This window comes from Acidovorax sp. SRI_002 (assembly GCF_057586455.1).
The window spans coordinates 336,870-393,811 of the sequence record NZ_JBYCZW010000006.1; the positions used below are offsets into that span (position 1 = coordinate 336,870).

Sequence of the window (56,942 nt, forward strand, 5' to 3'; positions counted from 1 at the left end):
GATCTGGTAGTGCTCAACTCGGTGGATACCGTGGTGGATGTAATTTACGGCCCGCTGTGGGACCGTGCGGCTGAGCGCCTTTGAGTGTGTGTTCTTCTTAAATATTGCTATGAGTCATTTTTCGCAGAACTTGAATTGGCCCCGCGCTTTTGTTGCTGTTGCTCTGACAGTCGCAGTCTCTACGGCTGGGGCAGCGGAGGCGCTGGTGCGCTTTGCCAATGGTGAAACCATTACCAAGGCTGATTTGTCCGTGTATTTGGATCGTCGAGTGGATTTGCGCTCCACCAGCCGGAACGTCTGGGGTGTGCAAACCACCTTGCGGGAAATGGCCTTGGTCCGGGCATTAGCGCTGGAAGGTGCTGCAATGGGCCAGCCCCGAGAAGAGGGCAAGGAGGCGCAGCGTTTTGATGATGTTTATGCCCAGGCTGTGTATACCAAGCTCGCGCCAGCCTGCAAGCCTCCGGCGGACGAAACTGCCGCTCGCCAGTTCTTCCAGGATCATCCCCAGGCTTTCAGGGTGCCTCCCATGGCGCGGTTGAGTCGCGTGATTCTCCCGGCTTCTGAGTCCCTTGAGGGTGAGCCCGCAGCGGCATGGTTGATGAAGCAAGCCCAGGCAGTGGCCTCCGGTGCGAAATCGTTTGACGATTTGGCCAAGCAGGCGGAATCCGTGTACAAGCTTGATGCCCAGGGCGATCTGGGTTGGGTTACCCTTTTTGAAGAAGACGCTAGCGTCCTGCGTGTGCTGGCCACTACCAAGCAAGGTGAAATGGTAGGTCCGATTCGGGAGGGTGATTTTGCCTATCTCTTCAAAGTAGACGAAAAACGTGAAGGCCGCCAGCTGGCCTGGGGCGATGTGGCGGTTTCCGTGCCCACCCGCGCAGTCACTTACTGCCGCCAAGAGGGAAGCAAGAAAGTCCGGGAGGATCTTTTCAAGAAGTACGGGGTGGATTTGGATGGTGCGGCGATCAGGGCCTTGTTCTCGAAACAGTCTGCAGCAAATTAGCGGGCGTCCGGAGCCTTGGGGGTTGGCGGGCAGGGCTGATTACAAAGGGTGCACAGTACAATGGCAGGTTTTGCGGATCGCTAGGCCTGTCGCCCTGAATCGCTGTCAGGCGCAGGGCATATGACGCCGTATCCTGAGCGAGACCTTGCTGCACCTAGACAATGACTGAAATACGCGCCTCCGTGTTGATCCCCGTCAAGAACGGAGGGCCCTTGCTGGGTGAAGTGCTGGATGCTGTGCTCTCGCAGCAAGTACCTTGGCCATTCGAGGTTATCGTTGTGGATTCCGGTTCATCCGATAATTCTGTGGAATGTGCCCGGCAGCGTGGTGTTCGTGTAGAGACCATTCCTGCTGCAGAGTTCGGCCACGGCCGTACCCGCAATCTACTGGCTTCCATGGCAAGGGGGCAGTTTCTGGTATTTATCACGCAAGACGCGCGACCTGCGGGCCCCAAATGGCTGTACAACATGGTGCAGGGCTGCGATGCTGAGCCAGGCGTCGCGGGGGCTTTTGGTCCTCATCGAGCCCATCCCCAAGCGCGGCATATTACGCACTGCGAACTGAGTCAGCATTTTGCCGGCTTTGGTGACAAGCTATCTGTGGTTCGCCTTGAAGACCCCGCCCGGTTTGCCAGAGATCCTGGCTATCGCCAGTGGCTGCACTTTTTCTCCAGCAACAATTCATGCATTCGCCGCTCGGTGTGGGAGCAATTGCCTTTGCCAGAAGTGGCATTTGCAGAGGACCAGACATGGGCGCTGCGCGCCATTGAGGCGGGGCACGCGAAGGCCTTTGTGCCAGATGCGGTGGTCTACCATTCGCACGATTTCGGTGTGTGGGAGACGTTGCAGCGCAATTTTGACGAAGCACGCTCATTCCATCTCTACTTTGGCTATCGCATTCAGGACAGCTTGGCGCAGGCTTTGAAGTCTGGTCTGTACTTGGCTAAGCGGGATCTTGGCTGGTTGCGCAGCGGGGGGCTGCAGGGCTGGCGCCTTTGTAAAAATGCGATTTACATGGGCTTCATTGAAATGGCGAGGGTTTCGGGACAATACCTGGGCACGCACCATGACCGTTTGCCCGCTTGGCTGCTGCGCTCGGTGTCGCGCGATGAGCAATTGCAGCGTGCGGGAGCTGTCTGACCATGGCGTTGAATCTGTCCAAGAAGATTTGGCGTGTGAAAGAAATGGCGCGCAAGGAAGGCGTTTTTGCCGCCCTGCGTGCTGTGGTGCGTCGCCTGCGCCAAGGCCCAGGGAGGTATGTGGATGTCTTTCGCCACTACGACTTTGCCCTGCCTTATGTCTTGCCTGCCCAGTCGGGTGAGGCCAAGCCGGGCACCTTGCTGTGGTTCATTCCTGACTTCAATGTCGGGTCCGGTGGCCATCTGAACATCTTCCGCACCATCTGGCATCTGGAGCAGATGGGCTACACCTCCAGTATCGTGATCGGCAAGCCCGTCATGCACCACGATGCGCAGGAGGCCCGCGAGGCCATTCGGAAGCACTTCTTTCCGCTTCAGGCGCAGGTGTTGTTGGGTCTTGAAGATCTGCCGCCGTGCGAATTCTCCGTTGCTACGGGATGGGACACTGCCTACACCGTACGCGCCTTTACGGGCGCGAAGCACAAGCTCTACTTTGTACAGGACTACGAGCCGCATTTTTACCCCGTCGGGTCGGAGTCGGTCCTGGCACAGAATACTTACAGCTTTGGATTTTTCGGGATCACGGCGGGCGGCTGGCTGGCCAGCAAGTTGGCGAACGAATATGGCATGACCACCCACCCGGTAGGTTTTGGAGTGGAACTAGAGCGTTACCGGCGCTTGCCGCGCAGGGAGCCGGAAATTCGCCGGGTTTTCTTCTACGCGCGTCCCCCCACGCCCCGCAGGGCGTTTGAGTTAGGACTTCTGGTGCTGAATGCAGTGTGGGAGCGAATGCCCGACGTCCAGTTCGTACTGGCAGGCTGGGACACGGCTGGCTATCACATTCCGTTTCCACACCTGGGGTGTGGAACCGTGGCGCTCGATGATCTGCCGGATCTCTACAGCCAGTGCGATGTGGCGCTGGTTCTGTCGCTCACGAATGCATCGCTGTTGCCCCTGGAGTTGATGGCTTCGGGTTGTGCTGTGGTTTCGAATCGGGGGCCCAATGTGGAATGGCTCCTCAATGAAGACGTGGCCGCTTTGGCGGAGTCTTCGCCCGAGGGGTTGGCGGATGCAGTCTGTGACTTATTGCAAAACGATGAACGGCGCCATGCCTTGAGCGCGCGGGCCGAAAAGTTTGCGCGGGCGCAGACTTGGGACATGGTTGCGAAGGACTTTGAAGCAGCCCTGCTGCACGCGCGCACCCAGCAGCAAGTGGAGGCTTCCTGATGCGTTGCGCGATTCTGGGAGGTGCTGGGTTTCTGGGGCGCCATATTGGGCGTGCCATGGCGTCGGAAGGCGCAGAGGTGTGGTCGGTAGACCGGTCATTGTCGGCTGCGGGTAGTGCTCCCTGGCTGGCGGGAGAGGTGCAGGCAGATTGTTTTGACCTGCCCTCCTGGTGGGATGTGGTGGGGGGGGCAGACGTGATTGTTCACCTCGCTTCCTCCACGGTGCCGGCCACGGCCAGTGAGGACCCCATCCAGGATGTCCAGACCAATCTGGTGGGAACCTTGCGCCTTCTTCAGGAATTGCGCAAAAAGGCCGCGCGCCCCAAGTTGCTGTTTGCGTCATCCGGTGGGGCGGTGTACGGGCGGCCGCAGTATGTGCCTTTGTGTGAGGCCCACCCCACCATGCCCATGGGGGCCTACGGCGCCACCAAACTGGCGATTGAGCACCACTTGCGCATCGAAGAGGCACAGCATGGCCTGCCATGCCGGATTCTGCGTTTGAGCAATCCCTACGGTGAGTGGCAGCAACCCCATGGGGTCCAAGGTGTGATTGCCGTTTTTGCACACCGTGCGCTCAATGCGCAACCGCTGGATGTGTGGGGGGACGGGTCCGTGGTGCGCGATTTTGTTTACGCTGCGGATGTGGGATATGCGTTCGCAGCAGCGGCGCGCCATGAGGGGGAGACCCGGATATTCAACATTGGCGGTGGTGCAGGGCACAGCGTCAACGATATTGTGCACACACTGGAGCAGTTGTTGGGGCATGCCGTAGAACGGCGTGTATTCCCTGCGCGTGCTTTTGACCCACCGGTCAATGTGTTGGACATTCAGCGTGCCCAGAACGAGCTGTTCTGGAAGCCGACGATGGCTTTCGAGGACGGGGTGGCCAAATCGGTCGAATGGTTGCGGACGGTAGCATGACGCGCCCTGTTTCCCATTCCACTGGGGTCTCATCGGCAGCGCCGCGCAATGCGCGCCAGCTGTGGGTGCTTTGGCGGTACTGGATGGTGCGCGAGTTCAAGACCCGCTATGCCGGTTCGGTATTGGGTTTTGCCTGGGCTTTTGTTCAGCCCGTCGCCACGCTGGCCATCTTCTATGTTCTTTTTGGCTTGGTGCTGGCAGTGCGGGTGCCCGGGCTGGACGTGAACAATGGGTATCTGCTGCACCTTCTGGCAGGGCTTGCAGTCTGGCTGCCCTTTACCGATGCCATTGGCCGGGGGGTTGGGTCTTTGGCGGCGTACGAGGATTTTCTGCGCAAGCAGCCTATGCCTGCGGAGATACTGCCCGCAGTGTCCGTTGGCGGCAGCCTGCTCGTTCTGGGTATTGGCTATGCGCTGTTGATTGTCTTGTCGGTGGTGCAGGGTGTGGGGCCTTACGCGTCACTGGCTTGGCTACCGATTCTGGTGCTGGCCCAGATTGCGCTGACCTTTGGTCTTACGTTGCTGCTGAGCATGGCCCACTTTCTGTGGCGTGATGTGGGCTCCATGGTGGCCTTCGCGCTACAGCTCTGGTTCTACCTGACACCTGTCGTATACCCCCTGTCCCAGGTGCCGGAGAAATTCCACAGCTGGTTCCTTTTCAACCCCGTAGCGTGCCTGGTCCTGATGGTGCAGAGCACTGTATTGCATATGCCGGTACCGCCGGGAACCCCCGTGGCCTTGGCCGTATGGGTGTTGTTGCTGGGTGGAGGGGGGTGGTGGTTCTTCCGCTCAATGAAGTCTGCACTGGGCGAGGCCTTGTAAAGCCATGACGATCCGCTTTGAAGGCATTGAAAAGACCTATATGGTCTACAGCCGTCCGCAGGACCGGCTTTGGGAGTGGGTGACGCGTAAGCAGCGCCACCGTATACATGTCGCTTTGACCGGGGTGGATTTTGAGGTGCAGGCCGGCGAAACGTTTGGCCTCATCGGTGAAAACGGTGCGGGCAAAAGCACCTTGCTGAAAATCGCGGCAGGCACCATCCGTCCCACCCGTGGGCAGGTGTTTCAAGAAGGCCGCGTTGCCGCGTTGCTGGAGCTTGGCGCGGGGTTTCACCCGGAGGAGTCCGGCTACGACAACATCCGCTTCATGGCCGCGTTGCATGGGCTGGAGGGCACCGCCATGGAGGACTTCATTGTCCGTGCCACTGCGTTCTCGGAGTTGACCAAGGAGACGCTGGAGCGGCCGGTGAAGACCTACTCATCGGGCATGTTCATGCGGCTGGCTTTTGCCGCTGCGACGGCCATCGATCCGGATGTATTGATCGTGGACGAGGCGCTCTCCGTGGGCGACCTGCATTTCCAGAAGAAGAGTCTCAATCGTATTCTGGAGCTTCGTGAGCGAGGCGCCACGGTGCTTTTCTGTTCCCACAACCTGTATCAGGTACGAAGCCTCTGTCAGCGGGCGGCATGGATACACGGTGGTCGCGTGCAAGCGATCGGAGCGACCGAGGACGTGGTGACCGCCTACGAATCCCATGAGCGACGCAGGTATGCCCACCTGCGCGTCGAAGCCCATGAGGCTGCAAAAAAGGATGAAGCGGCGCAGCCCGCAGCGGCGTCTTCGTCGGGAGCACCGCTGGTAAAAATCGCAGGCCTGACGATCGAAACGGGGGACGGCATCAACCCTGCGCAGGTGGATTCGTTTCAGGATCTGTCGGTAGAGATCGAGATCGAGTCCTATGCTGACGCGCCGTTTCATGTGTTGTTTGCAATTGTTCGCCCGGACAAGGACAACGTTTTTGGCACGAGCACGCAGTTTCGTGCCGAGGGTAAGCCGCTGCAGGGCACTGGCAGCCACCGCATTCGCGCCAGGTTCCCACGCTTACCGCTCCTGTCGGGTGAATACCTCTGGAGCGTCTATGTCCTGGATGATTCAGGTATCCAGGTGCTGGACATGGCGGAACTTATCCAGCCCTTTACCGTGCTGAACCAGAAGCACCGGGAGTTTGGTGTTGCCTGGCTGGAACACGAATGGGTGCTGGTGGAATGACGCGAGCCTGGTCTCTGGACCTGCTATTCCCTTTCATTGCCCGGCTGCCTACGACCCTGCCCTGGCGGCTGGCCGGGCGGATAGGGCGGGAATCAGCTGCGGAGCGCGAGCACCTGCTGCGCTGGCTCGAAAGCTTGTTTGTCCGGGTCTTCCCGCAAGCCACGGGGGGGCAGCATGCGCAATGGGCTCGTGCCCACTTGGACATGTTAGCGCAGGAGATGGTGGATGCCATGGCCTTCAGCCGCCTGGGCCGTTCCGGAGGGCCGACCATTGATCTGCAAGGTGCCGAGTTTGCCAAAGGCCTGGCTCGCCAAGGCAAGGGCTTCATACTGGTTCTCAATCACTATGACCGGCTTCTGACGGCCCCGGTTGCTTTGGCGAGGGAGGGTGTCGCCACCAATGTTCTGACCATGCCGGTCTTGGACAACCCGGAGCTTGAGGCTGCGCAGCGCCGTTTTTTGCTGCGAAAAATTCAAGGCTATACCGAGGTGACCGGTGGAAAATGGCACACCACGAGTGAAGGGCTGCGCCCGGTGCATGAAAGCCTGCGGGCGGGGCAAGCGTGGGTGATTCTGGCTGATGCATGGCGACCCGAGTTTGGCCGTTTGCGTGGTAACCCATTTCTGGGCGGAAACCTGAGTCTGCCCACAGGTATTGAGCGTCTGGCGCAATCCACGGGCGTTCCGCTGCTGCATGCTGTGACTTATTCCCGACGCCCTGACCATCTGGAGGTTGTCGTCGAGCCATTGCCGGAAAATCCCAGGCAGGCGATCGATAGAGTCATCCAGCGGCTGGAGCAGGATGTTCTGGCCCGGCCTTGGGCATGGTGGCAGTGGGGATTGTGGGATCAGATGTGGCAGCCCGAACCGGCGCCAAAGGCGGAGGGAAATGCATGACCAATATTGAGCGATACGACTACGCATTCGACCCGAATGGTGAGGAGTGGGCTGCTCGGTTGCTGCGCCGCGTGCCACCAGGTGGCGGCTCGGTTCTGGAGCTTGGGCCGGGCCCTGGCGCCATGACCCGTGTTCTCCTGGCTCGGGGCTATCGCGTCACGGTGGTGGAAAACGACCCCGAGGCGCTGGAAGTGCTCAAGACACTGGACGTGGAGGTCATCCCTGGAAATCTGGACAACACCGACTGGCTGGATGCGCTCAAGGGTCGGCAGTTTGATACGGTGATGGCGTGTGATGTGCTGGAACACCTCAGAAAGCCCGAGGATGTGCTGCAGCGGTTGAGTGAGTTGGTCGCTCCCATGGGCTGTCTACTGATTTCCGTTCCGAACATCGCCTATGCCGGGGTTCTGGCTTCTATGCGAAGCGGCATCTTTGACTATTCCGACAAGGGCCAACTGGACAGGACCCATGTCCGTTTCTTTACCAAACGCAGCATGGAGAAGATGTTGCTGGACTGCGGATGGGCTCCCCGGGTCTGGGAAGCCAATAGGGTACCCGTTGAATGCAGCGAATTCGCCGGCTACTGGAGCGCCCTGTCGGGCGACCAGCGCCAGGCGTTGTTGGCTGGGTGGCAGGACTTTGACGTCTACCAGTGGATGGTGGTGGTCACGCCTTCTGTGGATGCCCCAACGTGGGAGCTGAAAGAGGCTCGGGGCATGGCGGAAAGCTTGCGCGACGAGTTGCAAGCACTGACGGTGCTGCACCAGCGCGAACGAGCTTCGTTGCTGGAGCACCAGAAGGCCTTTGCGGAAGCCAAGGACCTCATTGGGAAACTCCAGCAAGAGATCAATGAGTTGCGCACAGAGGTGGGTTCGCTGCGATCCGAAAAGACACTGGTGGAGTCTGAGCTTGCGACCACGCTAATAGCGTTGCAGGCCAGGACGGCGGAACTGAACGATCGCGCATGGCGCAGCCGTTGGCGCAGGCTCATGGGCTCGCATCACAGCCGGTGAACATGACGGACATGCTGCTGGGAATTCCTGCTTTCACGGCGTCACACGCAGGTGTGGATCGCATGGGCGCCGAATGTCGGATCGACCCGTCCGTCTCGGTCATGCGTTTCGGCCAGCGCTCCGATGTCTTGTGCCTGGCCGACGGGGTCAGTATCTATGCCCAGACACGGCTGGTGCTGGGCGATGTGGTAGCAGATCCCTGCGTGGGTATCCGCATCGGAGCCCGTACTATCGTCAATGTGGGAGGCTACCTGTCGGGTGAAGGTGGCCTGGAGATTGGTGAGGATGTCCTGATTGGCCCCCATGCCAAGCTGCTGTCTGCCGGCCATGCCATCGATGGGGGGGATGTGGTGATTGCGCGCAACCGAATCACCCGGGCAAGAATCGTTGTGGAAGACGGCGCCTGGATCGGTGCGGGCGCGATTGTTCTAGAGGGCGTGACGATTGGCCGTGGCGCGGTCGTGGCAGCCGGGGCGCTGGTACGACAGGATGTGCCGGCGGGCATGGTGGCTGCAGGTATGCCCGCCCGGCTGATCCGTTCAAGGCGGGGGGAGGCATGGCCGGAGCCTGAGCCCGAGGCAGCGGCCTCCTGGTTTCAACGGGTCGGTGCTGGGCTGAAAAGTTTCTTTCGCGAAGGGCGCGAGGTCAAATGAGAACCATGAGTCTGTTTTGGAAGGAGTCTGACGAGCGCGATCTCCCATCGCTTGGGACGGTCATGCGTGGTGTCATGCTCTTGGTTTTTCTGGTTGGGGGATGGTTGCCGTCCTCCTGGGCGAACCAGGTGTGGGAGTTTGTGGATGGGGAGGGCGTAACCCACATCGGCAATGTGCCTCCTTCGGCGGCTACGCGGGGTGTGATCTGGCTCAGCCGTGTGCCTCCCGCCTCGGTGGTGAAGGGCAAGGATCGCAGCCCCTCTGCACTGCAGTTTCCGGGCTATGACGACGTCAAGCAGCACCTGGAAGCGGCGGCGGTGGCGCAGTCGCTGGACCCCGCATTTGTGATTGCCGTCGCGGCAGCAGAGTCGGCCTTCAATGTGAAAGCCGTTTCGCGCAAAGGTGCGTTGGGGCTGATGCAGGTCATGCCGGCAACGGCTGAGCGTTATGGGGTTGCAGCGCGCCCTTCGTCAGACGGAGAGCATGCCGCGATGGAACCCAAAGTGAATGCGCAGATTGGCACCCGCTACCTGGCCGATCTGCTGCGCATGTTCGATGGCGACAAGGAACTGGCGCTGGCGGCGTACAACGCAGGGGAAGGTGCCGTGATCAAGTATGGTCGGCGCATCCCTCCGTATCCCGAAACGCAGCAGTACGTGGAAAAGGTGATGCGTTTTTACCGTGGCTTGCTTCGGTAGTGGCCCCGGGGTTCTGACCGCATGAACCTCTCCATGGCCCCCTCGGGGTTGTCGGGGGGACGGCCTGATTCAGGCTCGGACCTTCGTGGTGGAGTCTTGCCAGGGGCTGCCCACATGGCGTCCTTGCAGCATGCCAACAGCCCCAGTCCGCTGGGGTGGGGCTGCGTGGATAGCGCTTTCTTACAGGTGCTGGGACCGAGTGCGGGTACCATCGGCCGCTCATGATCTGGTTATCTGTGGTGGCATTCATCGTTGCAGCGTTGGCGGCAGGGTTCATCGTGCGGTGGATGCACAGCCACGCTTCCGTGTACGGCAACGGCATGCCCCAACGCTTTCATCTGGGGGACGTTCCCCGCTTGGGGGGCGCCGCACTGCTTCTGGGCATTGGGTGCAGTTGGGGCCTTGGTGTTCTTCAATCTACCCATTGGGGTGATCCCGGCTCGCTGAAGCTCGGAGCTTGGGTGGGGGGCTGGCTGGTGGCCTTGCTGCCCGCCGCGCTGGGCGGCATTGCGGAGGACATGACCCAGCGCCTGTCCGTGCGTTACCGGTTGAGCCTGACCGGTGCATCCGGCGCTCTGGCGGTGATCCTGCTGGATCTGACCTTGCCGCGCATGGGGTGGCCTTGGCTGGATTCTTTGCTGGCCGCTGCTCCCTGGCTGGGCGTTGCGGTGGTAGTTCTGGCGGTTGCGGGACTTCCCCATGCGTTCAACATCATTGATGGCTACAACGGCCTGGCGGGCATGGTGGCTCTGATCGTCTGTCTGGCGCTGGCCCATGTGGCCCTGCAGGTGGGGGACCGTGCGTTGGCGGCGCTGTTGGTGTCCACGGCGGCGGCGACGGGCGGGTTTCTGGTCTGGAACTACCCGCGCGGCATGCTGTTCGCGGGAGATGGCGGTGCCTACGTGTGGGGCGGCGTGATTGCCCTGGCCAGCATTTCCCTGGTGCAGCGCAACGCCGATGTTTCGCCCTGGTTCCCCATGCTTTTGTTGATCTACCCCGTCTGGGAAACGATCTTCTCGATTTACCGCAAGACCGTGCGGGGCGTTTCCCCCGGCGTGGCCGATGCGCTGCACTTTCACCAATTGATTTACCGTCGCATTGTTCGGGGTGTCTTCCATGACGATGAATCGCGCAGGGTGTTGATGCGCAATAACCGCACATCCCCCTACCTGTGGGGCTTCACCTTGCTGACGGTGGTGCCTGCGGTACTGTTCTGGAGCAATACCCCACTGCTGATGGCGTTTTGCGGCCTGTTCGTCATCAGCTATGTGATGGCCTACCTGGCCATTGTGCGTTTCAAGGTACCCAACTGGTTGCGCCACTGACGGCGGGTGTGCTGGCAAACCCAGCGCGCCGCGCGAATGCGGCACAATTTGCGCCTCACCGTTTTCTCTGGATGGCCCGCCTCCATGACCGACCTTCTTTCGATTGCCCCGCGCGACAAGGCTGAAATCCTGGCCCAGGCGCTGCCTTACATCCGCAAGTTCCATGGCAAGACCATGGTCATCAAATATGGCGGCAACGCCATGACCGACCCCGCGCTGCAGGCCGACTTTGCCGAGGACGTGGTGCTGCTCAAGCTCGTGGGCATGAATCCCGTGGTCGTGCACGGCGGCGGGCCTCAGATTGAGACGGCGCTGAACCGCCTGGGCAAGAAGGGCGAGTTCATCCAGGGCATGCGCGTGACCGATGCTGAGACCATGGAAGTGGTCGAGTGGGTGCTGGCCGGCGAGGTGCAGCAGGATATCGTGGGCCTGATCAACCAGGCCGGCGGCAAGGCCGTGGGCCTGACGGGGCGCGACGGCGGCATGATCCGTGCGCAGAAGCTCAAGATGGTGGACAACAAGAACCCGTCCATCGAGCACGATGTGGGGCAGGTGGGAGACATCGTCTCCATCGATCCGAGTGTGGTCAAGGCGCTGCAGGACGACGCCTTCATCCCCGTCATCAGCCCCATCGGCTTTGGTGAGAACAACGAGAGCTACAACATCAACGCCGACGTGGTCGCCAGCAAGCTGGCCACGGTGCTGCAAGCTGAAAAACTGATGCTGTTGACCAACACGCCCGGCGTGCTGGACAAGGCGGGCAATCTGCTCACAGACCTGACGGCCCGCGAGATCGACGCGCTGTTTGCCGACGGCACCATCTCTGGCGGCATGCTGCCGAAGATTGCGGGAGCGCTGGATGCTGCCAAGGCCGGCGTGAACGCAGTGCACATCATTGATGGGCGTGTGCCGCACGCCATGCTGCTCGAAATCCTGACCGACCAGGCCTACGGGACCATGATTCGTAGCCATTGAAATGGTCTATCCCTCTGGGTCGCTTCTCGCCTTCTCCCTTCTCTCGCTTCGCGGGGTGGGTGACGTCGCCAGCGCCAGCACAGGGTATTGGCTGCCCTTGCACGGCGGCCGCCGGATGAGGCTGCGCCAGCCTATCGGGCATGCTGCTATGCACAGCGAACAAGTGGGTTGATATGCGACTCTTGCTAGTCGAAGACGATGTGATGGTTGCCAGCGGCATCAAGCTGGGGTTGACCGACGCGGGGTACGCCGTGGATTGGGTCGGAAGCGGTGAGCGCGCCGAAGAGGTGCTGCGCACCGAGTCGTTCGACGCGGCCATCATCGATATCGGCCTGCCGGCCATGGATGGGCTGGAACTCACCCGCCGCCTGCGCCGCCCTGATATGGCAAGCCCCGCCCTGCCGGTGCTGATCCTCACTGCGCGCGATGCACTGCACGACCGCGTGCAGGGGCTGGACCTCGGGGCCGACGACTACATGGTCAAGCCCTTCGAGTTGCCTGAACTGCTGGCACGCCTGCGCGCCCTGCTGCGCCGCTCGCAGGCCGCGACCACAGCGGTGTTGAGTTTTGGTCCGCTGGAGTTGGACACGGCTGGCCGCCGCGCCAGCATCCGTACCGGGGACGGGGAGCAGGTCATTGAGCTCGGTCCGCGCGAATGGACTGTGCTGGAGTACCTGCTCATCAATGCCCCCAAGCCTGCCAGCAAGGACAAGCTTCTGCAGGCTCTGACGGGCTGGGACAAGGAGATCACGCCCAACGCGGTGGAGGTCTACGTCTCCCGGCTGCGCGGCAAACTGGAGCCGCATGGCGTGGCGCTGCGTTCGATCCGCGGGTTCGGCTATCGGCTTGAACTCCAGGCCGCCTGAGCGGAACCGGCCTGGCTGAAGCCGTCGGTAAGGATCATGATGACGCCGCCGGACCGAGCCATCCCTTCCCCACGGCCCGGCCTGCGTGCCATGACCTCCGACCTGCGCAATCGGCTGCTGATCTTGCTGGTGCTGCCTTTGTGCGCGCTGGCTCTGGTGGGCGTGTGGCTCGACTACCGCTCGGCCGACGAGGCCGCCGGGCGGCACGACCAGCGCCTGCTGCGGCTGTTGCCCGCTCTGGCAGATTCGGTGCTGGCCCCCTCCATCCGTGACCACGAGCCGCCCTTGCTGCTGCTGGCGCCTCCGGTCGAAGACTTTCTGCGCCAGAACACCGGGTTTGCGGGTTACAGCGTGCGCGACATCTCTGGACGCCTGCTGCTGGGCGACGACTGGGTGCACAGTGCCGTGCCCACCACCCATGCGCCCGAATTCCACAGCGTTGAGTTTGGCGGGGTGACCTATAGGGTGGCGGTGCAGCGTGGTCGCACCGGGGCTGGCGAACTGGTGGTGGCGCTGGCCGACGGGTCTGACCCGCGCCAGCAATGGGCGCAGCAGCTCCTGCTGCGGGTGCTGCTGCCCAACCTGGTGCTGGTGGCCGCCGCCGCGCTGGCCATCCACTGGGCTGTGGGCCGGGCCTTCAAACCGCTGGTGGACTTGGCCGAAGCGGTGGAGCACCGTTCGCCGCGTGACCTGAGCCCTATCGACGAAGCCTCGTCGCCCGCCGAGGTGCGCCCGCTCGTGCACTCGCTCAACCGCCTGTTTGCACTGGTCAATGCGCAGGCGGAAGGGCAGCGCCGCTTTGTGGCCGATGCGGCGCACCAGCTGCGCACCCCGCTGGCGGGCCTGCAGGCACAGGTCGAAGCCTGGGCCATGATGGCCAAGGCCGCGGCACCACCCCGGGTGTCCTTGTCAAATCTTGAGGGAAAATTGCCGCTAGCGCACGATGGGCAGGCGAAAGGTGCTATTGTTTTAGGAGTTGACCAGATCGAGAAGCTGCGCAATGCCACGCGCCGCACTTCGCAGCTTGCCCACCAGCTGCTGGCACTGTCGCGCGCCGATGCGCGCAGCCTGGACGCGCAGCCGCCCCAGCGTGTAGACCTCAAGGACCTGTGCGAAACCCTGCTGGAGACCTTTCTCGACCCAGCCACCGGCAAGGGGCTGGACCTGGGGCTGGAAGTCCAGCCCGTGCATGTCACCGGCCATGGCTGGCTGCTGCGCGAGTTGTTGTCCAACCTGGTGGACAACGCCATCAAGTACACCCCGGCGGGCGGCATTGTGACCATACGCTGTGGCATGCGCCAAGGGCGCGCAGGGCCGCCACGTGTGTTCATCGAGGTGGAAGACGATGGGCCTGGCGTGCCCGATGCCGAGCGAGGGCGCGTCATGCAGCGTTTTTACCGGGTGCCCGGTACGGTGGGCGAGGGCACGGGGCTTGGGCTTGCCATTGCCGACGAAATTGCGCGCGTGCACCGCGCTGCCCTCACGCTGGGCACCGGCCCGCTGGGGCACGGCCTGCTGGTGACTGTGGTGTTTCCGCTGTAAATCGGCGTAGTGGCAGCTGCTCTCGCCCGTGCCCATGGGGCCGCCCCAGGGCCTGTGCGAGAATCATTTCCACACATGATTTACGCCCTGCCGCAGGCCGGTGCATGCCCACCTGGCATGTGAACCCGGCGCAGGGTGCCCTTGGCCGCATGGCCTTACCCCAGCCCTTGTTCCTGCATGTCTGAACTTTCGCCCCTCCCCGAGCCAGCCAGTACCGACGACGGGGGCGAAACTCCGGCTGCGCGCAAACGGCCCAAGCCGGGTGAGCGGCGCGTACAGATCCTGCAAGCGCTGGCGGCCATGCTCGAGCAACCCGGGGCAGAGCGCATCACCACCGCCGCGTTGGCGGCGCGTCTTTCTGTCAGCGAGGCCGCGTTGTACCGCCACTTCGCCAGCAAGGCGCAGATGTTCGAAGGGTTGATCGACTTCATCGAGCAGACCGTGTTCACCCTGGTCCAGCAGATTACCGGCCGCGATGTACCCGATCCGGACCAGTCTGCCGAAGTGGGCACGCGCCAGGCTGCGCGCATCGTGGCGTTGCTGCTACAGTTTGGCGAGCGCAACCCCGGCATGGTGCGCGTGATGGTGGGCGATGCCCTGGTGTTTGAGCACGAGCGCCTGCAGCAGCGCATGAACCAGTTTTTTGACCGCATTGAATCCACCCTGCGCCAGTGCCTGCGCCCGGCGGTAGCGGGCTCGGCCACACCCACTGTGGATGCCCAGGTCGCGGCCAGCGTGCTCACGGCGTTTGCCGTGGGGCGCCTGCAACGCTACGCGCGCTCGGGTTTCAAGCGCCTGCCGTCGGAACATCTGGAAGCCAGCCTGGCGCTGATTCTCTGATACCACCGCCTGGGTGCCGCCTGCCGTGGGCGGCCCTGTGGCGGGGGCGGAAGCGATGGGGTGGGGCAGAGGGTGGCACCGCCGCAACGAATGGTTTGGGTGGGCCTCCCTATTTTTTCCGGGGGTTTTGGTCGGGCGGAGAATTTGCTGCAGAATAGAACGAACGTTCGTTTTTATTTGCCCGCATGTCCGCCACCTCTTCATCCAGCCAGGTCACCCGCATCCCGCGCGCTCGCAGCGGTACCGGCCGCGCCCTGCAAAAAGGCCAGCAAACCAAGGCGGCCATCGTCGAGGCAGCGCTGGGCCTGGCCACGCACATCGGGCTGGAAGGCCTGTCCATTGGGGCGTTGGCCGACGTCACGGGCATGAGCAAGTCGGGCGTGTTTGCCCATTTTGGCTCTCGCGAAGAGCTGCAGATCTCCGTGGTTCGTGAATACCACACGCGTTTCGAGCAGGAAGTGTTCTACCCCGCCATGTCCGCGCCGCGTGGCCTGGCCCGGCTCAGCGCCATGTTCGACAACTGGATGAAGCGCACCTCCATCGAAATCGATTCGGGCTGCATCTACATCAGCGGTGCGGTCGAATTTGATGACCGCACCGGCCCCGTGCGTGACGCGCTGGCCAGCTCGGTGCTGACCTGGCACGCCGCCATGCGCCGCGCCATCGAGCAGTGCAAGGGCCTGGGCGAGCTGCGCGGGGACACCAATGCCGAGCAGATGCTGTTCGAGATCCACGGCCTCATCCTCGCGCTGCACTACGAAGCGCGGTTCCTGCAGACCCCCGGCTCCATGGCCCGGGCGGTGCAGGGCTTTCACAACATCCTGGCGCGTTACAGCGCCGCAAAACCTGGCGCCACCGCAGAAGCCGCCCCCGCTGCTGCTGCCAAGCGCCGCAAAGTTTCCAACCAAACCACCACCTCCAAGGAGTAAACCCCATGCCTATGTACACGCCGCCCCTGCGCGATATGCAATTCGTCATGCACGAAGTGCTCAAGGTCAGCGATGAATTCAAGGCCATGCCGCCCCACGCCGAGGTGGATGTGGACACCATCAATGCGGTGCTCGAAGAAGCCGGCAAGTTCACTGCCGAAGTGACCTTCCCGTTGAACATCAGCGGTGACACCGAAGGCTGCGTGCTCAACAAGGCCACCCACGAAGTGAAGACCCCCACGGGCTTCAAGGACGCCTATGCCAAGTACGTCGAAGGTGGTTGGGCGGCACTGTCGTGCGACCCTGCCTACGGCGGCCAGGGCCTGCCCTTCGTGCTGAACCAGTGCCTGTACGAGATGATGAACTCGGCCAACCAGGCCTGGACCATGTACCCCGGCCTGTCGCACGGCGCGTACGAAGCCCTGCACGCCCACGGCACCGAAGAGCAAAAGGCCCTGTACCTGCCCAAGCTGACCAGCGGCGAGTGGACCGGCACCATGTGCCTGACCGAACCCCACTGCGGCACCGACCTGGGCCTGCTGCGCACCAAGGCCGAGCCGCAGGCCGACGGCACCTACAAGATCACCGGCAACAAGATCTTCATCAGCGCCGGCGAGCACGACATGACCGCCAACATCGTGCACCTGGTGCTGGCCCGCCTGCCCGATGCGCCCAAGGGCAGCAAGGGCATCAGCCTGTTTGTCGTGCCCAAGTTCAACATCAAGGCCGACGGCTCACTGGGCGAACGCAACCCCATCTTCTGCACGGGCCTGGAGCACAAGATGGGCATCCACGGCAATGCCACCGCGCAGATCGCCATCGACGGCGCCATCGGCACCATGGTGGGCCAGCCCAACAAGGGCCTGGCCGCCATGTTCGTGATGATGAATGCCGCCCGTCTGGGTGTGGGCAACCAGTCGCTGGGCCTGACCGAAGTGGCTTACCAAAATGCGCTGGCTTACGCCAAGGACCGCATCCAGATGCGCAGCCTCTCGGGCGTGAAGGCCAAGGACAAGGATGCCGACCCCATCATCGTGCATCCTGATGTGCGCAAGATGCTGCTCACCGCCAAGGCCTACGCCGAAGGTGGCCGCGCGCTGCAGATCTTCTGCACGCTGCTGCTGGACAAGGTGCACAGCCACCCCGATGAAAAGGTGCGTGCCGAATCCGAAGAGATGGTGGCCCTGCTCACCCCCATCGTGAAGGCCTTCATCACCGACAACGGTCACATCTCCACCAACGCCTGCATGCAGGTCTTCGGCGGCCATGGCTTCATCAAGGAATGGGGTATGGAGCAGTATGTGCGTGACAACCGCATCAACATGATCTACGAAGGCACCAACACCATCCAGTCGCTGGACCTGTTGGGCCGCAAGATCCTGGGCAACAACGGCGCCACGCTCAAGAAGCTGGGCAAGCTGATCGGCAAGCTGGTGGAAGAAGAAGGCGTGAACGAGAAGATGGCCGAGTTCATCAACCCGGTGGCCATGCTGGGTGACCAGATGACCAAGTTCACCACCGAGATCGGCTTCAAGGGCATGCAGAACCCGGACGAAGTGGGCGCCGCCGCCGTGGACTATTTGCGCGTGGCCGGCCACCTGGTGTTCGGCTACCTGTTCGCCCGCATGGCCCAGGTCGCCCTGCGCGAGATCGCCGCTGGCAACACCGACCCGTTCTATGGCGCCAAGCTGCAGACGGCGCGCTTCTACTTTGCCAAGCTGTTCCCCGAAACCGCCACGCTGATGCGCACGGCCCGTGCCGGTAGCAAGGTGCTCATGGACACGGATCTGGCCCTGGCCTGATCGGTAGACCTGCGGATTTCAAGCTTTTTTGGCACGGAGCGCCTATGTATAAAGCGGTAGCAGCTATTGTTTTTGTAGCGTCTGCGGCGTCCGTCTGGGCGCAGGCGACGCCCGAAGGCCTTTGGCGCAACATCGACGACAAGACCGGCGAGGCCAAGGCCGAAATCCGCATCCGCGACATCGGCGGCGGCGTGTTGAACGGGGCGCTGGAAAAGCGCCTGTCCAAAGACGCCAAGCCCGACGAGGTCTGCGACGAATGCTCGGATGACCGCAAGGGCAAGCCCATCTTGGGCTTGGAGATCATCCGGGGTGCCAAGAAGGCTGACGGCAAAGAGGTGTGGGAAGGCGGCAAGATTCTCGACCCCGAGAACGGCCGCAACTACACCCTGCGCATGACCCCCATCGAGGGCGGCAAGAAGCTCGAAGTGCGGGGCTCGATCGGCCCGTTCGGCCGCACGCAAACCTGGATCCGCGTCCAGTAAACCCCATTCCCGTTGCGTTGCGCACCCCCAGTGGTGTTGCGCAACGCCCCAACCAGGAACCCAACCCATGTCCCGATTCCAAGTGAAAAAAGTCGCCGTGCTCGGCGCAGGCGTGATGGGCGCGCAGATTGCCGCCCACCTCGTCAACGTGAAGGTGCCCGTGGTGCTGTTCGACCTGCCTGCCAAGGAAGGCCCGAAGAACGGCATTGTCACCAAGGCCGTTGAAGGCCTGAAAAAGCTCAAGCCTTCGCCCCTGGGCGTGGCCGACGACGCGGCGCTGATCCAGCAGGCCAACTACGAAGAGCACATGCACCTGCTCAAGGAATGCGACCTCGTGATCGAGGCCATTGCCGAGCGCATGGACTGGAAGCTCGACCTGTACACCAAGATCGCTCCCCACGTGGCCAAGCACGCCATCCTGGCGTCCAACACCTCGGGCCTGTCGATCACCAAACTGTCCGAAGTGCTGCCTGAGAGCATCAAGCCGCGTTTCTGCGGCATCCACTTCTTCAATCCCCCGCGCTACATGACGCTGGTGGAGCTGATCAACACGCCCACCACCCAGCCAGAAGTGCTGGACCAGCTCGAAGCCTTCGTCACCAGCGGACTGGGCAAGGGTGTGGTGCGTGCGCACGACACGCCCAACTTTGTGGCCAACCGCGTGGGCATCGCGGGCATGCTGGCCACGATGAAGGAAGTCGAGAACTTCGGCCTGACCTACGACGTCGTGGACGACCTCACGGGCAAGAAGCTCGGCCGCGCATCGAGCGGCACCTTCCGCACCGCTGACGTGGTGGGCCTGGACACCATGGCCCACGTGATCAAGACGCTGCAGGACAACCTGAGCATCAAGACCGATCCGTTCTACGAAAGCTTTGGCACGCCTGCCGTGCTGAAGAAGCTGCTGGAGCTGGGCAACCTGGGCCAGAAGACCAAGGCCGGTTTCTTCAAGAAGGTCGGCCGCGACGTGATGCGCTTTGAGCTGGAAAGCGAAGAGTACGTGCCCGCCGGCCAGAAGGCCGACGAGGTGTACGCGCGCATGCTCAAGAAGCCTGCCGCCGAACGCCTGCGCCTGCTGCGCAACGCCGAAGGCGCGCCCGGCCAGTTCCTCTGGGCCATCCTGCGCAACAGCTTCCACTACGCCGCCGTGCACCTGGGCACCATCGCCGACAACGCCCGCGACGTGGACCAGGCCATGCGCTGGGGCTTTGGCATGAAGCAGGGCCCCTTCGAGCTGTGGCAGGAAGCCGGTTGGCTCGAAGTCGCGAAGATGATCCAGGAGGACATCGACGCTGGCAAGGCACTGTGCAAGGCACCGCTGCCCGAGTGGGTGTTCAAGGGCCCCGTGGCCGACGCAGGTGGCGTGCACACCGCGCAAGGTTCGTGGAGTGCATCGCAGAACAAGTTTGTGCCCCGCCGCCAGCTGCCCGTGTACGAGCGCCAGATCTTCCCCGAGGCCCTGCTGGGCGAAACCAGCCTGCCCGACTGGCGCACCGCTGGCACCACCATTGCTGAATCGAAAGCCCTGCGCACCTGGACGCTGGACGGCCAAGTACTCATCGCCAGCATCAAGAACAAGATGCACGCCATCAGCCCTGAAGTTATGGAAGCGCTGATGGAAGCGCTGGAACTGGCCGAGGCCGAATACCAGGGCATGGTGATCTGGTCCGGCGACGCGCCTTTCAGCGTGGGTGCGGACCTGGAAGCCACCATGCCCGCCTTCATGGTCGGCGGCGCCGATGCGGTGGAAAGCATCGAGCAGGAGCTGCAAAACCTGATGATGCGCATCCGCTATGCGCAGGTGCCTGTCGTCGCAGCCATCCATGGCATGGCGCTGGGCGGTGGTTGCGAGCTGGCCGTGTATTCGGCCAAGCGTGTGGCCCACATGGAAAGCTACATCGGCCTGGTCGAAGTGGGCGTGGGCCTGGTGCCCGGCGCCGGCGGCCTGACCTACATCGCCCGCCGCGCGGCCGAGAACATGGCAGCTTCCACATCCAAGGACATCCTGCCTTTCCTGACCGAAGGCTTCACCGCCGCCGCCATGGCCAAGGTGGGCACCAGCGCCATCGAATCGCGCAAGCTGGGCTTTTTGCTGGACAGCGACATCATCGTGCCCCACAAGGACGAGCTGCTGTTCGTGGCCATCAACGAAGCCAAGTCCATGGCCGCGAGCGGCTGGCGTGCACCGCACAAGCGCCTGTTCCCCGTGGCGGGCCGCAGCGGCCTGGCCACCATCAAGGCCCAGCTGGTGAACATGCGCGACGGCGGCTTCATCAGCGCCTACGACTTCAAGATCGGCGCCATGATCGCCGAGGTGGTCTGTGGCGGCGATGTGGATGCTGGCTCGATGGTGAGCGAGGAATACCTGCTCACGCTGGAGCGCAAGGTGTTCTGCCACCTGATCGCCCAGCCCAAGACGCACGAGCGCATCCTGGGCATGTTGTCCACCGGCAAGCCGGTTCGCAACTGATCCGGACGTCGATGGATAGCCGGTAGACCGACATGAGCGAACACGCCCCCAACAAATTGCAGCGCTCGCTGATGCGCCTGGACGAGGCCCCTGCCTTCCTGCGTGGCTTCGTGCAGAACATCATCCTGCGCCGGGCTGTGCCCTTTACCGGCACGGCCGGGGTGAAGTTCGTGTCGCTCACGCCTGAGCGGGTCGAAGTGCATCTTGCCAACGAGCACCGTGTGCAAAACCACATTGGTGGTGTGCACGCCTCGGCCATGAATCTGCTGGCCGAAACGGCCACCGGCATGGCTGTGGGCATGAACGTGCGCGACGACTGCCTGCCGCTGGCCAAGGAGCTGAGCATGGCGTTCAAGAAGCGCGCCACGGGCGGCCTCAAAGCCGTGGCCACGCTCACCGCCGAGCAGCGCGCCGCCATGTTGGCCAGCGACAAGGGCGAGGTGCAGGTGAAAGTCACCGTGACCGACGAAGCCGGTGTGGAGCCGGTCGAATGTGTATTTACGTGGGCCTGGGTTCCTTCCAGCCGCCCCCCCAAGAATTGAAGGAGTTTCACCATGGCTCAAAAACAAGTCCAGGACGCCTACATCGTCGCCGCCACGCGCACGCCCATCGGGCGTTCGGGCCGCGGTTATTTCAAGAACACTCGGCCTGACGACCTGCTGGTCGCCGCCATCAAGAGCGCCATGCTGCAGGTGCCCACGCTGGACCCCAAGGCGATTGAAGACGCCATCATCGGCTGCTCCTTCCCTGAAGGCGAGCAGGGCATGAACATGGCCCGTATTGCCGTGGGCCTGGCGTTCGACCACCCCGTGGGCGGCGTGACCGTGAACCGCTTTTGCGCGTCGGGCATCACCGCGCTGCAGATGGCGGCCGACCGCATCCGCGTGGGCGAGGCTGACGTGCTGATCGCCGGCGGCGCCGAGTCCATGAGCCTGGTGCCCATGGGCGGCAACAAGCCCTCGTTCAACGCCGAGATTTTCGCCAAGGACGAGAACGTGGGCATCGCCTACGGCATGGGCCTGACCGCCGAAAAGGTCGCCCAGCAGTGGAAGGTGAGCCGCGAAATGCAGGATGCGTTCGCCCTCGAATCCCACCTGCGCGCCATCAAGGCACAAAAGGCCGGCGAGTTCACCGACGAAATCACGCCGTTCGAGATCGTGGAGCGTTCGCCCAACCTCGCTACCGGCGACGTGGTGGAAAAGCGCCGCACCGTTAGCCTGGACGAAGGCCCTCGTCCTGATACGTCCCTGGAAGGCTTGGCCAAGCTCAAGCCCGTGTTTGCGGCGCGCGGCAGCGTCACGGCGGGCAACAGCTCGCAGACCAGCGATGGCGCGGGTGCACTGATCGTGGCCAGCGAAAAGGCCGTGAAGCAGTTTGGACTGACGCCCCTGGCGCGCTTTGTGAGCTACGCAGCGCGCGGCGTGCCGCCTGAGATCATGGGCATTGGCCCCATCGAAGCCATTCCGGCGGCCCTGCGTTATGCGGGCCTCAAGAGCGATGACATTGGCTGGTATGAGCTGAACGAAGCGTTTGCGGCGCAGTCGCTCGCCGTGATCAATACGCTGGGCCTGAACCCTGCGAACGTGAACCCCATGGGCGGCGCAATTGCATTGGGGCACCCGCTGGGGGCTACCGGAGCCATCCGTGCGGCGACGGTGGTGCATGCGCTGCGCCGCCACAAGCTGAAGTACGGCATGGTCACGATGTGTGTGGGCACAGGCCAAGGCGCCGCCGGCATCATCGAAGCTTTGTGAGTTAGCTGGCTACTGCGCGGGCCATCTGCGTCGTTGGGCGGTGCTCGGAATCCTCACGTACAGGAAGTACGTTCCGGTTCCTGTGCTCCGTCCGCCTAGCAGCTGATCCCGCTCGCTACGCCCTTGAGGGTGGGGTATGAAGGCAGGGGGAAGTGCGGTGATAGACGTTGGTTGCTCTCACTGACCACCAACCCGTTCGGGCTGAGCCTGTCGAAGCCGGGGCCCATCCTCAGCGATAGTTTTCTTTTTCAAGCCGACGCAGATCGGTTTCGACACAAGGAGACAGACATGAACAAGCAAACCTTGCAGGTCAACGGTGCAGTGTCGCTGGCACTGCGTGTCTATGAACCCCAGGGCGCTCCCCGCGCCAGCGTTGTCATCGGCGGCGCGATGGGGGTGCGGCAGTCGTTCTACGAGGCCTTTGCGCTGTGGATGGCGCAGCAGGGGTTTCGGGTCACCACGTTCGACTACCGGGGCCATGGCGACTCTCTGCAGGGCGCGATGCGCGATGTGAAGGCGGATCTGTTTGACTGGGCGCAGGACTACGAGGCGGTGATCACAGCCGCCAAGGCTGCGCTGCCGTCGCAGCCGCTGTATTTGCTGGGCCATAGCCTGGGCGCGCAGTTGCCGGGCTTGCTGAAAAAGCCCGAACAGGTGGCGGGCCTGCTCAGCGTGGCTGCAGGCAGCGGCTACTGGCGTGACAACGCGCCGCAGCTCAAGCGCATCGTTCCGTATTTCTGGTGGGTGCTGGTGCCGCTGGCCACGCGGCTGTGCGGGTACTTTCCGGGGCGCACGCTCAAGAAGGTGGGCGACCTGCCTGCTGGGGTGATCCTGCAGTGGCGGCGCTGGTGTCTGGACCCTGCTTACAGCGTGGGGGCAGAGGGGCCTGCGGTGGCGCAGAGTTATGGCGCGGTGCGGTTCCCGGTGCTGGCGCTGTCGATGGCGGACGACGAGCTGATGACCTTGCGCGGCACGCACAACCTGGTGAACCTGTACGCCAACACCGAGCGCCGCGTGGAGAGCATCACACCGGCCGACCTGCAGGTGCGGCGCATTGGGCACTTTGGCTTCTTTCGCGACCAGTTCCGCCAAAGCCTGTGGCCGCGCGCAGCGGCTGCGCTGGCCGCACTGGGCGGTGGCGGAATGCCCCATGGCGAAGTCTCCGGTACGACGGCCTGAGCGGTCGTTTCGCGGCACACTTGCAGCATGACTTCCTCTTCATCCACTTCTTCGTCTGCGTCTTCGTCCTCCGCTACACACCCGCTGGACGAGGCGCTGCAACTGACGGCTTCGTCTGCTGCGACGGGCCAGTACGAAGGGCAGACCCATCCCGGCTACTGGAACATGGTCGGCCCGTTTGGCGGCATCACCGCTGCCACGCTGCTACAGGCCATCCTGAAGCACCCCGACCGGCTGGGCGATCCGCTGTCGCTCACTGTCAACTATGCGGGCGCTTTGACCGCTGGTGCGTTCACGGTGCAGGCAACTCCTGTTCGCACCAATCGCTCCACCCAGCACTGGACGCTGTCGATCCTGCAGGCCGGTGCCGACGGCGCGCAGGTGGTCACCACCACGGCCACCGCCGTCACGGCCGTGCGCCGCGAGACCTGGAGCGTGGGCGATGTGCCCATGCCGCAGGTGCCACCCCCCGCTGAGCAAAAGGCCATCGTCGCCCCCTTGGGTGCTGTGGAGTGGCTCAACCGCTACGAGATGCGCCCCATCGCTGGCTTCATCCCGCGCACCTGGGACGGCAGCGGCGACCACAGCCTGACGCAGCTGTGGATGCGCGACACACCACCCCGGCCGCTCGACTTCGTGGCGCTGTCCGCACTGGCTGATGTGTTCTTCCCCCGCGTGTGGCTGCGCCGTGCGCGCCAGGTGCCTGCGGGCACGGTGTCGATCACCGTGTACTTCCACGCCACGGCAGAGCAATTGCAGGCCACGGGCACGGGCTTCTTGCTCGGCCAGGCGCGCGGGCAGGAGTTCCGCAACGGTTTCTTTGACCAGACCGTGCAGCTGTGGAACGAGGCTGGCACCATGCTGGCCACCAGCCATCAGATCGTTTACTACAAGGAATAGGAAGTCGGCCTGTTGCTCTGCACGTGCACTCTTTCCTCCATCCATCAGCCCCCGGAACCCTTACCACCATGACCGAAGCCACCCAAGACATCCTTGCCCACACCGAAGCAGGCGTGACCACCATCACCTTCAACCGCGTGGACAAGAAGAACTCCATCACGCGCGACATGTACGCCGCCATGGCCGATGCGCTCGATGCCGCCAAGGCCGATGCCAGCGTGCGCGTAGTGGTGTTCCAGGGCGACGTGGCGATCTTCAGCGCGGGCAATGACATTGGCGACTTTCTGCAGCAGCCGCCTGCCACGCAGGACTCGCCCGTGTTCCGTTTTCTGCGCGGCATCGCCACTTTCCCCAAGCCCGTGATCGCTTCGGTCTGCGGCCCGGCCGTGGGCATCGGCACGACCATGCTGTTCCATTGCGACCTGGTCTATGCGGGCGACAACGCGGCGTTCTCCATGCCGTTCGTGAATTTGGGCCTGTGCCCCGAGGCCGCATCGAGCCTGCTGGTGCCGCAGATGCTGGGGTACCACCGCGCTGCGGAAGCGCTGCTGTTGGGCGAGCCTTTCATGGCCGAGGCCGCGTTGGAAGTGGGGCTGGTGAACCGCGTGGTGCCGCCCACCGAGTGCAATGGGGTGGCGCAGGCGCAGGCGAAGAAGCTGGCGGCCAAGCCGTTGTCGTCGCTCATCGAAACCAAGCGGTTGATGAAGGGTGGGCAGGAGGCAAAGGTGCTGGAGGTGATGGCGGAAGAGGGTGAGAGCTTTGGGCGCATGTTGCGCGAGCCGGCAGCGCGGGAAGCGTTTTCGGCGTTTATGGAAAAGAGAAAGCCTGATTTCAGCAAGAGCTGAAATCAGGACGCCGCGTGAGCGGCGAGGACCGCGCAGCGGGCCGGAGATCTTCCGCTAAGAGCGCCGGCCGGATTCCGGAGCTCTCTGGGTTCTCGGATTTTGGTCAATTTGGCTGCTGGCGCTTATCTAGCAAGCGCTAGCAGCTATTGTTTTTGTAGTTTTGAGTCTTTTCTCAACCGTTCGGGCTGAGCTTGTCGAAGCCTTGGCGTGTTGATTTGAAAAGCATGCATGTGTTCAGGGCGGCGGCCGGGTTGTCGCCCCGGCGGGCGAGTAACTTTCTTTTGCTTCGCCAAAAGAAAGTCACCAAAGAAAAGGCGACCCCCAGTCTGCGACCCCTTCGCGGTGCGAAGGGGCAACCTGCGTCGGGGCGGTTGCGGGGTGCGCCGTGGAACTCGCTTTGCGCTGGCGCGCGCCGCTCGGACAAACACGGCGAGTCAGAGCACGAAGCATGGGCGCTTCGACGCCCATGCTCACCCCGCAACCGCCCCGCCGCAGGCGCAGCCAGCAGGGGTGGGCAACCGAACATCCAACAGCCGAACAGCCACACGGGCCATCGCTGCGCTCGGCCCAGCTTTCGCAGCGCGTGGCGCTTGCGCCCGCGAGATGGTGCCGAGCAAAGCGATGGCCCGGATAGATGTCCGACTCGCGGGTTCCCTTCTGGATGCGCCTGGGGCGCGCAGGGCGCGGGGTGGCATGCGCGTCGGAGCGCGCATGCTTCGTGAACTGACTCACCGCAGTTGTCCGAGCGGAGCGCCAAAGGCGCGCAGCGAGTTCTGCGGTGCACCCCGTGACCGAGCACCCCAGGCTGCCCCGTAGCGCAGCGAAGGGGTCGCAGACAGTAGGGTCGCCCTTTCTTTGGTGACTTTCTTTCGGCGACGCGAAAGAAAGTTACTCGCATGCCGGGCGACTCCCGGCCTCCGTCCTTTGCACAAGCACTCCATTTGATTCCAAATACATAACAAATCAGGGATGAATCGCAAGCGCCGCACCTCAAACAGCACCCCATCGCAATGAGTATCAGACAAGCCATCTATTTTTACAAAGCAATTGCTTGTTAAAAATAAACAGTTTTGCTATCGTGCCTGCATGGATTCACCCGTGCCGCGCACCAGCGCCATCGCCCCCGCTCCCAAGAAACCACCGGCCCGCACTGGCAGCAAGGCTGTAGCTTCCTCCGACGCCAACGCAGCCGCTGCAGAGGCAACCCCCACCCGCCGCCCCCGCGGCCGCCCTCGCAAGACCGCCGAGGAACTCGACGACGGCAACCGCCGCCGCAAGCTCATGGACGGCGCGGCCAAGCTGTTCCGCACCCAGGGCTTCGCCGCCACCAGCACGCGCGACATTGCGGCGGCGGCGGGCATGCACAGTGGCTCGCCCTTCTACCACTTCGAAAGCAAAAGCGCGCTGCTCTACGCCGTGATGAGCGAGGGCATGACCATGGCCGCGCAAAGCCAGCAGCAGGCACTCGATGCGCTGCCCGCCGTGGCCACACCGCGCGAGCAGTTGCACACTCTCATTCGCCACCACTTCGAGATCCTGCTCGGCCCCCGCAGCAGCTTCATCCCGGTGATGCTGTACGAATGGCGCTCGCTCACGCCTGCGCAGCGCAAGGGCATTGCCCGCATCAAGGACAGCTACGAGGCCACCTGGATGCCCGTGCTGGAAGCGCTGGCAAAGCAGGGTGTGCTGCAGGCCGAGCCCGGTGTGGCGCGGCTGTTCATCTTCGGGGCGCTTAACTGGGCGGTGCAATGGTTCTCGCCCAAGAAGGGCAAGTCGCTCGACGCGCTCACCGACGAGGCGTTGGCCTTGTTCATCCGTTCATAACAAACAACCCCATCAAGGCAGAGTCACCATGGCCCCCACCGCGCGCAACGCCTACCAGTCAGTGTTTGCTCCGGGCCTGTTCCTGGGCCAGGTGGTGGTGGTCACCGGCGGTGGCTCCGGCATTGGCCGGTGCACGGCACACGAACTGGCACACCTGGGGGCGCATGTGGTGCTGGTGGGGCGCAAGCCAGAAAAGCTGCTGGCCGTGGCCGAAGAGATCACCGCCGATGGCGGCCGCGTGTCCAGCGAGGTGTGCGATATCCGATCCGAGGAAGGTGTGGTGGCGCTGGTGCAGCAGATCATCGCTGCGCAGGGCCGCATCGATGCGCTGGTCAACAACGCGGGCGGGCAGTTCATGTCGCCGCTCGAATCCATCAGCGCCAAGGGCTGGGAGGCGGTGCTGCACACCAACCTCACCGGCGGCTTTTTGATGGCGCGTGAGTGTTATCGGCAGTGGATGGCGCAGCACGGCGGCTCAGTGGTCAACATCGTGGCCGACATGTGGGGCTCCATGCCGGGCATGGGGCACAGCGGGGCTGCGCGCGCGGGCATGGTCAGCTTCACCGAAACCGCTGCGCTGGAATGGGCACACAGCGGTGTGCGCGTGAACGCCGTGGCGCCGGGCTACATCGCCTCTAGCGGCATGGACAACTACCCGCCCGAGGCGGCAGACATGCTGCGTGCCATGCCGCGCACGGTGCCGCTCGGGCGCTTTGGCAACGAGGCCGAGGTATCGGCGGCCATCACCTTTTTGCTCAGCCCGGCAGCCAGCTTCATCAGCGGCACCACGTTGCGGGTGGACGGCGCGCGGCCCCAGGTGCGCATGGGCTGGCCGCAGCGCCCGCCAGGTGCCACCGCCGCTGCACACCCGGCCGTGCGGCCATTTGACGGCTTTCACCGCGCGCAGGTGTCGCAGGTGTTTGCCCCTTCCCGTACCCCCAAGACCGAGGCCGCATGACCGCCGTCTTCACTTCCCGATTCAACCCAGGCAGTGCCGAGGCCACCCAACGCCGCGCGGCGCTGCAGGCCCGCCTGGACGCCCTGCGCGCGCTGGAAGACCGCGCCGCCGCCGCCTCGTCCCGGTCGCTGCCCCAGTTTGAAAAACGCGGCCAGCTGCTGCCGCGCCAGCGGGTGGCGCTGCTGCTGGATGCGGGTGCGCCCTGGCTGCCGCTGTGCACCCTGGCGGGCTACCTGCAGGATGTGAAAGACCCCGAGAAGTCCGTGCCCGGTGGCGGCATGGTCGCGGGCATCGGCTTTGTCAGTGGCGTGCGCTGCATGGTGGTGGCCAGCGACTCGGGCATCGAGGCGGGTGCCATCCAGCCCATGGGCCTGGAAAAGATCTTGCGCGTGCAGGAGATTGCGCTGCAAAACCGCTTGCCGTTCATCCACCTGGTGGAGAGCGCGGGCGCCAACCTCATGCGCTACCGGGTGGAGGGCTTCGTGCACGGTGGCACGCTGTTCCGCAACCTTGCGCGGCTGTCGGCGGCAGGCATTCCGGTGATCACCGTGCAGCACGGTTCGGGCACCGCAGGCGGCGCCTACATGCCCGGCTTGTCGGATGTGGTGATCATGGTGCAGGGCCGCTCGCGCGCCTTTCTGGCCGGGCCGCCGCTGCTCATGGCTGCGACGGGCGAGATTGCGACGGAAGAGGAACTGGGCGGTGCCGAGATGCACACCGCCGTCTCGGGTCTGGGTGAATACCTGGCGCAGGACGACCGTGAGGCCATCGGCCTGGCGCGCGATGTGGTGGCGCAGCTGGGGTGGGGCGTAGCGCCGCGACCCAGCGCACCCGGGCCCACCTTGCCCGCCGAGGACCTGCTGTCCCTGATGTCCGCCGACCTGCGCCAACCCGTGGACATGCGCGAGGTGATGGCGCGGCTGGTGGATGGCTCGGAGCTGCTCGAGTTCAAGGCCCGCTACGGCATGGCCACCGTGTGCGCGCAGGGCCACATCCAGGGCCATGCGGTGGGCTTCATCAGCAACAACGGTCCCATCGACGTGGCAGGCGCCAACAAGGCCACGCACTTCATCCAGTGGATGTGCCAGCTGGGCCACCCCATCATCTACCTGCAGAACACCACAGGCTACATGGTGGGCAAGGACAGCGAGCAGGGCGGCATGATCAAGCACGGCAGCAAGATGATCCAGGCCGTGACCAACGCCACCGTGCCGCAGATCACCATCCAGTGCGGCGCCAGCTTTGGTGCGGGCAACTACGGCATGTGCGGGCGGGGTTATGCGCCGCGCTTCCTGTTCAGCTGGCCCGGCGCCAAGACAGCGGTGATGGGCGGCGAGCAGGCTGCGCGCACCATGCAGATCGTGACCGAGGCAGCGCTGGCGCGCAAAGGCATCACCCCCGACCCGGCCGAATCGCAGGCCCAGTTCGACAAGATCGTCGCCATGTTCGAGGCCCAGGCCGATGCGTTCTACACCAGCGGCCTGCTGCTGGACGACGGCGTGATCGACCCGCGCGACACGCGCGCCGTGCTGGCGTTTTGCCTGGACACCTGCGCCGAGGAACAGGCCCGCACGTTGCGGCCCCTGAGCTTTGGCGTGGCGCGGATGTAAGCGCTTCGCACGCAATCTCCCCGATGGCCGAGCCTCTCAAATACCTGCTGAACGACACCGTGCCGCCGCGCATTGCGGCCATGGTGCGGCGCGCGTGGCGCAAGTTCGATACCACTGCGTTTCTGCGGCAAGTAGAGCCCGGCTACGAATCGCTGGAGCTGATGGCGCGCGGCCAGCGCATTGCGCAGGCCCTGCAGACACACCTGCCGCAAGATGTGCCGCGCGCGCTGGGTGTGCTGGTCGATTCGATGGACCCGCCGATGGGCCTCGATGCCGCCGGTGAGCCCGATGCGGGTGGCCGCCCCTATAGCGCCTTTTTGTACCTGCCGCACAGCATCTACATCGGCACACACGGCCTGCCGCATTTCGAGGCGGCCATGGCCGCGCAGCACGCACTCACCCAGCGCTTTACGGCCGAGTTCTGCATCCGCCCCTACCTCCTGCACCACCAGGGCGCCACGCTCGCGCGGCTGCGTGACTGGGCGCAGGATGACAACGCCCATGTGCGCCGCCTGGTGAGCGAAGGCACGCGGCCCCGCCTGCCCTGGGCGCCGCGTTTGCCTGCATTCCAGAACAACCCGCAACTGGCCCTGCCTTTGCTCGATGCGCTCAAGGACGACCCATCGTCGTACGTGCGTCGCTCGGTCGCCAACCACCTGGGCGACATCGCCAAGGACCACCCCGACCTCGCCGTGGGCACCGCGCGCACCTGGCTGCAGGGCGCACCCGCACCGCGTGAAGCCCTGGTGCGCCACGGCCTGCGTTTTCTCATCAAACGCGGCGACGCTGGCGCGCTCGATGCCTTGGGCGTGGGCCACGCCGTGGCGCTGGATGTGCGGGCCGCGCGCGTGCTGCCCGCCCGCGCCCGCATCGGCGACAAGGTGCGTATCGAGGCCGAGCTGCACAACCCCACGTCGCTGCCGCAGCGCGTGTTGGCGGACCTGAAGGTGCACTACGTCAAGGCCCACGGCGGTGCGGCGCCCAAGGTGTTCAAGCTGCAGACGCTGGACATACCTCCCGGCGCCACCGTAGCGGTGGGCAAGACGCTGTCGCTGCAGCAGATGACCACACGCACCCACTACCCCGGCGCGCACCAGGTGGAGCTGGTGCTTAACGGGCGGCCGCAGCCGCTGGGGCAATTTCAGCTTTCGTGATCGAGGTTCGCAGCCATACCAATACAACCGCAGGAGACAAGCACCATGCAGTTCACCCACGAGCACCGCGAGATCCAGAAAACCCTCAAGCGTTTCATCGACGAAGAGATCAACCCCCATGTGGACGAGTGGGAGGCGGCCGAGATCTTCCCCGCGCACGAGGTCTTCAAGAAGATGGGCAACCTGGGCCTGCTGGGCCTGTGCAAGCCCGAGGACTACGGCGGTCAGGGCCTGGACTATTCGTACAGTCTGGCCATGGCCGAGGCACTGGGCCACATCCACTGCGGCGGTGTGCCCATGGCCATTGGCGTACAGACCGACATGTGCACCCCGGCGCTGGCGCGCTACGGCAGCGAAGAACTCAAGCGCAACTTTCTGGCCCCTGCGATTGCGGGCGACATGGTGGGCTGCATCGGCGTGAGCGAGCCTGCGGCGGGCAGCGATGTGTCCGGCATCAAGAGTGTGGCGCGCAAGGATGGTGATGACTACGTGATCACCGGCCAGAAGATGTGGATCACCAACAGCCTGCAGGCCGACTGGATGTGCATGCTGGTCAACACGGGCGAGGGCCCCGTGCACAAGAACAAGAGCCTGGTGATGGTGCCCATGCGCGATGGCCCGGGCGGCAAGCTCACCAAGGGCATCGAGGTGGCGCAAAAGATCCGCAAGATCGGCATGCACAGCAGCGACACGGGCCTGATCTACTTTGACGAGGTGCGCGTGCCGCAGCGCTACCGCATCGGTGCCGAAGGGCAGGGCTTTATCTACCAGATGCAGCAGTTCCAGGAAGAGCGCCTGTGGTGCGCCGCCAGCACGCTCGAATCGCTGAACCACTGCATCCAGTGGACTATCGACTACGCGCAGGAGCGCAAGTTGTTTGGCAGCACTCTGGCCGACCAGCAGTGGGTGCAGTTCAAGCTGGCCGAACTCAAGACCGAAGTGGAAGCGCTGCGCGCGCTCACCTACCGCGCCTGCGACCTGTACGTGAACGGGCAGGACGTGCTGGAGCTGGCCAGCATGGCCAAGCTCAAGGCCGGCCGCCTGAACCGCGAGGTGCCCGACACCTGTCTGCAGTTCTGGGGCGGCATGGGCTTCACGCTGGAGAACAAGGTCTCGCGCATGTACCGCGACGGGCGGCTGGCGTCCATCGGCGGCGGGGCCGACGAGGTAATGCTCGGCATCCTGTCCAAGCTCATGGGCATCGCCAAGCGGCCCGTGCACTGACATGGCTGAATTGCTGTTGATCGACCGCGCGCCGCTGGCCAGCGGCTGTGTGGAAACCTGGACGCTCAACGACCCGGCCAGCCGCAATGCGCTGTCGGAGGCCATGGTGGATGCCCTGCTGACTGCGTGTGAGCGCGCTGTGGCTGATGCCGACCTGCGCGGCGTGGTGCTGCGTGGCGCGGGTGGCCACTTCTGCGCGGGTGGCAGCCTGGGCGGCTTTGCCAAGACCATTGGCCAGCCCCTGGCTGTGGGCGAGGCTGACCCGCTGGTGCCACTGAACCGCCGCTTTGGCGCGCTGCTGCAGGCCCTGTGTGCGCTGCCGCAGTGGCTCATCGTGGCGGTGGAGGGCGCGGCGATGGGGGGCGGCTTTGGGCTCGTTTGCTGTGCCGACCATGTGCTGGCCCACACAAGCGCGCAGTTCGCCACGCCCGAGGTAACGCTGGGCATCGTGCCTGCGCAGATCGCGCCGTTTGTGGTGCGCCGCCTCGGCTATGCGGCGGCGCGGCGGTGTTTGCTGACGGGCGAGCGCGGGGATGCTGCGACGGCCCAGCGCGCGGGGCTGGTCGATGAGGTGGTGGCTGGCGACATGGAGGCTGCTGTGCAGGCCGCCATTGCGCGCCACGCCGCCGCAGCGCCGCAGGCCGTGGCCGCCACCAAACGTTTGTTGCTGGCCCAATTTGAGACGCCGTTGCCCGCGCTGCTGGATGACGCGGCCGTGGCTTTTGCGAAAGCGCTGCGCGGGCCCGAGGCGCCGCAAGGGCTGGCGGCGTTTGCTGCGCGCAAGGCGCCGCCCTGGAGTGCGAACTCATGAAGAAAATCCTCATTGCCAATCGATCAGAGATCGCCAGCCGCATCATCCACACCGCCCACCGCATGGGCATCGAAACCGTCGCGGTCTATTCCGACCCCGATGCCAACGCCCTGCACGTGCGCGAAGCCACTCAGGCCGTGGCGTTGGGTGGCGCGGCCAGCGCCGACACCTACCTGCGCATCGACAAGCTGCTGGCCGCCGCCCGTGCCACCGGCGCAGATGCCGTGCACCCCGGCTATGGCTTCCTCAGCGAGAACGCTGACTTCGCCCAGGCCGTGGTCGATGCGGGCCTGACCTGGATCGGCCCGCCGCCCGGCGCCATCCGCGCGCTGGGCAGCAAGGCCGGGGCCAAGGCGTTGGCCCAGTCGCAGGACGTGCCCTGCCTGCCCGGCTATGCGGGCGACGACCAGAGCGACGAACGCTTTGCCGCCGAGGCTGCACGCATCGGCACGCCCCTCATGGTCAAGGCCGTGGCGGGTGGGGGAGGGCGCGGCATGCGCCTGGTCACCGACCTGTCGCAGTTGCCCGCCGCGCTCGCCAGCGCCCGGTCCGAAGCACTGGCGGGCTTTGGCTGTGGCGACCTGCTCATCGAACGCGCGCTGTTGCAGCCTCGCCATGTGGAGGTGCAGATCTTTGCCGACGCCCACGGCGCGTGCATCCACCTGGGCGAGCGCGATTGCTCGGTGCAGCGCCGCCACCAGAAGATCATTGAAGAGTCCCCCAGCCCCGCCGTGGACGCAGCGCTGCGCGAACGCATGGGTGCCTGCGCTGTGGCGCTGGCGCAGGCCGCTGGCTATGTGGGCGCGGGCACGGTGGAATTCCTTTTGGACGGGGCTGAATTCTTCTTGATGGAGATGAACACCCGCCTGCAGGTGGAGCATCCGGTGACCGAAGCGCTCACCGGGCTGGACCTGGTGGAATGGCAAATCCGCGTGGCGCGGGGCGAGGCGCTGCCGCTCACGCAAGACCATGTGCATCTGCAAGGTCACGCCATCGAGGTGCGCCTGTGCGCCGAGGACGCGCACTTCCGCCCCCACACCGGCCGCGTGCTGCAGTTCAGCGCACCTCCAGCCACCGCGTTTGAGCGCTCGGCCATGGGCGCGCTGCGCTTTGACCATGCGCTGGAAGAGGGCGCCGAGGTCTCGCCCCACTACGACGCCATGCTGGGCAAGCTCATCGTGCACGCGCCCACGCGGGCCGAGGCTGTTGCCGCCCTGGTGCGCGCGCTGCAGGGCACCCGCGTGCTGGGTCTTCCCACCAACCGCGCGTTTCTGGCGGCGTGCCTGCAGCATCCGGTGTTTGCCAGCGGGCAGGCGCTGGTGCCGTTCCTGGCCGCACATGCCGCAGATTTGCAAGAATTGCTATTAAAAAAAGAGCTTGAAGCGCTTATCCAATGCGCGGTAGGGGCCATTTGTTCTTCAAAAATGTCGTCCGATCTGCCCTGTGCGCTCGCCCGCCCGATGCGCCTGCGCCACGAGGGCCAGGTGCATGCAGTGGCCGTGCGGGAGTTGGGCGGTGGGCGGCTGCTGGTGGAGCAGGCCGGGGCAGAACCTGTGGCTTTGCAACTGCCCCAGCGCGGTGTGCACTGCGTGGCGGTGGGCTCCCGACGCTGGCACTGGCAAACCGGCGGCGTGGACGGCTGGGTGGAAGACGCATCGTGGGAGCCCGCCACACGCGCGGGTGCGGCGGGCGGTGCGACGGAGTTGCGCGCGCCCTTCAACGGCAAGGTCGTCGCGCTGCCCGTGGCAGCAGGCCAGGCGCTGGCGGCGGGCGATACGGTGGTGATCATCGAATCCATGAAGCTCGAACACAGCCTGGCCAGCCCCGCCGCCGCCACCGTGGCCGAGCTGCTGGTGGCCCCCGGCCAGCAGGTGTCGCCCGGGCAGGTGCTGGCCCGTTTTGCACCCGCCACGCAAGGAGCGCCCGCATGACCGCCACGTCCGATGCAAGTTCTGTGAGCGACGAAGACAGCACCGCACTCACCGACACCGTCACCCGCTTTGCCCGCACCGAGATCGCGCCGCATGTGGACGCCTGGGATGCCGCCGGTGAATTCCCTCGCAGCCTGTATCGCCGCGCGGCCCACCTGGGCTTGCTGGGCCTGGGCTACCCCGAGCCGTACGGCGGCACGCCCGCCAGCTACCAGCTGCGCTTGCCGCTGTGGCGCGCGCTCAGCCGCCATGGTGCCAGCGGTGGGGTGCTGGCCAGCCTGCTGTCGCACAACATCGGCCTGCCACCGGTGCTGGCGCATGGGAGCGATGCCGTGCGTGCCGAGGTGATTCCACCGGTGCTGGCGGGCGAGCAGATTGCCGCGCTGGCGATCACCGAACCCGGTGGCGGGTCCGACGTGGCCCAACTCAAGACCACAGCGCGGCGCGAGGGCGATGAGTACATCGTCAACGGCGAAAAGGTATTCATCACCTCCGGCATGCGCGCGGACTGGATCACAGTGGCTGTGAGGACCGGGGAGGCCGGAAGCAAGGGCAGCGCAGGCATCTCCATGCTGCTCATCCCCGGCCACAGCGCAGGCCTGTCGCGCAGCAAGCTCGACAAGATGGGCTGGCTCTGCTCCGACACCGCCCACCTGCGCTTTGACAACGTGCGCGTGCCCGCCCGCTACCTGCTGGGCGAAGAGGGCGCGGGCTTTCGCATCATCATGGCCAACTTCAACGGCGAGCGCTTTGGCCTCGCCGCGTCGGCCCTGGGCTTTGCCGAGGCCTGCTACGACGAGGCCCTGGCCTGGGCGCGCCAGCGCAAGACCTTTGGCGCCGCGCTGGTGGAGCACCAGGTCATTCGCCACAAGCTGGTGGACATGCAGATGCGCATCCAGTCCAGCGCCGCATGGTGCGAGTCCGTGGCTGCGCAGGCCGACGCGGGCCGCACCGGGCCGGAATGGGTGGCCAACATCTGCATGCTGAAGAACCACGCCACCCAAACCATGCAGTTCTGCGCCGACCAGGCCGTGCAGATCCTAGGCGGCATGGGCTTCATGCGCGGCACCGTCAGCGAGCGCATCTACCGCGAGGTCAAGGTCATGATGATCGGCGGCGGTGCGGAAGAAATCATGAAAGACCTGGCTGCAAAACAGCTCGGCATTTGAAGGAGACAGCCACCATGCACAGCACCGACCACGGCAACAAAGCCATCATCACCTGCGCCATCACCGGCGTGCTGACGGACCCCGGCCAGCACCATGTGCCCGTCACGCCCGGGCAACTGGCAAAAGAGGCCCACCGCGCCTACGACGCAGGCGCCGCCGTGGTGCACGTGCACTTTCGCAACCAGGAGCCCGGCAAAGGCCACCTGCCCAGCTGGGACCCGCAGGTGGCGCGCGACTGCGTGCAAGCCATGCGCGAGGCCTGCCCGGGTTTGATCATCAACCAGACCACCGGCGTGGTGGGCCCCAATTACCAGGGCCCGCTGGATTGCCTGCGCGCCACCCGCCCCGAGATGGCCGCGTGCAACGCCGGCTCGCTCAACTACCTGAAGGTGCGCAGCAACGGCACCTGGGCCTGGCCGCCCATGCTGTTCGATAACCAGCCCGCCAAGGTCAAGGACTTCATTGACGTGATGCTGGAGACCGGCACGCTGCCCGAGTTTGAGTGCTTCGACGTGGGCATCGTGCGCTGCGTGGAGATGTATGTGCAGACCGGCATGTACACCGAACGCCTGCCCGAATACAACTTTGTGATGGGCGTCGAGTCCGGTATGCCTGCGGACCCGGACCTGCTGCCCATCTTGCTCAAGCTCAAGATCAAGGACGCCCCCTGGCAGGCCACCGTCATCGGCCGCAGCGAGATCTGGCCCGTGCACCAGCGCGTGGCCGAACTGGGCGGGCACCTGCGCACGGGGCTGGAGGACACGTTCTATCTGCCGGATGGGACCAAGGCGGATTCGAACGGGCCGTTGATCGAGAAGCTGGCGGAATACGCGTGCAATGCGGGGCGGGAGGTGGCTTCGCCGCAGGAGGCGCGGGGGATGTTGGGGTTGAAGGGGGTGGCAGCTTCTTCGATTGCCTGAGTACTACATGAGGGAGCTCATTCCGGTGCTCTCCTCAGATCCTTGCAAATTGATCGTCTCGTGATCAATTTGCAAGGTAACCCTATCTGCGCTCTGACCGTAGAGTCGGTCGGCACTCCGCGCTTCATAAGCATGCAGCTTGACGCTGGAAAGCTATTTCCCCCGTTGTTCTTGTTCAACCACCGCTTTTGGCAGGAGCCACCAAGAGCCTTTCCTGGCGGGAACCAGTTTCTCGAGCGCCAGGTTGTCCAACTTTTCGCTGGGAAGTTGTGCTACGTTTGGCGCAGTTGGCGCCTCCGAATATTTTTTAAGTTCTTCCACTAGCTTGCGCTCTGCTGTCGGATCAATGGGCTCCTCAAGCAGGGGCTTTCCTCTTTTTGGGGAGTGCTTTTCCCACATTGATACAACTACGTTGCTGGCATTACCACGGGGTCTCGGCGCGATTTTGTGCAGACCTTGCTCGCGTTCCTCTTGAGGGATTGAGGAGAGTTCAGAGTTGATGCTTGAAAGCGAGGCTTTCAGATCAGGACCCCATATGAAGTCTTGGGCTGGGGCCAAGAAAGGTGGGGTGCATAGCTTGTGCAATTTATCGCCCAAGACAAACAAGTTGCAAAACGGCAGATAGAAGAGATACGCAATATCGGCCCGATTCGATGCTCGATCGGCAGAGATCAGGTTGGCTGCCAGAGCTATCTGAAAAAACATCTCAACTTTCAGAACGTGCGCTGCATAGGGCGCGTAGTTGGCAAGTGGAGGGAAGCCTGCAGAAGACCAGCGATGGAGAATTTCCCCCTGAAGATGGACCGGTACATGAACAAATTCAAAGAGCAGACCGATTTGCTCCAATGGAGCAGCTTGGGAGTGCATGAGTCCGTGAGCTAGTCCCCATGCCTCTTTGACAGATTTGCAATTTTTTGGTGTGACACCGAGTGCCCTCATTCTTTGAGCGACCTCGGGCAAGTTCAAGCTAGAGAGCATTGCCCGCCATGCGGACGCAGCATCGCGTTCGACCTCCATAAATTCGTGACGTTGCCAACGAGCAAACGATTCCGCTTCAGGGGAGGGCTTGAACACAACCCCAGCCTTGTTGTCTTTGGTTCTTATGGGGCGGCCGCCAGCGAGGGGGACTTGGCCCAATCTTGGTGCTTGGTGACCCAAGAGGTTGGCGATACACATATCCATGTGATGTACGCATGGAGCACCAGACAACACAGGAGATTTGTCTGCAAGTATTCGGACTTCATCCTGAGGGGTTCTTGAAGAGTTTGAACGCTTGGTTTTTGCCAGATCTGCTAGTGTTTCCACATAAAAAACTGGGCATATGACGGCCAGAAAGAAGTGATCAAACCAGACCGATTCGTCAAGCGTCAGGGACTGTAAAAACGATTTGTCGAAGAGTGCGACGGGACCCATTTTTCCCTCGTGAGTAACTAGTGAACCGGGCGGTGGACATCCTTAGTGCATTCTCGATACCTCGATTGCATTTCTAGCGCACTTAGATATCCAGCGACCAACACTACCGCATCTCACTAGTAGGAGGGTTGAAGTCGTTCGACTGCCTGCTTGACTGTCTCGGAAGCTATGAAGCCCGCGCCGTGTTTAGTGGCAAGTTCTCGGGATCGCCGCCAAAACGCTTCCACGCCCATCCCATAAATAAACTGCATCGCCCCCCCCGTCCACGCCGGAAACCCAATCCCAAAAATCGACCCAATGTTCGCGTCATGCACGCTGGTCAGCACGCCCTCGGCCAGGCAGCGCGCGGTCTCAATAGCTTGGCGGTAGAGCAGACGGTCCTGAATCTCCTGCACGCTCCACTCCACGTCGGGCTTCTCGAACAGCGTTTTCAACTCCGGCCACAGGTGCTTCTTGGCGCCTGCGGGGTAGTCATAAAACCCGCCGCCACCGGCGCGGCCGGGGCGCTTCAGCTCTTTGACCATGCGCTCCACCAGCAACTCGCCGGGCGTGGCGGTGTAGGTCTTGCCTTCGGCGGCGTAGTCGGCGCGGGTCTGGTCGAGCACGTGCACGCTCAGGGTCAGCGCGGTTTCGTCCAGCACGGCCAGCGGGCCCACGGGCAGGCCGGCTTGCATGGCGGCGTTTTCAATGGCGGCGGCGGGGATGCCTTCGCCCAGCATGGCGGCGCCTTCCATCACGAAGGTGCCGAAGGTGCGGCTGGTGTAGAAGCCGCGTGAGTCGTTCACCACGATGGGTACCTTGCCCAGCGCCTGCACGTAGTCGAACGCGCGGGCCACGGTTTCGTCGTCCGTCTGTTTACCGCGGATGATCTCCACCAGCTTCATCTTGTCCACGGGGCTGAAGAAGTGGATGCCGACAAACTTCTCGGGCCGGCTGCTGGCCGTGGCCAGGCCGCTGATGGGCAGGGTGGAGGTGTTGCTGGCAAAGAAGCCGCCGGGCGTCAATTGCGGCTCGGCCTCTTGCGTGACCTTGGCTTTCAGGTCGCGGCTTTCGAAAACGGCTTCGATGATGAGGTCGCAGCCCGCCAGGTCGGCTGCGCTGGCGGTGGGCGTGATGCGCGAGAGCAGCGCCTGCTGCGCCTCGGCCGTCATGCGGCCCTTGTCCACGCGGGCCTGGGTGAGCTTGGCACTGTAGGCCTTGCCGGCTTCAGCCTTCTCGGTGCTCACGTCCTTGAGCACGGTGGCGATGCCCCGGCTGGCCTGGGCCCAGGCGATGCCCGCGCCCATCATGCCCGCGCCCAGGATGCCGACCTTTTGTGGCTTGTAGCGTGGGGCCGTGCCGGGGCGCGACTTGCCGCTCTTGATCGCGTTCATGTCGAAGAAGAACGTGTTGATCATGTTGCGCGCCACGGGGCCGGTCATCAGGCGGGCGAGGTAGCGGCTTTCGATGCGCAGGGCGGTGTCGTAGTCCACCATCGCACCTTCGACCATGGCGGCGAGCGCCGCCTCGGGCGCGGGGTAACGGCCGCGCGTGGTCTTCTTGAGCATGGCGGGCGCCACGGTGAGGGCGCCTGCAATCTTGGGGTTGGCGGGCGTGCCGCCGGGCATTTTGTAATTCTTGTCGTCCCACGGCTGCACCGCGTGCGGGTGGGTGGCGATGTGGGCCAGGGCGGCGGGCAGCAGTTGCTCGCGCGTAGCCACCAGCTCATGCACCAGTTGCAGCTCCAGCGCCTCGGCGGGGTTGAAGAGCTTGCCTTCCAGGATGTAGGGCTGCGCGCCCATCAGGCCCAGCAGGCGCGTCATCTTGGTCACGCCGGTGGCGCCCGGCATCAGGCCCAGCGTGACCTCGGGCAGGCCGAACTGGATCTTGGGGTCAGCCACGGCAATGCGGTAGTGGGCGACCAGCGCCACCTCCCAGCCGCCACCCAGCGCGGCGCCGTTGAGGCAGGCCACCACGGGGATGCCCAGGGTTTCGAGCGTGCGAAAGTGCTTCTTCATGCGCTCGATCTCGCCAAACGCGTTGGGCGCATCGGCGGGTGTGAGGCGCATGGTGGCCTTAAGGTCGGCCCCGGCAAAGAAGCTGGTCTTGGCCGACGCGAGCACGATGCCTTTGAGCGCGGCGCCCAGGCGTTCGCGGTCGCCCAGCACTTGGGCGGTGACCTCGCCCAGCTCTTGCTGCCACTGGCGGCACATGGTGTTGACGGGGGAGTTGGTTTCGTCAAAGGTGATGACGGCAACTTCGCCTTCGGTGCCCTGGGCGGGGATGAGTTCGTAGCGGATGGTTTGCATGTTGTTGTCTCCTTCCGAGTCAATCAGATTCGCTCGACGATGGTGGCAATGCCCATGCCGCCGCCCACGCACAGCGTGGCCAGGCCATAGCGCTGGCCCCGGCGGTGCAGTTCGTCGATCAGGGTGCCGAGGATCATGGCGCCCGTGGCGCCCAGCGGGTGGCCCATGGCGATGGCACCGCCGTTCACGTTGACCTTGTCGTGGGGCACGCCCAGCTCGCGCATGAAGCGCATGGGCACGGCGGCAAAGGCCTCGTTCACTTCAAACAGGTCGATCTGGTCGATGGTCATGCCCGCGCGGGCCAGCGCCTTTCTGGCAGCGGGCACGGGGCCGGTGAGCATGATGGTGGGGTCGGCCCCGCTGAGCGCCGTGGCCACGATGCGTGCGCGGGGCGTGAGGCCGTGGGCCTTGGCGGCGGCCTCGTTGCCGATGAGCACAGCGGCAGCGCCGTCCACAATGCCCGACGAGTTGCCCGCGTGGTGCACGTGGTGGATGCGCTCCACCTGCGGGTAGCGCTGCAGCGCCACGGCATCAAAGCCCATGCCGCCCAGTTGCTCGAACGAGGCTTTGAGCGCGCCCAGGCCTTCGAGCGTGGTCTTGGGCTTGATGAATTCGTCTTCCGCCAGGATGGTCTGGCCGATGAAGTCGCGCACGGGCACGACAGAGTTCTTAAAGTAGCCCGCGGCACGCGCGGCGGTGGCGCGGCGCTGCGATTCGAGTGCGAAGGCGTCCACGTCGGCACGGGTGTAGCCGTCCAGCGTGGCGATGAGGTCTGCGCCGATGCCCTGGGGGACGAACAGCGTGGCGGAGTTGGTGGCGGGGTCTTGCGCCCAGGCGCCGCCGTCGGAGCCGATGGGCACGCGGCTCATGCTCTCCACGCCACCGGCCACCACCAGGTCTTCCCAGCCGCTGCGCACCTTCTGCGCGGCCAGGTTCACGGCTTCGAGGCCCGATGCGCAAAAGCGGTTGACCTGCACGCCCGCACAGCGAAAGTCCCACCCGGCCTTGAGCGCGGCCACCTTGGGTAGCACCGAGCCCTGTTCGCCCACGGGCGAGACGATGCCCATGACCACATCATCCACCGCCGCGGTGTCAAAGCGGTGGCGCGCTTGCAGTTCGGTCAGCAGGCCTGCCAGCAGGTCGATGGGCTTGACCTCGTGCAGGGTGCCGTCCTTCTTGCCCTTGCCGCGCGGGGTGCGCAGCGCGTCGAAAACATAGGCTTCGGTCATGGTGTGGTCTCCAGATTTGAATGAAATTGGCCGTTTGCGCGCGTCTATCAAGCGCTGATAGCTATAAAAAATGAAGCATCAACGCGCTGGCAGGCCCATGCCGCGTGAGATGACTTCTTTCATGATCTCGTTGGTGCCGCCGTAGATGCGCTGCACGCGCGCGTCGGCGTAGGCGCGGGTGATGGGGTATTCCCACATGTAGCCGTAGCCGCCGAATAGCTGCACACATTCGTCCATCACCTTGCACTGCAGATCGGTCGTCCAGTACTTGGCCATGCTGGCGGTCTGGGTGTCGAGTTGGTCTTTCACGATCAGCTCGCAGCATTTGTCCACAAACACACGGGCCACCTGCACCTCGGTTTGCAGTTCGGCCAGGGTGTAGCGGGTGTTCTGGAACGATGCGACGGGCTGGCCGAAGACCTTGCGCTCTTTGACGTAGTCCAGCGTCCAGTCAATCGCGGCCTGGGCCGCAGCCACGGCGGTGATGGCGATCTGCAGGCGCTCCCAGGGCAGCTGCTCCATCAGGCAGATGAAGCCACGCCCTTCCATGGCGGGCCCGCCCAGCAGATTCTCGGCGGGCACCTTTACGTCGTTGAAGAACAGCTCGGAGGTGTCTTGCGCCTTCATGCCCATCTTCTTGAGGCGCTGGCCCTTTTCAAAGCCGGGCATGCCGCGTTCGACCAATAACAGGCTGGTGCCCTTGGCGCCTGCGGCCGGGTCGGTCTTGGCGACAACGATCACCAGGTCGGCATGCCAGCCGTTGGTGATGAAGGTCTTGCTGCCGTTCAGGACGTAGTGGCTGCCGTCGGCGCTCTTGATGGCTGTGGTCTTGATGCCCTGCAGGTCGCTGCCCGCAGCCGGCTCGCTCATGGCGATGGCGCCCACCACGGCGCCGCTGGCCATCTGCGGCAGGTACTTCTGTTTTTGGGCCTCGGTGCCGTAATGCAGGATGTACGGTGCCACGATCTCGCTGTGCAGGCCAAAGCCGATGCCCGTGGTGCCCGCGCGCGCCAGCTCTTCCATCTGCGCCACCGAGTACAGCTTGTCGGCCCCGGCGCCGCCGTACTCCTCGGGCAGGCTCATGCACAGAAAGCCGTTGGCGCCCGCCTGGCTCCACACCTCGCGCGCCACATAGCCCTGGTCTTCCCAGGCGGCGTGGTGGGGCGCCACTTCTTTCTCGATAAAGCGGCGGAAGCTGTCGGCAAAGGCCTGGTGGTCGGGCTGGAAGAGGGTGCGTTCGATCATGGTGGGGCAACCAGGTTATTTATGCAAAGTTACTGCTTGGTTAAATTCTGCCACCGACTGAGCCCGGATGCACCCCCTGAAACGCAAAAGCCGCCCGAAGGCGGCTTGAAGGAGGTGGGTCAGGCGCTCATGGCTTGACGTAGTCGGACACCACCTTCCACTTGCCATCGGTGATCTGCGACAGGCGAGAAAGATCGCTGCCCAGGCGCTTTTGTGGGCCAAAGGTGCCCTCGGCGCTGCCGAACATGTCGGGCGGAATCACCATGGTGTCCATGGCCTTGATGAAGCTGTCGGTGCTCAGGTTGGGGCCTGCCTTCTGGGCCGCCTTGATGAAGGCGTCGATGGCGTTGTAGCCGTAGACCGAGAACACGGTGGGGTCTTCGTTGAACTTGGTCTTGTACTTGTTGGCCCAGAAGCGGATGGGCTGGCTGGCTTCATCCAGGTAGGGGTGCTGCACCGTCATGGTGGCGTACAGTCCATCCATGGGCTTGCCGCCCAGCTTGTGGATGAGGTCGGTGTAGGCGGCGCTGGAGCCCAGGAAGGTGGGGTTGAAGCCCGTTTTGCGCGCCTCGCCAATCGTGCCGATGGTCTCGCGGATGATGGTGCCCAGGATCACGAAGTCGCATTCGGACGACTTCATCTTGGCGACCTGTGAAGAGAAGTCGGTGGCGCCGCGCTTGTACGAGGTCTTCTCGGTGAAGTCCATGCCCATGGACTTGAGTGCCGCTTCGCCCCCGCGCATCACCTCCAGGCCAAATTCATCGTCCTGGTAGATGGTGCAGATCTTCTTGGCGCCCTTTTCCTTGATGAGCTTGGGTGCGGCAAGGCGGATCTGGTCGTAGTAAGTGGCGGCAAACGAATACTTGAGCTTGTGGAAGGGCTCGTACATTTCCCGCGCGGCCGTCACCGGGAAGAAGTTGATCACGTTCTTGCTGAACTGCACCGGCATGGCGGCCAGGTTTTGCGCCGTGCCGATGTGCGCCACCATCATGAAGATCTTGTCCTGGTTCACGAGCTTTTGCGCGGCCAGCACGGCTTTCTTGGGGTCGTAGCCCGAGTCCTCCACCTTCAGGTCCAGCTTGCGGCCATTGACGCCGCCTTGCTCGTTGGCCTCGTCCACGCGCAGCATCATGCCCAGCCGCACCTGCTTGCCAAAGCCCGCCAGCGGGCCGGACAGATCCTGGATGGAACCCAGCGTGATGGTGTCCTTGCTCACGCCCTGGCTGGGCTGCGCCTGTGCAGCACCTCCGGCCATGGCCACGATGGCCAGCGCGGCAATGTGATGAAGTTTCATGGCACGTCTCCTTTGGTTGGATCGAACTCGGTTGCTCGTTATAGAACGATGCCCGGGGTGGGGCACCAGCACTTTCCCTATCCTGATGGGCGTGGCCTGTGGTTGCGTGACGTGCGCACCTACCGGTACATCGCCTCAATCTGCGGTGCGTACTTCTGCTGCACCAGCTTGCGCTTGAGCTTCATGGTGGGTGTCAGCTCTTCATCCTCGGCCGTGAGCTGGGTGTCGAGCAGGAAGAACTTCTTGATCTGCTCCACGCGGGCGAACTTGGCATTGACGCGGTCAATCTCGGCCTGGATCAGCTCCTGCACCTCGCGCGTGCGGGTCAGGCTGGCGTAGTTGGAGAACGGCACGTCGTTGTCCTGTGCGTACTTCTCCACGTTCTCCTGGTCGATCATGATGATCACCGTGAGGTAGGGCAGCTTGTCGCCAATGACCACCGCATCGGTGACGTACGGGCTGAACTTGAGTTCGTTCTCCAGCTCGCTGGGGGTGATGTTCTTGCCGCCCGCTGTGATGATGATGTCCTTCATGCGGTCGGTGATGCGAAGGTAGCCATCGGCGTCGATCAGGCCCACATCGCCCGTGTGCAGCCAGCCTTCGGGGTCGATGGTTTCAGCGGTTTTCTCGGGTTGGTTGAGATAGCCCTTGAACACATTGGGGCCACGCACCAGGATTTCGCCCGTGGCGGGGTCGATGCGCACCTCGTTGTAGCTGGCCGCCGGGCCGATGGAGCCCGGTTTGATGCGGCTGGCCGGCACACCGGTGGAGGCGCCGCAGGTCTCGGTCATGCCCCACACCTCCAGCATGGGCACACCCAGCGCCAGGTACCACTTCACCAGATCGGGCGAAATGGGCGCTGCGCCCGTGACGAGGAAGCGCGCACGGTGGATGCCGATGAGCTTGCGCACATTGTTGAGCGCCAGAAAACGTGCCAGCATGAACTGCGCCTTCAGCAAACCGCCCACCGGCTGTCCGGCCAGCACCCGATCTGCGATGCGGGTGCCCACGCCAATCGACCAGGCATAGGCCGCCTGCTGCATGCGCGTGGATTCCTTGAGCGCGATCATCACGCCCGAATAGAACTTCTCCCATACCCGCGGCACGGCGGTGAACACCGTGGGCGCGATCTCTCGCACGTTCTCGGGCACGGTGTCGGGGTTCTCGACAAAGTTCAGGCGCGCGCCGGTATAGAGCGAGAAGTACTCGCCGCCCATGCGCTCGGCAATGTGGCACAGCGGCAGGAAGCACATGGTCTCATCCGCCTCACTGCGCGAGATCAGCGTGTTGTAGCCGCGCACGGTGTAGGTGAGCGCGGCGTGCGTGTGCATGGCACCCTTGGGCTTGCCGGTGGTGCCCGAGGTGTAGACCAGGATGGCCAAGTCTTCGGGTCGGCAGGCCTTGACGCGCTGCATCAGTGCGTCGGGGTGCTGGGCGTTCCACGCGCGGCCCAGTTCGCGCAGGGCTGTGAGGCTCAGCACATCGGCGTCGTGCAGGCCGCGCAGGCCCTCCATGTCGAACACAACGATCTTGCGCAGCAGGGGCAACTGGCCGCGCACCTCCAGCGCCTTGTCGAGCTGCTCGTCGTCCTCCACAAACAGCACCGTGGTGCGCGAGTCTTCGCTCAGGTAGTGCACCTGGGCGGCCGCGTCGGTGGGGTAGATGCCGTTGGCCACGCCGCCGCAGCTCAGCACAGCCAGGTCGGCCAGCACCCATTCGATGTTGGTGTTGGACAGGATGGACGCGCATTCTCCCGGCGCAAAGCCCATCGACATGAGGCCGCCCGCAATCTCGCGCACGGCCTCGGCCGTCTGGTCCCAGGTCCAGCTCTTCCAGATGCCCAGCTCCTTCTGGCGCATCCACACGCGCGGGCCGCGCTCGGCCACGGCGTTCCAGAACATGGCGGCGATGGTATCGCCAGCCAGCACGTCGGTGCCAGCGGGTTGGATGTGAGAGAGGTCCCAGAGGTTAGACATGTTCGATCATCTCCAGGTCTTCTTTTTCTTCCACCGCCGCTCACCGCGCACGCCTTCATCCTTCATGCCGAGGTAGAACTCCTTGATGTCGTCCTTCTCGCGCAGGCGCTCGCAGCTGTCTTCCATCACGATGCGGCCGTTCTCCAGTACATAGCCGTAGTCCGACGCGTTGAGAGCCATGTTGGCGTTCTGCTCCACCAGCAGGATGGTGGTGCCGCGCTCGCGGTTGATGCGCACCACGATCTCGAAGATCTCCTTGGTGAGCTTCGGGCTGAGGCCCAGGCTGGGCTCGTCCAGCAGGATCAGTTCTGGCGCAGCCATGAGCGCGCGTGAGATCGCCAGCATCTGCTGCTGCCCGCCCGAGAGCAGACCTGCGTCCTGCGCAGCGCGCTCGCGCAGGATGGGGAAGTAGCCGAACACGGTTTCGATGTCGCGCGCCACGCCATCCTTGTCGGCGCGTGTGTAGGCACCCATGAGCAGGTTGTCGCGCACCGAGAGCAAGGGGAACACCTCGCGCCCCTCGGGCACATGCATCAGGCCCCGGCGCACGATGGCGGCCGGGTCGCGGGCGGTGATGTCCTGGCCCTGGAACTCGATGGAGCCCTTGCGCGGGTCGATGATGCCGCTGATGGTTTTGAGGATCGTCGTCTTGCCCGCGCCGTTGCTTCCCAGCACGGCGGCGATCTCGCCGCGCCGCACCTGCAGGCTCACGCCGCGGATGGCCTTGATGGGGCCGTAGGCGCTCTCCACGTTCTGCAGGCGCAGCAGGGGCTGGTCAGCTGCAGCAGCAGCTGCTGCGGATGTGTTGACGGCGGCAAGTACGGCGTTCATGCCCGAACCCCCATTTGTGAACCCGCTGGGCGGCGCAGGTTGCTCACGTCGTCGATGGTGCCCAGGTACGCCTCGATCACGCCAGGGTGCGACTGCACCTCCCGCGGCGTGCCCATGGCCACCACCTCGCCCTGGTTCATGGCCAGCACGCGGTCAGACACCTTGGAGACCAGCGACATGTCATGTTCCACCATCAACACCGTGATGCCCAGCTCGTGCTGGATGTCCTGGATCCAGAAAGCCATGTCGTCGGTCTCTTCCACGTTCAGGCCCGATGAGGGCTCGTCGAGCAGCAGCAACTGTGGCTCGGTGCACAGCGCACGGGCCAGCTCCACCACCTTGCGCACGCCGTAGGGCAGGCCCGCCACCATGGTGTCGCGGTAGTGCTGCAGGTCGAGAAAGTCGATGATCTGCTCGGCCTTTTCGCGCGCCAGGATTTCCCCTTCGCGCACCTTGCGGGTGAAGAACATCTCGGCCCACAGGCTGCTGTGCTGCTGCGTGTGGCGGCCAATCAGCAGGTTGTGCAAAACGCTCGCGTGTTCAAACAGCTCGATGTTCTGGAAGGTGCGCGCAATGCCCAGGCTGGCCACCTTGTGGGGGGGCTGGTCGGTCAGCGGCAGCATGGTGCCGCCGGGGCCCGCATAGGCAATGGTGCCGGTGGTGGGCGTGTAGATGCGGCTGATGAGGTTGAACACCGTGGTCTTGCCGGCGCCGTTGGGGCCGATGAGGGTGAACACCTCGCCGCGCCGCACGTCAAAGCTCACGTTGTTGACGGCCAGCACGCCGCCAAAGCGCACGCTGAGGTTCTGGGCGCTGAGCAGGATTTCGTCAGTCATGGGTACAGCAATTTGGGTCATTTCACTGGTCCAGTGTGCTGAATGCCGTCCGCAGCCTTTGCGACTGGCGTGACCGAGGCCAGTGCCCCCGCGCAAGGGCCGCCCCGCCGCGCTGGGGGCGTTCCCCTCCCGAATCGCGCAGCGAATCGAGAGAGGGGGAAGGCGCGAAGCGACTCAGGGGGTGCTTCATTTCAAGCGATCTGATTTCTGGAACGACTTCTGCCGCTTGAACAAGCCCTTGCGGTAGAACGGGAACATCTGCAGCCAGGTGCGCACCTTGAGCCAGCGGCCATACAGGCCCATGGGTTCGAACAGCACAAAGGCGATCAGCACCGCGCCGTAGACCACCGCCTGCAGGCCCGGTGCCTGGCCGATGGCGGCGGGCAGCCAGTCCTTGCTGAGCGAAATCATCTGCGGCATGGTGATGAGGAAGATGGCGCCCAGGAACGCTCCATGCACCGAGCCCAGCCCGCCGATCACGATCATCAGCAGCAGGTCGATGGACTGCAGGATGTTGAACTGGTCGGGCGAGATGAACTGCAGCTTGTGCGCGTACAACGCACCGCCGACGCCTGCCAGTGCGGCCGATATGGAGAACGACAGCGTCTTGTAGCGCGCGAGGTGGATGCCCATGCTCTGTGCGGAGATCTCTGAATCACGGATGGCGACAAACGCACGGCCCGTGGGCGAGCGCAGCAGGTTCAGGATGGCGAGGGTGCTGACCACCGCAATCACAAGGCACAGAAAGTAGAACGACTCTGTGGTCTCGAACGAGTAGCCCGCGATTTGTGGCGGCACCAGGTGCTTGCCGGAGTTGCCGCCTGTGACCGACTCCCACCGCGCGAACACCTCTTCCACGATGAAGCCGAAGGACAGCGTGGCCATGCCCAGGTAGATGCCTTTGACGCGGAGTGCCGGCAGCCCCACCACCACGCCCACAGCCGCCGACAGCCCCGCCGCGCAGGCCAGCGACAGCGCAAACGGCCAGCCCATGCCAGTGAGCACCGCCTGCGTATATGCCCCCACGCCCAGAAACGCTGCATGCCCCAGCGAGAACAAGCCGGTGAAGCCCGCCAGCAGCATCAGCCCCAAGCCCACGATGGCGTAGATGAGCACGAAGGTCAGCTGTGCCAACCAGTATTCAGGCGCCACCCAGGGTGCGGCGACCAGGGCCAGGCACAGCAGGCTGTACCAGAACACATGCCCGCCATGTTTGGCCAGACGTATGTCTTGCTCGTACGAGGTCTTGAAGAGAAAGCGCATGGGTCAGACTTTCTTTCTCAGCTTCTCGCCGAACAGTCCGTTGGGTTTGACCATCAGCATGATCAGCACCACGATGTACGCGGCTGTGTCCTTGAATCCATCGGGCAGATAGAAACCCGAGAGCGATTCGACAATGCCAATCACCAGCCCGCCCACGATGGCCCCGGGCAGGCTCCCAAAGCCGCCCACCACGGCGGCGGGGAAGGCCTTGAGCCCGATCAGCCCCATGTTGGCGTGCACGAAGGTGATGGGCGCCAACAGCAGCCCGGCTACCGCCGCCACCGCCGCGGCAAGCCCCCAGGCCAGGCCGTTAAGGCGCTGCACGGGAATGCCCATGTAGTAGGCCGCCAGCTGGTTCTGCGACGCGGCCTGCATCGCAATGCCGAGCTTGCTGTAGCGGAACATGGCAAACAGCAGCACGCACAGCACGCCCGTGGCGCCGATCACCACCAGCTGCTCGGCGCTGACCACCAGCTCGCCCAAGCGAAGGGACTGGTCCTTGTAGGGCACGGGCAGCGTGTGGGTGTCGGTGCCGATGTTGGGGATCATCGTGACAAGGCCGCGCAGCACGTAGCCGATGCCGATGGTGAGCATGACGATGGAGAACGCGGGCTGGCCCAGGATGGGGCGGATCACTGCGCGCTCCAGCACCGTGCCAAACAGCCCCATGGCCAGGATGCTGGCGAGCACCGCCACCCAGAAGGGAAAGCCCAGCAGGGTCATGAGTGCCAGCCCGCAGAAAGCGCCGAGCATCATGAGTTCGCCCTGGGCAAAGCTCACGGTCTCCGTGGCTTTGTAGATAAGCACGAACCCGAGCGCGATCAGCCCGTAGATGCACCCCTGCGAGACACCGCTGATCAACAGTTGCACAAATTGCACACTGGCTCTCCAGAATAAGTGATACGCAAAGCGGGTAAATGCGGGGTGGATGCCTCGTGGGCATGGGATGGCCGCATCGTCGCTTGCGCAGGTCCTGCAGAATATTTATACAAAGCGATTGCTTTGTATAAATAATGGTGCACGCGCGCTGTGCATACCGCACTCGGGGCTAACCCTGATGGGGTGGGCGAGCGGGTAGCGGCGGATATTGACGCAGTGCTGCACCCTGCGCAATAGGAGTAACGTCGGGTGGGTGAACAGGTTCTGACGCCGGGCCACAGGAGAGCCATATGTCCGCAGAGGTTGAAGCGGAAGGTTGTGTCACGCTGGTGACATGGCGCAGGCCCGATGTGCGCAACGCGGTGGATGCCAGCACAGTCAGCACCAGCACGCTTCGCCGCCGAAGGGCTGCTGTTACGGCGAGCCTTGCTGCAGGAATAGGCGGGCGGCCGCGAATGCCTGGCCGAAGCACTGCGCGGCGCCTCGCGGTTTGCCGCAGGGCAAGTGCGTCACGGCCAGTTTTAAGTAAAAATAGCCTCTAGCGCTTATCTATTAAGCGTGAGAAGCTACAAAATCAGGAGCATCTGGATGGTTTCGATTGCACGCACCATCCCGCAGTGACCCCCAGGAGACCCATGAGCAAATCCACCGCCACCCCAGCCCCGCAAGCCTTTGAGCCCGAGTTCATTGCCGGGCTCAAATCCATCTTTGAAGAAAAAATCGTGTTCAACCAGGTGCTGGGCCTGAAGATCACGTCACTGGCTCCCGATGGTGTGGTGGGTCGCATCGACATGAAACCGGACCTGGTGGGCCACTATGCCTACAACCGCATCCACGGCGGCGTGATCAGCGCGGGGCTCGATGCCATGGGCGGGCTGGCCGTGATGGCCGCGATTGGCGCCAAACACCTGGATGAAGCACCCGAGCAGCGCCTGCACCGCTTTGCCAAGCTGGGCACCATCGACCTGCGCATTGACTACCTGCGCCCCGGCATTGGCAGCCACTTCGAGCTGCGCGCCCAGGTGCTGCGCCTGGGTTCGCGTGTCGCAACCACGCGCATGGAGTTTCTGGGGCCGGATGGGCAGATCATGTCGGCCGGAGCTGCGGCTTACATCGTCTCTTGATTGGGGCGCGCTCCTGAGCCGCCTCGCCACGGGGCGTTGCCATTCGCAGGATGTGTGATCCCGCAAGCCTTGCAAGCGCATGCTACGAGAGAACCGTTTGGTTACCGTTCTTGCGTAACCAGGGCATCTTTCACGGGGCGCGATACCTACGATGACTCTCTTTTCAAGGAGATCTGATGGCCGTGCAAAACCCCTTCTTTGGCAAGCGTGAACCCGAGTCGTTCCAACCCCGCAACAGCACCACTTCAGGCTCCGTATTGGGGAGCTCAGCGGCGAGCAGTGCTGCGGCTGCACAGCCGGTGCCCAGCCCTGCTGTCCCCAAGGCCGCCAGCAGCAGCGACAGCTCGGGCAGCAAGCTCACGGTGGGCCCGAACATCAAGCTCAAGGGCGTGGAAATTACCGATTGCGACACCCTCGTGGTCGAAGGCACGGTGGAAGCCACCATGGATTCGCGCGTGATCCAGATTGCTGAGCATGGCGCCTTCAAGGGCTCTGCCGAGATCGACATTGCCGAGATCCATGGCGAGTTCAACGGCACACTCACCGTGCGCCAGAAGCTGGTGATCTACAGCACCGGCAAGGTCAACGGCAAGATCCGCTACGGCAAACTGGTGGTGGAAGAGGGCGGTCAGCTGGCGGGTGAGATCGAGGCCGGGTTCTCGCCCTCGTCATCCAGCAGCACTCTGCAGCGCACGGCAGCTCCTCTGCGCACCGAACCGGCCACTGCACTGGCCGCCTGACCGGGCCATGAAGGCGTCCGCGCACCGCCAGGCGTGGTCTGCGCGAACCGACCTTCCGTGCTTTTACCCCGGCGCGTTGTGCTTGGGCACTGGGCGCGGCCTGCCCTGGTCGTCGATGGCCACATAGGTCAGGCGCGCCTCCGTCACCTTCACATACCGGCCCTGGTCGGTAAACCGTTCGGCATACACCTCCACCTCCACGGTGACCGAGGTGTTGCCCACCCGCGTGATGGACGAGAAGAACGACAGGATGTCGCCCACGCGCACGGGCTGCTTGAAGATGAATTCGTTGACGGCCACCGTGGCCATGCGGCCCTGGATGTAGCGCGCGGGCAGCACAGAGCCCGCCAAGTCCACCTGCGCCATCACCCAGCCGCCAAAAATGTCGCCATTGCCATTGGTGTCGGCGGGCATGGGGATGACCTTGAGCACCAGTTCCTTGTCGGTGGGCAATGCGGCGGGTGGTGGGCTGAAAACGGCAGACATGGGCACAATCTCGGTTGGGGCTGAGCCAATCCTTGTCGGAACCTGGGGTTTTGCAAGGCGGCTGGCCCGCAAAAAAACCACCTTGGCATCAGCCGGGTCGGTAAAAACAACAACAACCGGAATTGTCCCCCATGCGCCACCTTGGCGAAACCGCCCCCCCCACCCCTGGCACGCCCGCGCCCCCCAAGTCCGACTGGGTCACGCTGAGGCGGCTCCTCCCTTACCTGTGGCAATACAAGTGGCGCGTGGTGGCGGCCATTGTGTTCATGGTGGGCGCCAAGCTGGCCAACGTCAGCGTGCCGCTGCTGCTCAAGACACTGGTGGACGCGATGGCGTTCAAGCCTGGTGACCCCGCCGCGCTGCTGGTGGTGCCGGTGGGCTTGCTGGTGGCGTACGGGGCGCTGCGCCTGTCCACCTCGTTGTTCACCGAGCTGCGCGAGCTGGTGTTTGCCAAGGCTACGCAGGGTGCAGCGCGCTCCATTGCGCTGCAGACGTTCGAGCACCTGCACGCGCTGAGCTTGCGCTTTCACTTGGAGCGCCAGACCGGCGGCATGACGCGCGACATCGAACGCGGTGTGCGCGGCATCGAGTCACTGATCTCGTTTTCGCTGTTCAACGTGTTTGCCACCTTGATCGAGGTGATCCTGGTGTTGAGTGTGCTGGCCGTCAAGTTCGATGCCTGGTTTGCCTGGATCACGCTGGCCGCGCTGGTGCTGTACATCGCCTACACGGTGCTGGTGACCGAGTGGCGCACCAAGTTCCGCCGCGAGGCCAACGAGTTCGACTCGGCAGCACACTCCAAGGCCGTGGATTCGCTGCTGAACTACGAGACGGTCAAGTACTTCAACAACGAAGGCTTTGAGGCCCGCCGCTACGACGAAAGCCTGGAGCGGTTGCGCCTGGCCCGCCTCAAAAGCCAGACCACGTTATCGATGCTCAACACCGGTCAGCAGCTCATCATTGCCGTGGGCCTGGTGGCCATGCTGTGGCGCGCCACACAGGGCGTGGTCGATGGCCGCATGACGCTGGGCGACCTCGTCATGGTCAACGCCTTCATGATCCAGCTGTACATCCCGCTCAACTTTCTGGGCGTGATCTACCGCGAGATCAAGCAGAGCCTCACCGACCTGGACAAGATGTTCACGCTCATGGACAAAGAGCGCGAAGTGGCCGACGCACCCGGCGCCCAGCCGCTGGCGGGGCTGAGCCAGCCCACCGTGCGTTTTGAGAACGTGCACTTTTCCTACGACGTGCGCCAAGGCAGCGACCTCAGCAGCGGCCGACCCATCCTGCAGGGCATCAGCTTCGAGATCCCGGCGGGCAAGACGGTGGCGGTGGTGGGGCCTTCGGGTTCGGGCAAGTCCACACTGGCCCGGCTGCTGTTTCGCTTCTACGACATCCAGCAGGGGCGCATCACCATTGCGGGGCAGGAGATCCGCAGCGTGACGCAGGCGAGCGTGCGCCAGGCGATTGGCATCGTCCCGCAGGACACGGTGCTGTTCAACGACACGGTGGCCTACAACATCGCCTATGGCCGCACCGGTGCCAGCCAGGATGAGATCGAAGCCGCCGCCCGTGCCGCACGCATCCACGACTTCATTGCCAGCACGCCCAAGGGCTACGCCACCATGGTGGGCGAGCGCGGGCTCAAGCTCTCGGGCGGTGAAAAGCAGCGCGTAGCGATTGCCCGCACCTTGCTCAAGAACCCGCCCATCCTGATCTTTGACGAGGCCACCAGCGCGCTGGACTCCGCCAACGAACGCGCCATCCAGGCCGAGCTGCAGGGAGTGGCGCAGAACAAGACCACGCTGGTGATTGCGCACCGCCTCTCCACAGTGGTGGATGCGCACGAGATCCTGGTCATGGACGCGGGCCGCATCATCGAGCGCGGCACGCACGCGCAACTGCTGGCCCAGGGTGGCCGCTACGCGAGCATGTGGTCTCTCCAGCAGGAGGCCCCCCCTGAGTCGCCTGCGGCGCCTTCCCCCTGAGGGGGACGACGCCATCGCTGCGGGGCGGCCCTTGCTAGGCGTCCCGCGCCTGGGCCGCGCCGGTTTTGTACGCTCTGCGCGAAGCGCACGATGCAAAGCGTAGCGTCCCGTTTTCTTTTTTCGAGATTGCACTATCCCATGAAGCCTGTACTGCTTGCCCTCATGTTCCTGTCCGAAGAACATCGCGCCCAGATGGCGCAGTCGTTCGAGCTGGTCTACGCGCCCGACGCTGCGCAGGCCGCAGCCGCCATTGCCGAGCATGGCGCGCGCATCACCGTGGTCCTGACCATCGGCGCCACGGGCCTCTCAGCCGCGCAGATCGATGCATTGCCCGCGCTCACGCTGATTTGCGCGCTGGGCGCAGGCTACGAGAACATCGCCGTGGCCCACGCCAAGGCGCGGGGCGTTGTGGTGGCCACGGGCGCGGGCACCAATGACGACTGCGTGGCCGACCACACCTGGGGGCTGCTGATTGCCGCGCAGCGCCGCATCCTGCCGCTGGACAAGGCCACGCGCGCAGGCATCTGGCGCACGGCCCTGCCGCTGCCGCCCAACGTGTCGCACAAGCGCCTGGGCATCGTCGGCCTGGGCACCATCGGCAAGAAGATCGCACAGCGCGCGCTGGGCTTCGAGATCGAGGTGGGCTACCACAACCGCAGCGCGCGCGCCGATGTGCCGTACCGCTACTTTGGCGATGTAAAGGCGCTGGCCGAATGGTCGGACTTCCTCGTGGTCGCCACGCCCGGTGGCGCGAGCACCAAGCACCTAGTCAACGCAGACGTGCTGAATGCCCTGGGCGCGCGCGGCGTGGTGGTCAACATCGCGCGCGGCAGCGTGATCGACACTGCCGCCCTGGCCGCCGCGCTGCGCGAAGGTCGCATTGCGGCAGCAGGCCTGGATGTGTACGAGAGCGAGCCCGCGCCCCCGGCTGAACTGCTGGACCTGGACAACGTGGTGCTGACACCCCATGTGGCGGGCTGGTCGCCCGAGGCGGTGCAGGCTTCGGTGGACCGTTTCCTGGAAAACGCTCGCCGCCATCTGGCAGGCGAGGCGCCGGTGTCTCCGCTCTGAAATTTGAATTAAAAATGGCTCTAGCGCTTTATGGATAAGCGCAAGCAGCTATCAAATAAGGAGTTTTGGCAATGCCCCTGGATGTCGATGCCTTGCAGGCGCGGCTGCGCGCCTTTGCCGCCGAGCGGCAGTGGCAGCCGTTTCACACCCCCAAGAACCTGGCGATGGCGCTGATGGTGGAAGCGGCGGAACTGACCGAGATTTTCCAGTGGATGACCCCCGAGCAGTCGCTGGCGGTACGTGATGACCCGGCGCTCACGGAGCCCATTGCCGATGAGGTTGCCGATGTGCTCCTGTACCTGCTGCAGCTGGCAGACCATGCGGGTGTGGACCTGACGCAGGCGGTGGAGAACAAGCTGCGCAAGAACGCCGTCAAACACCCGGCGCCGCGCGTTGGTGGTGCAGCCGTGGGTGGTCGTGAAATTTAGATGAAAAGTGCCTCTGGCGCTTTACTGGTAAGCGTCGACAGCTATCAATAGTGAAGCGACCGGCTCCCGCCCTGCAAGGATACAGCGACAGCAAAAAGCCCCGCGAGCGGGGCTTTTGTTGGGGGCTTTGGCGAACCAGCGTCTGGCTTATTGCTTGCGGGCCGCAATCGCCTTCTCGGCCGAGGTGACCAGGTCGGCACCAATCTGGCCCTTCCACTTGTCATATACCGGGCGTGTGGCCTTCACAAAGGCGGCTCGTTCGGCGGGGCTCAGCTGGGTCACCGTCACGCCCAGTGCGGCGATGTCTTTGAGCAGAGGTTTGTCGGCTTCGACCACGCCCTTGCGGGCGAGAGCGATTTCTTCCTTGCCCGCGTCGATGGCGGCTTGCTTGACGATCTCGCGGTCGGCTGGGGTCCAGCTGTTCCAGATCTCCTTGTTCACCACAAAGATCAGCGGATCGTTCACATAGCCCCACAGCGTGATGTGCTTTTGCGCCACGCTATGCAGCTTCGCGGCGGTGAAGATGGACAACGGGTTTTCCTGTCCGTCCACCGCACCGCTGGCAAAGGCGGGCTGTGCGTCGGCCCAGCTCATCTGCGTGGGGTTGGCACCCAGGGCGGTGAAGGTGTCGAGGAACAGCGGGGAGCCCACCACGCGGATCTTCAGGCCTTTGAGGTCTTCGGGGCTCTTGATGGCCTTCTTGGAGTTGGAAATTTCGCGGTAGCCGTTTTCGCCCCAGGC

At 63.9% G+C, this 56,942-nt stretch carries 51 protein-coding genes (2 of these 51 cut by a window edge); 39 read left to right on the forward strand and 12 right to left on the reverse strand.

The window, feature by feature from the left end:
* The 34 genes from AC2YJX_RS18450 to AC2YJX_RS18615 form a co-directional block, all read left to right on the forward strand.
* Positions 1-84: the end of an FG-GAP repeat domain-containing protein gene (locus AC2YJX_RS18450; protein ID WP_487256897.1), read on the forward strand. The gene continues 1,029 nt to the left of window position 1, outside the view; the window shows 84 of its 1,113 coding nt (coding positions 1,030-1,113); the start codon falls outside the window, past its left edge; it ends in the stop codon at positions 82-84.
* 25 nt (positions 85-109) lie between these two features.
* Positions 110-1,003, forward strand: a complete 894-nt coding sequence (locus tag AC2YJX_RS18455; protein WP_487256898.1) for a peptidylprolyl isomerase — start codon at positions 110-112, stop codon at positions 1,001-1,003.
* A gap of 161 nt (positions 1,004-1,164) precedes the next feature.
* Complete coding sequence (locus AC2YJX_RS18460) at positions 1,165-2,142, forward strand: glycosyltransferase family 2 protein (protein ID WP_487256899.1); 978 nt, start codon at positions 1,165-1,167, stop codon at positions 2,140-2,142.
* A 2-nt stretch (positions 2,143-2,144) separates the two neighbouring features.
* Positions 2,145-3,368 (forward strand): glycosyltransferase family 4 protein, encoded by a 1,224-nt coding sequence (locus AC2YJX_RS18465; RefSeq protein WP_487256900.1) that lies wholly within the window; start codon positions 2,145-2,147, stop codon positions 3,366-3,368.
* Entirely contained in the window at positions 3,368-4,288 is a 921-nt protein-coding gene (locus AC2YJX_RS18470; protein ID WP_121422244.1) for an NAD-dependent epimerase/dehydratase family protein, read from the forward strand. The genes AC2YJX_RS18465 and AC2YJX_RS18470 overlap by 1 nt, the downstream gene beginning before the upstream one ends.
* Positions 4,285-5,109: an ABC transporter permease gene (locus AC2YJX_RS18475; protein WP_233573547.1), complete on the forward strand. Its 825-nt coding sequence runs from the start codon at positions 4,285-4,287 to the stop codon at positions 5,107-5,109. The genes AC2YJX_RS18470 and AC2YJX_RS18475 overlap by 4 nt, the downstream gene beginning before the upstream one ends.
* Before the next feature lie 4 nt (positions 5,110-5,113).
* On the forward strand, positions 5,114-6,337 hold the full coding sequence (locus AC2YJX_RS18480) for an ABC transporter ATP-binding protein (RefSeq protein ID WP_121422246.1): 1,224 nt from the start codon (positions 5,114-5,116) through the stop codon (positions 6,335-6,337).
* Entirely contained in the window at positions 6,334-7,233 is a 900-nt protein-coding gene (locus AC2YJX_RS18485) for a lysophospholipid acyltransferase family protein (protein ID WP_199727037.1), read from the forward strand. Before AC2YJX_RS18480 ends, AC2YJX_RS18485 begins: the two co-directional genes overlap by 4 nt.
* Positions 7,230-8,246: a class I SAM-dependent methyltransferase gene (locus tag AC2YJX_RS18490; RefSeq protein ID WP_487256901.1), complete on the forward strand. Its 1,017-nt coding sequence runs from the start codon at positions 7,230-7,232 to the stop codon at positions 8,244-8,246. Before AC2YJX_RS18485 ends, AC2YJX_RS18490 begins: the two co-directional genes overlap by 4 nt.
* A 2-nt stretch (positions 8,247-8,248) precedes the next feature.
* Positions 8,249-8,899: an acyltransferase gene (locus AC2YJX_RS18495; protein ID WP_228897400.1), complete on the forward strand. Its 651-nt coding sequence runs from the start codon at positions 8,249-8,251 to the stop codon at positions 8,897-8,899.
* A 5-nt stretch (positions 8,900-8,904) separates the two neighbouring features.
* The gene (locus AC2YJX_RS18500) at positions 8,905-9,597 is read left to right on the forward strand and encodes a lytic transglycosylase domain-containing protein (protein WP_431151816.1); all 693 of its coding nucleotides are present in this window, start codon (positions 8,905-8,907) and stop codon (positions 9,595-9,597) included.
* A gap of 221 nt (positions 9,598-9,818) precedes the next feature.
* The gene (locus AC2YJX_RS18505) at positions 9,819-10,922 is read left to right on the forward strand and encodes a glycosyltransferase family 4 protein (protein WP_029413975.1); all 1,104 of its coding nucleotides are present in this window, start codon (positions 9,819-9,821) and stop codon (positions 10,920-10,922) included.
* Between the two features lie 84 nt (positions 10,923-11,006).
* Positions 11,007-11,897 carry an acetylglutamate kinase gene (gene argB, locus AC2YJX_RS18510; RefSeq protein WP_055396782.1) on the forward strand — a complete coding sequence of 297 codons (891 nt, stop codon included), beginning with the start codon at positions 11,007-11,009 and terminating at the stop codon, positions 11,895-11,897.
* Between the two features lie 173 nt (positions 11,898-12,070).
* Entirely contained in the window at positions 12,071-12,763 is a 693-nt protein-coding gene (locus AC2YJX_RS18515) for a response regulator transcription factor (RefSeq protein ID WP_055396780.1), read from the forward strand.
* A gap of 90 nt (positions 12,764-12,853) precedes the next feature.
* The gene (locus AC2YJX_RS18520; protein ID WP_121422250.1) at positions 12,854-14,305 is read left to right on the forward strand and encodes a sensor histidine kinase; all 1,452 of its coding nucleotides are present in this window, start codon (positions 12,854-12,856) and stop codon (positions 14,303-14,305) included.
* Between the two features lie 177 nt (positions 14,306-14,482).
* Positions 14,483-15,145, forward strand: a complete 663-nt coding sequence (slmA, locus tag AC2YJX_RS18525) for a nucleoid occlusion factor SlmA (RefSeq protein WP_121422251.1) — start codon at positions 14,483-14,485, stop codon at positions 15,143-15,145.
* Between the two features lie 185 nt (positions 15,146-15,330).
* Positions 15,331-16,074: a TetR/AcrR family transcriptional regulator gene (locus AC2YJX_RS18530; protein ID WP_487256902.1), complete on the forward strand. Its 744-nt coding sequence runs from the start codon at positions 15,331-15,333 to the stop codon at positions 16,072-16,074.
* A 5-nt stretch (positions 16,075-16,079) separates the two neighbouring features.
* On the forward strand, positions 16,080-17,876 hold the full coding sequence (locus tag AC2YJX_RS18535; protein ID WP_487256903.1) for an acyl-CoA dehydrogenase C-terminal domain-containing protein: 1,797 nt from the start codon (positions 16,080-16,082) through the stop codon (positions 17,874-17,876).
* Between the two features lie 44 nt (positions 17,877-17,920).
* On the forward strand, positions 17,921-18,358 hold the full coding sequence (locus AC2YJX_RS18540; protein WP_487256904.1) for a DUF2147 domain-containing protein: 438 nt from the start codon (positions 17,921-17,923) through the stop codon (positions 18,356-18,358).
* 67 nt (positions 18,359-18,425) lie between these two features.
* Positions 18,426-20,828: a 3-hydroxyacyl-CoA dehydrogenase/enoyl-CoA hydratase family protein gene (locus tag AC2YJX_RS18545; RefSeq protein ID WP_487256905.1), complete on the forward strand. Its 2,403-nt coding sequence runs from the start codon at positions 18,426-18,428 to the stop codon at positions 20,826-20,828.
* Between the two features lie 32 nt (positions 20,829-20,860).
* Positions 20,861-21,370, forward strand: coding sequence for a DUF4442 domain-containing protein (locus AC2YJX_RS18550; RefSeq protein ID WP_487256906.1), 510 nt, complete (start codon positions 20,861-20,863; stop codon positions 21,368-21,370).
* A 12-nt stretch (positions 21,371-21,382) separates the two neighbouring features.
* Positions 21,383-22,582: an acetyl-CoA C-acyltransferase gene (locus AC2YJX_RS18555; protein ID WP_487256907.1), complete on the forward strand. Its 1,200-nt coding sequence runs from the start codon at positions 21,383-21,385 to the stop codon at positions 22,580-22,582.
* A 288-nt stretch (positions 22,583-22,870) separates the two neighbouring features.
* Entirely contained in the window at positions 22,871-23,761 is an 891-nt protein-coding gene (locus AC2YJX_RS18560) for an alpha/beta hydrolase family protein (RefSeq protein ID WP_487256908.1), read from the forward strand.
* A 27-nt stretch (positions 23,762-23,788) separates the two neighbouring features.
* The gene (locus AC2YJX_RS18565) at positions 23,789-24,661 is read left to right on the forward strand and encodes an acyl-CoA thioesterase (protein ID WP_487256909.1); all 873 of its coding nucleotides are present in this window, start codon (positions 23,789-23,791) and stop codon (positions 24,659-24,661) included.
* A 68-nt stretch (positions 24,662-24,729) separates the two neighbouring features.
* Positions 24,730-25,506, forward strand: coding sequence for an enoyl-CoA hydratase (locus tag AC2YJX_RS18570; RefSeq protein WP_487256910.1), 777 nt, complete (start codon positions 24,730-24,732; stop codon positions 25,504-25,506).
* Between the two features lie 1,086 nt (positions 25,507-26,592).
* Positions 26,593-27,330, forward strand: coding sequence for a TetR/AcrR family transcriptional regulator (locus AC2YJX_RS18575; protein WP_487256911.1), 738 nt, complete (start codon positions 26,593-26,595; stop codon positions 27,328-27,330).
* A 28-nt stretch (positions 27,331-27,358) separates the two neighbouring features.
* Complete coding sequence (locus AC2YJX_RS18580; RefSeq protein WP_487256912.1) at positions 27,359-28,288, forward strand: SDR family oxidoreductase; 930 nt, start codon at positions 27,359-27,361, stop codon at positions 28,286-28,288.
* Positions 28,285-29,898, forward strand: coding sequence for an acyl-CoA carboxylase subunit beta (locus tag AC2YJX_RS18585; RefSeq protein WP_487256913.1), 1,614 nt, complete (start codon positions 28,285-28,287; stop codon positions 29,896-29,898). The genes AC2YJX_RS18580 and AC2YJX_RS18585 overlap by 4 nt, the downstream gene beginning before the upstream one ends.
* Before the next feature lie 23 nt (positions 29,899-29,921).
* On the forward strand, positions 29,922-31,052 hold the full coding sequence (locus AC2YJX_RS18590) for a DNA alkylation repair protein (RefSeq protein ID WP_487256914.1): 1,131 nt from the start codon (positions 29,922-29,924) through the stop codon (positions 31,050-31,052).
* A gap of 45 nt (positions 31,053-31,097) precedes the next feature.
* Entirely contained in the window at positions 31,098-32,276 is a 1,179-nt protein-coding gene (locus tag AC2YJX_RS18595; RefSeq protein ID WP_487256915.1) for an acyl-CoA dehydrogenase family protein, read from the forward strand.
* Position 32,277: 1 nt separating this feature from the next.
* Positions 32,278-33,087: an enoyl-CoA hydratase/isomerase family protein gene (locus tag AC2YJX_RS18600; RefSeq protein WP_440113888.1), complete on the forward strand. Its 810-nt coding sequence runs from the start codon at positions 32,278-32,280 to the stop codon at positions 33,085-33,087.
* Entirely contained in the window at positions 33,084-35,018 is a 1,935-nt protein-coding gene (locus AC2YJX_RS18605) for an acetyl/propionyl/methylcrotonyl-CoA carboxylase subunit alpha (RefSeq protein ID WP_487256916.1), read from the forward strand. The genes AC2YJX_RS18600 and AC2YJX_RS18605 overlap by 4 nt, the downstream gene beginning before the upstream one ends.
* Complete coding sequence (locus tag AC2YJX_RS18610) at positions 35,015-36,187, forward strand: acyl-CoA dehydrogenase family protein (RefSeq protein ID WP_487256917.1); 1,173 nt, start codon at positions 35,015-35,017, stop codon at positions 36,185-36,187. The genes AC2YJX_RS18605 and AC2YJX_RS18610 overlap by 4 nt, the downstream gene beginning before the upstream one ends.
* A gap of 14 nt (positions 36,188-36,201) precedes the next feature.
* Entirely contained in the window at positions 36,202-37,107 is a 906-nt protein-coding gene (locus AC2YJX_RS18615) for a beta-keto acid cleavage family enzyme (protein ID WP_487256918.1), read from the forward strand.
* Between the two features lie 153 nt (positions 37,108-37,260).
* On the opposite strand, the gene AC2YJX_RS18620 is transcribed toward AC2YJX_RS18615, so the two are convergent.
* The 10 genes from AC2YJX_RS18620 to AC2YJX_RS18665 form a co-directional block, all read right to left on the reverse strand.
* On the reverse strand, positions 37,261-38,520 hold the full coding sequence (locus AC2YJX_RS18620; protein WP_487256919.1) for a hypothetical protein: 1,260 nt from the start codon (positions 38,518-38,520) through the stop codon (positions 37,261-37,263).
* A gap of 116 nt (positions 38,521-38,636) precedes the next feature.
* Positions 38,637-40,808 (reverse strand): 3-hydroxyacyl-CoA dehydrogenase NAD-binding domain-containing protein, encoded by a 2,172-nt coding sequence (locus AC2YJX_RS18625; RefSeq protein ID WP_487256920.1) that lies wholly within the window; start codon positions 40,806-40,808, stop codon positions 38,637-38,639.
* A 23-nt stretch (positions 40,809-40,831) separates the two neighbouring features.
* On the reverse strand, positions 40,832-42,037 hold the full coding sequence (locus tag AC2YJX_RS18630; RefSeq protein WP_487256921.1) for an acetyl-CoA C-acetyltransferase: 1,206 nt from the start codon (positions 42,035-42,037) through the stop codon (positions 40,832-40,834).
* Positions 42,038-42,115: 78 nt separating this feature from the next.
* Positions 42,116-43,282, reverse strand: coding sequence for an acyl-CoA dehydrogenase family protein (locus AC2YJX_RS18635; RefSeq protein ID WP_487256922.1), 1,167 nt, complete (start codon positions 43,280-43,282; stop codon positions 42,116-42,118).
* A gap of 127 nt (positions 43,283-43,409) precedes the next feature.
* Complete coding sequence (locus AC2YJX_RS18640) at positions 43,410-44,576, reverse strand: ABC transporter substrate-binding protein (protein WP_057229165.1); 1,167 nt, start codon at positions 44,574-44,576, stop codon at positions 43,410-43,412.
* A gap of 119 nt (positions 44,577-44,695) precedes the next feature.
* Positions 44,696-46,552: an AMP-dependent synthetase/ligase gene (locus tag AC2YJX_RS18645; protein WP_487256923.1), complete on the reverse strand. Its 1,857-nt coding sequence runs from the start codon at positions 46,550-46,552 to the stop codon at positions 44,696-44,698.
* A 6-nt stretch (positions 46,553-46,558) separates the two neighbouring features.
* Entirely contained in the window at positions 46,559-47,383 is an 825-nt protein-coding gene (locus AC2YJX_RS18650) for an ABC transporter ATP-binding protein (protein ID WP_487256924.1), read from the reverse strand.
* Positions 47,380-48,219: an ABC transporter ATP-binding protein gene (locus AC2YJX_RS18655; RefSeq protein ID WP_487256925.1), complete on the reverse strand. Its 840-nt coding sequence runs from the start codon at positions 48,217-48,219 to the stop codon at positions 47,380-47,382. The genes AC2YJX_RS18650 and AC2YJX_RS18655 overlap by 4 nt, the downstream gene beginning before the upstream one ends.
* Positions 48,220-48,405: 186 nt before the next feature.
* Entirely contained in the window at positions 48,406-49,482 is a 1,077-nt protein-coding gene (locus tag AC2YJX_RS18660) for a branched-chain amino acid ABC transporter permease (protein ID WP_228897379.1), read from the reverse strand.
* Positions 49,483-49,485: 3 nt separating this feature from the next.
* On the reverse strand, positions 49,486-50,361 hold the full coding sequence (locus AC2YJX_RS18665; RefSeq protein ID WP_487256926.1) for a branched-chain amino acid ABC transporter permease: 876 nt from the start codon (positions 50,359-50,361) through the stop codon (positions 49,486-49,488).
* A gap of 635 nt (positions 50,362-50,996) precedes the next feature.
* On the opposite strand from AC2YJX_RS18665, the gene AC2YJX_RS18670 reads away from it, so the two are divergent.
* A complete protein-coding gene (locus AC2YJX_RS18670; RefSeq protein WP_176888282.1) occupies positions 50,997-51,485 on the forward strand; it encodes a thioesterase family protein in 489 nt (162 codons plus the stop codon).
* 176 nt (positions 51,486-51,661) lie between these two features.
* Positions 51,662-52,225 carry a bactofilin family protein gene (locus tag AC2YJX_RS18675; protein ID WP_228897378.1) on the forward strand — a complete coding sequence of 188 codons (564 nt, stop codon included), beginning with the start codon at positions 51,662-51,664 and terminating at the stop codon, positions 52,223-52,225.
* A 63-nt stretch (positions 52,226-52,288) separates the two neighbouring features.
* Here the strand turns inward: AC2YJX_RS18675 and AC2YJX_RS18680 are convergent, their stop codons facing one another.
* Complete coding sequence (locus tag AC2YJX_RS18680; RefSeq protein ID WP_055393750.1) at positions 52,289-52,711, reverse strand: acyl-CoA thioesterase; 423 nt, start codon at positions 52,709-52,711, stop codon at positions 52,289-52,291.
* A gap of 131 nt (positions 52,712-52,842) precedes the next feature.
* On the opposite strand from AC2YJX_RS18680, the gene AC2YJX_RS18685 reads away from it, so the two are divergent.
* From AC2YJX_RS18685 to AC2YJX_RS18695, 3 genes are all read left to right on the forward strand, one after another.
* Positions 52,843-54,702: an ABCB family ABC transporter ATP-binding protein/permease gene (locus tag AC2YJX_RS18685; protein ID WP_121422274.1), complete on the forward strand. Its 1,860-nt coding sequence runs from the start codon at positions 52,843-52,845 to the stop codon at positions 54,700-54,702.
* Positions 54,703-54,840: 138 nt separating this feature from the next.
* On the forward strand, positions 54,841-55,773 hold the full coding sequence (locus tag AC2YJX_RS18690) for a 2-hydroxyacid dehydrogenase (RefSeq protein ID WP_487256927.1): 933 nt from the start codon (positions 54,841-54,843) through the stop codon (positions 55,771-55,773).
* Between the two features lie 71 nt (positions 55,774-55,844).
* Positions 55,845-56,201 carry a nucleotide pyrophosphohydrolase gene (locus AC2YJX_RS18695; RefSeq protein WP_487256928.1) on the forward strand — a complete coding sequence of 119 codons (357 nt, stop codon included), beginning with the start codon at positions 55,845-55,847 and terminating at the stop codon, positions 56,199-56,201.
* A gap of 147 nt (positions 56,202-56,348) precedes the next feature.
* Here the strand turns inward: AC2YJX_RS18695 and AC2YJX_RS18700 are convergent, their stop codons facing one another.
* A protein-coding gene (locus AC2YJX_RS18700) for a DctP family TRAP transporter solute-binding subunit (protein WP_121507577.1) crosses the window boundary here: on the reverse strand, positions 56,349-56,942 show its 3' portion. The gene runs 444 nt beyond the window's last position; 594 of the gene's 1,038 nt are visible here — the last part of the coding sequence; its start codon lies off the right edge, out of view — the gene reads right to left on this strand; its stop codon occupies positions 56,349-56,351.

Coding starts and splice junctions, on each gene's coding strand:
- AC2YJX_RS18455 (WP_487256898.1), top strand. CDS start 110: ATGAGTCATTTTTCGCAGAACTTGAATTGGCCCCGCGCTTTTGTTGCT.
- AC2YJX_RS18460 (WP_487256899.1), top strand. CDS start 1,165: ATGACTGAAATACGCGCCTCCGTGTTGATCCCCGTCAAGAACGGAGGG.
- AC2YJX_RS18465 (WP_487256900.1), top strand. CDS start 2,145: ATGGCGTTGAATCTGTCCAAGAAGATTTGGCGTGTGAAAGAAATGGCG.
- AC2YJX_RS18470 (WP_121422244.1), top strand. CDS start 3,368: ATGCGTTGCGCGATTCTGGGAGGTGCTGGGTTTCTGGGGCGCCATATT.
- AC2YJX_RS18475 (WP_233573547.1), top strand. CDS start 4,285: ATGACGCGCCCTGTTTCCCATTCCACTGGGGTCTCATCGGCAGCGCCG.
- AC2YJX_RS18480 (WP_121422246.1), top strand. CDS start 5,114: ATGACGATCCGCTTTGAAGGCATTGAAAAGACCTATATGGTCTACAGC.
- AC2YJX_RS18485 (WP_199727037.1), top strand. CDS start 6,334: ATGACGCGAGCCTGGTCTCTGGACCTGCTATTCCCTTTCATTGCCCGG.
- AC2YJX_RS18490 (WP_487256901.1), top strand. CDS start 7,230: ATGACCAATATTGAGCGATACGACTACGCATTCGACCCGAATGGTGAG.
- AC2YJX_RS18495 (WP_228897400.1), top strand. CDS start 8,249: ATGACGGACATGCTGCTGGGAATTCCTGCTTTCACGGCGTCACACGCA.
- AC2YJX_RS18500 (WP_431151816.1), top strand. CDS start 8,905: ATGAGTCTGTTTTGGAAGGAGTCTGACGAGCGCGATCTCCCATCGCTT.
- AC2YJX_RS18505 (WP_029413975.1), top strand. CDS start 9,819: ATGATCTGGTTATCTGTGGTGGCATTCATCGTTGCAGCGTTGGCGGCA.
- argB (WP_055396782.1), top strand. CDS start 11,007: ATGACCGACCTTCTTTCGATTGCCCCGCGCGACAAGGCTGAAATCCTG.
- AC2YJX_RS18515 (WP_055396780.1), top strand. CDS start 12,071: ATGCGACTCTTGCTAGTCGAAGACGATGTGATGGTTGCCAGCGGCATC.
- AC2YJX_RS18520 (WP_121422250.1), top strand. CDS start 12,854: ATGACCTCCGACCTGCGCAATCGGCTGCTGATCTTGCTGGTGCTGCCT.
- slmA (WP_121422251.1), top strand. CDS start 14,483: ATGTCTGAACTTTCGCCCCTCCCCGAGCCAGCCAGTACCGACGACGGG.
- AC2YJX_RS18530 (WP_487256902.1), top strand. CDS start 15,331: ATGTCCGCCACCTCTTCATCCAGCCAGGTCACCCGCATCCCGCGCGCT.
- AC2YJX_RS18535 (WP_487256903.1), top strand. CDS start 16,080: ATGCCTATGTACACGCCGCCCCTGCGCGATATGCAATTCGTCATGCAC.
- AC2YJX_RS18540 (WP_487256904.1), top strand. CDS start 17,921: ATGTATAAAGCGGTAGCAGCTATTGTTTTTGTAGCGTCTGCGGCGTCC.
- AC2YJX_RS18545 (WP_487256905.1), top strand. CDS start 18,426: ATGTCCCGATTCCAAGTGAAAAAAGTCGCCGTGCTCGGCGCAGGCGTG.
- AC2YJX_RS18550 (WP_487256906.1), top strand. CDS start 20,861: ATGAGCGAACACGCCCCCAACAAATTGCAGCGCTCGCTGATGCGCCTG.
- AC2YJX_RS18555 (WP_487256907.1), top strand. CDS start 21,383: ATGGCTCAAAAACAAGTCCAGGACGCCTACATCGTCGCCGCCACGCGC.
- AC2YJX_RS18560 (WP_487256908.1), top strand. CDS start 22,871: ATGAACAAGCAAACCTTGCAGGTCAACGGTGCAGTGTCGCTGGCACTG.
- AC2YJX_RS18565 (WP_487256909.1), top strand. CDS start 23,789: ATGACTTCCTCTTCATCCACTTCTTCGTCTGCGTCTTCGTCCTCCGCT.
- AC2YJX_RS18570 (WP_487256910.1), top strand. CDS start 24,730: ATGACCGAAGCCACCCAAGACATCCTTGCCCACACCGAAGCAGGCGTG.
- AC2YJX_RS18575 (WP_487256911.1), top strand. CDS start 26,593: ATGGATTCACCCGTGCCGCGCACCAGCGCCATCGCCCCCGCTCCCAAG.
- AC2YJX_RS18580 (WP_487256912.1), top strand. CDS start 27,359: ATGGCCCCCACCGCGCGCAACGCCTACCAGTCAGTGTTTGCTCCGGGC.
- AC2YJX_RS18585 (WP_487256913.1), top strand. CDS start 28,285: ATGACCGCCGTCTTCACTTCCCGATTCAACCCAGGCAGTGCCGAGGCC.
- AC2YJX_RS18590 (WP_487256914.1), top strand. CDS start 29,922: ATGGCCGAGCCTCTCAAATACCTGCTGAACGACACCGTGCCGCCGCGC.
- AC2YJX_RS18595 (WP_487256915.1), top strand. CDS start 31,098: ATGCAGTTCACCCACGAGCACCGCGAGATCCAGAAAACCCTCAAGCGT.
- AC2YJX_RS18600 (WP_440113888.1), top strand. CDS start 32,278: ATGGCTGAATTGCTGTTGATCGACCGCGCGCCGCTGGCCAGCGGCTGT.
- AC2YJX_RS18605 (WP_487256916.1), top strand. CDS start 33,084: ATGAAGAAAATCCTCATTGCCAATCGATCAGAGATCGCCAGCCGCATC.
- AC2YJX_RS18610 (WP_487256917.1), top strand. CDS start 35,015: ATGACCGCCACGTCCGATGCAAGTTCTGTGAGCGACGAAGACAGCACC.
- AC2YJX_RS18615 (WP_487256918.1), top strand. CDS start 36,202: ATGCACAGCACCGACCACGGCAACAAAGCCATCATCACCTGCGCCATC.
- AC2YJX_RS18620 (WP_487256919.1), bottom strand. CDS start 38,520: ATGGGTCCCGTCGCACTCTTCGACAAATCGTTTTTACAGTCCCTGACG.
- AC2YJX_RS18625 (WP_487256920.1), bottom strand. CDS start 40,808: ATGCAAACCATCCGCTACGAACTCATCCCCGCCCAGGGCACCGAAGGC.
- AC2YJX_RS18630 (WP_487256921.1), bottom strand. CDS start 42,037: ATGACCGAAGCCTATGTTTTCGACGCGCTGCGCACCCCGCGCGGCAAG.
- AC2YJX_RS18635 (WP_487256922.1), bottom strand. CDS start 43,282: ATGATCGAACGCACCCTCTTCCAGCCCGACCACCAGGCCTTTGCCGAC.
- AC2YJX_RS18640 (WP_057229165.1), bottom strand. CDS start 44,576: ATGAAACTTCATCACATTGCCGCGCTGGCCATCGTGGCCATGGCCGGA.
- AC2YJX_RS18645 (WP_487256923.1), bottom strand. CDS start 46,552: ATGTCTAACCTCTGGGACCTCTCTCACATCCAACCCGCTGGCACCGAC.
- AC2YJX_RS18650 (WP_487256924.1), bottom strand. CDS start 47,383: ATGAACGCCGTACTTGCCGCCGTCAACACATCCGCAGCAGCTGCTGCT.
- AC2YJX_RS18655 (WP_487256925.1), bottom strand. CDS start 48,219: ATGACTGACGAAATCCTGCTCAGCGCCCAGAACCTCAGCGTGCGCTTT.
- AC2YJX_RS18660 (WP_228897379.1), bottom strand. CDS start 49,482: ATGCGCTTTCTCTTCAAGACCTCGTACGAGCAAGACATACGTCTGGCC.
- AC2YJX_RS18670 (WP_176888282.1), top strand. CDS start 50,997: ATGAGCAAATCCACCGCCACCCCAGCCCCGCAAGCCTTTGAGCCCGAG.
- AC2YJX_RS18675 (WP_228897378.1), top strand. CDS start 51,662: ATGGCCGTGCAAAACCCCTTCTTTGGCAAGCGTGAACCCGAGTCGTTC.
- AC2YJX_RS18680 (WP_055393750.1), bottom strand. CDS start 52,711: ATGTCTGCCGTTTTCAGCCCACCACCCGCCGCATTGCCCACCGACAAG.
- AC2YJX_RS18685 (WP_121422274.1), top strand. CDS start 52,843: ATGCGCCACCTTGGCGAAACCGCCCCCCCCACCCCTGGCACGCCCGCG.
- AC2YJX_RS18690 (WP_487256927.1), top strand. CDS start 54,841: ATGAAGCCTGTACTGCTTGCCCTCATGTTCCTGTCCGAAGAACATCGC.
- AC2YJX_RS18695 (WP_487256928.1), top strand. CDS start 55,845: ATGCCCCTGGATGTCGATGCCTTGCAGGCGCGGCTGCGCGCCTTTGCC.